Source organism: Streptomyces sp. M2CJ-2, from assembly GCF_016757295.1.
GTDB lineage: Bacteria > Actinomycetota > Actinomycetes > Streptomycetales > Streptomycetaceae > Streptomyces.
Genome location: NZ_JAESIF010000060.1, coordinates 1 through 40,647, shown reverse-complemented (window position 1 = coordinate 40,647; position 40,647 = coordinate 1). Strand labels below are relative to the sequence as shown.

Annotated in this window: 31 protein-coding genes; 13 read left to right on the top strand and 18 right to left on the bottom strand. The window is 71.8% G+C overall.

Annotated features, from left to right (window positions below; translation table 11 throughout):
- Positions 1-382: 382 nt before the first annotated feature.
- Entirely contained in the window at positions 383-1,390 is a 1,008-nt protein-coding gene (locus JL475_RS30560) for a stage II sporulation protein M (RefSeq protein ID WP_202281243.1), read from the bottom strand.
- Between the two features lie 189 nt (positions 1,391-1,579).
- On the opposite strand from JL475_RS30560, the gene JL475_RS30555 reads away from it, so the two are divergent.
- Positions 1,580-2,539 (top strand): RDD family protein, encoded by a 960-nt coding sequence (locus JL475_RS30555; RefSeq protein ID WP_202281241.1) that lies wholly within the window; start codon positions 1,580-1,582, stop codon positions 2,537-2,539.
- Positions 2,540-2,571: 32 nt separating this feature from the next.
- Here the strand turns inward: JL475_RS30555 and JL475_RS30550 are convergent, their stop codons facing one another.
- From JL475_RS30550 to JL475_RS30510, 9 genes are all read right to left on the bottom strand, one after another.
- The gene (locus JL475_RS30550) at positions 2,572-3,186 is read right to left on the bottom strand and encodes a hypothetical protein (protein ID WP_202281239.1); all 615 of its coding nucleotides are present in this window, start codon (positions 3,184-3,186) and stop codon (positions 2,572-2,574) included.
- 150 nt (positions 3,187-3,336) lie between these two features.
- The gene (gene ahcY, locus JL475_RS30545) at positions 3,337-4,794 is read right to left on the bottom strand and encodes an adenosylhomocysteinase (protein WP_202281237.1); all 1,458 of its coding nucleotides are present in this window, start codon (positions 4,792-4,794) and stop codon (positions 3,337-3,339) included.
- A gap of 276 nt (positions 4,795-5,070) precedes the next feature.
- Entirely contained in the window at positions 5,071-6,045 is a 975-nt protein-coding gene (locus tag JL475_RS30540; protein ID WP_202281235.1) for a cation diffusion facilitator family transporter, read from the bottom strand.
- Positions 6,046-6,202: 157 nt separating this feature from the next.
- Complete coding sequence (gene manA / locus JL475_RS30535) at positions 6,203-7,354, bottom strand: mannose-6-phosphate isomerase, class I (protein ID WP_202281233.1); 1,152 nt, start codon at positions 7,352-7,354, stop codon at positions 6,203-6,205.
- 187 nt (positions 7,355-7,541) lie between these two features.
- Positions 7,542-8,678 (bottom strand): SIS domain-containing protein, encoded by a 1,137-nt coding sequence (locus JL475_RS30530; protein ID WP_202281231.1) that lies wholly within the window; start codon positions 8,676-8,678, stop codon positions 7,542-7,544.
- Positions 8,679-8,756: 78 nt separating this feature from the next.
- Entirely contained in the window at positions 8,757-8,927 is a 171-nt protein-coding gene (locus JL475_RS30525; RefSeq protein WP_202281229.1) for a Trm112 family protein, read from the bottom strand.
- 160 nt (positions 8,928-9,087) lie between these two features.
- A complete protein-coding gene (locus JL475_RS30520; protein WP_202281227.1) occupies positions 9,088-10,452 on the bottom strand; it encodes a phosphomannomutase/phosphoglucomutase in 1,365 nt (454 codons plus the stop codon).
- 174 nt (positions 10,453-10,626) lie between these two features.
- Positions 10,627-12,243, bottom strand: a complete 1,617-nt coding sequence (locus tag JL475_RS30515; protein ID WP_202281224.1) for an L-lactate permease — start codon at positions 12,241-12,243, stop codon at positions 10,627-10,629.
- A 284-nt stretch (positions 12,244-12,527) separates the two neighbouring features.
- On the bottom strand, positions 12,528-12,944 hold the full coding sequence (locus JL475_RS30510; RefSeq protein ID WP_202281222.1) for a DUF3499 domain-containing protein: 417 nt from the start codon (positions 12,942-12,944) through the stop codon (positions 12,528-12,530).
- Between the two features lie 320 nt (positions 12,945-13,264).
- Between JL475_RS30510 and JL475_RS30505 the strand changes: the two genes are divergently transcribed.
- Positions 13,265-13,714 carry a metallopeptidase family protein gene (locus tag JL475_RS30505; protein WP_202281220.1) on the top strand — a complete coding sequence of 150 codons (450 nt, stop codon included), beginning with the start codon at positions 13,265-13,267 and terminating at the stop codon, positions 13,712-13,714.
- Between the two features lie 35 nt (positions 13,715-13,749).
- Here the strand turns inward: JL475_RS30505 and JL475_RS30500 are convergent, their stop codons facing one another.
- The 3 genes from JL475_RS30500 to JL475_RS30490 form a co-directional block, all read right to left on the bottom strand.
- Positions 13,750-15,333: a DUF5719 family protein gene (locus JL475_RS30500; protein WP_202281218.1), complete on the bottom strand. Its 1,584-nt coding sequence runs from the start codon at positions 15,331-15,333 to the stop codon at positions 13,750-13,752.
- A complete protein-coding gene (locus JL475_RS30495) occupies positions 15,330-19,067 on the bottom strand; it encodes a glycosyltransferase family 2 protein (protein WP_202281216.1) in 3,738 nt (1,245 codons plus the stop codon). Before JL475_RS30495 ends, JL475_RS30500 begins: the two co-directional genes overlap by 4 nt.
- A gap of 261 nt (positions 19,068-19,328) precedes the next feature.
- A complete protein-coding gene (locus tag JL475_RS30490) occupies positions 19,329-19,592 on the bottom strand; it encodes a WhiB family transcriptional regulator (protein ID WP_109380992.1) in 264 nt (87 codons plus the stop codon).
- Positions 19,593-20,341: 749 nt separating this feature from the next.
- Between JL475_RS30490 and JL475_RS30485 the strand changes: the two genes are divergently transcribed.
- From JL475_RS30485 to JL475_RS30470, 4 genes are all read left to right on the top strand, one after another.
- Positions 20,342-20,851, top strand: coding sequence for a cysteine dioxygenase family protein (locus JL475_RS30485; protein WP_202281214.1), 510 nt, complete (start codon positions 20,342-20,344; stop codon positions 20,849-20,851).
- Positions 20,852-20,893: 42 nt separating this feature from the next.
- Positions 20,894-21,919: a 2-phospho-L-lactate transferase gene (locus JL475_RS30480; RefSeq protein WP_202281212.1), complete on the top strand. Its 1,026-nt coding sequence runs from the start codon at positions 20,894-20,896 to the stop codon at positions 21,917-21,919.
- A gap of 5 nt (positions 21,920-21,924) precedes the next feature.
- Entirely contained in the window at positions 21,925-23,292 is a 1,368-nt protein-coding gene (locus tag JL475_RS30475; RefSeq protein ID WP_237408742.1) for a coenzyme F420-0:L-glutamate ligase, read from the top strand.
- Positions 23,293-23,431: 139 nt separating this feature from the next.
- Positions 23,432-24,433, top strand: a complete 1,002-nt coding sequence (locus JL475_RS30470) for a DNA-3-methyladenine glycosylase (protein WP_202281210.1) — start codon at positions 23,432-23,434, stop codon at positions 24,431-24,433.
- Between the two features lie 108 nt (positions 24,434-24,541).
- On the opposite strand, the gene JL475_RS30465 is transcribed toward JL475_RS30470, so the two are convergent.
- Positions 24,542-25,624 carry a sugar phosphate nucleotidyltransferase gene (locus tag JL475_RS30465; RefSeq protein ID WP_202281208.1) on the bottom strand — a complete coding sequence of 361 codons (1,083 nt, stop codon included), beginning with the start codon at positions 25,622-25,624 and terminating at the stop codon, positions 24,542-24,544.
- A 130-nt stretch (positions 25,625-25,754) separates the two neighbouring features.
- Positions 25,755-27,062 carry a peptidoglycan recognition protein gene (locus JL475_RS30460; RefSeq protein WP_202281207.1) on the bottom strand — a complete coding sequence of 436 codons (1,308 nt, stop codon included), beginning with the start codon at positions 27,060-27,062 and terminating at the stop codon, positions 25,755-25,757.
- Between the two features lie 129 nt (positions 27,063-27,191).
- Between JL475_RS30460 and JL475_RS30455 the strand changes: the two genes are divergently transcribed.
- From JL475_RS30455 to JL475_RS30435, 5 genes are all read left to right on the top strand, one after another.
- Positions 27,192-27,947 (top strand): TIGR03089 family protein, encoded by a 756-nt coding sequence (locus JL475_RS30455; RefSeq protein ID WP_202281205.1) that lies wholly within the window; start codon positions 27,192-27,194, stop codon positions 27,945-27,947.
- A 224-nt stretch (positions 27,948-28,171) separates the two neighbouring features.
- A complete protein-coding gene (locus tag JL475_RS30450; protein ID WP_202281203.1) occupies positions 28,172-29,449 on the top strand; it encodes an LCP family protein in 1,278 nt (425 codons plus the stop codon).
- Between the two features lie 237 nt (positions 29,450-29,686).
- Positions 29,687-31,480 (top strand): LCP family protein, encoded by a 1,794-nt coding sequence (locus JL475_RS30445; protein ID WP_202281202.1) that lies wholly within the window; start codon positions 29,687-29,689, stop codon positions 31,478-31,480.
- 279 nt (positions 31,481-31,759) lie between these two features.
- Positions 31,760-33,469 (top strand): LCP family protein, encoded by a 1,710-nt coding sequence (locus JL475_RS30440; RefSeq protein WP_202281200.1) that lies wholly within the window; start codon positions 31,760-31,762, stop codon positions 33,467-33,469.
- A gap of 153 nt (positions 33,470-33,622) precedes the next feature.
- Positions 33,623-35,257 carry an LCP family protein gene (locus JL475_RS30435; RefSeq protein WP_202281198.1) on the top strand — a complete coding sequence of 545 codons (1,635 nt, stop codon included), beginning with the start codon at positions 33,623-33,625 and terminating at the stop codon, positions 35,255-35,257.
- A 71-nt stretch (positions 35,258-35,328) separates the two neighbouring features.
- Here JL475_RS30435 and JL475_RS30430 read toward each other — a convergent pair whose 3' ends face one another.
- Positions 35,329-36,366, bottom strand: a complete 1,038-nt coding sequence (locus JL475_RS30430; protein WP_202281196.1) for a glycosyltransferase family 2 protein — start codon at positions 36,364-36,366, stop codon at positions 35,329-35,331.
- Between the two features lie 293 nt (positions 36,367-36,659).
- On the opposite strand from JL475_RS30430, the gene JL475_RS30425 reads away from it, so the two are divergent.
- A complete protein-coding gene (locus tag JL475_RS30425; protein ID WP_202281194.1) occupies positions 36,660-38,021 on the top strand; it encodes an LCP family protein in 1,362 nt (453 codons plus the stop codon).
- A gap of 74 nt (positions 38,022-38,095) precedes the next feature.
- Here the strand turns inward: JL475_RS30425 and JL475_RS30420 are convergent, their stop codons facing one another.
- Complete coding sequence (locus tag JL475_RS30420) at positions 38,096-38,653, bottom strand: acyl-CoA thioesterase (protein WP_237408726.1); 558 nt, start codon at positions 38,651-38,653, stop codon at positions 38,096-38,098.
- A 117-nt stretch (positions 38,654-38,770) separates the two neighbouring features.
- Between JL475_RS30420 and JL475_RS30415 the strand changes: the two genes are divergently transcribed.
- Positions 38,771-40,051, top strand: coding sequence for an LCP family protein (locus JL475_RS30415; protein WP_202281191.1), 1,281 nt, complete (start codon positions 38,771-38,773; stop codon positions 40,049-40,051).
- A gap of 59 nt (positions 40,052-40,110) precedes the next feature.
- Here the strand turns inward: JL475_RS30415 and JL475_RS30410 are convergent, their stop codons facing one another.
- Positions 40,111-40,476, bottom strand: coding sequence for a four-helix bundle copper-binding protein (locus JL475_RS30410; protein WP_202281189.1), 366 nt, complete (start codon positions 40,474-40,476; stop codon positions 40,111-40,113).
- Between the last annotated feature and the right edge of the window lie 171 nt (positions 40,477-40,647).

Sequence of the window (40,647 nt, the reverse complement as noted above, 5' to 3'; positions counted from 1 at the left end):
GCTTCCTTCGTACTCACCCTCGCGGGTTTTCCTCCGGGCGCTTCCCTTCGGTCTTGCGTTTCCGACTCTATCAGATCTTTCCGATCCGATTTCCTCGGGGTTTCGCCTTCCGGGTGTCCGCTTTTCGCGTTTCCCTTTCCGGCGGCTCCGACTTTATCAGAAGTTTCGCGCCGGATTGACCGGCCGTAGCTTTCCGATTCATCGGGAGGGGCTTCGTCGAAAGTTTGAAGTATCGAGAAGCAGTCAGATGCTCACCGCTGCCGCCGCGGATCCAAGGATCCCGCTCCAGGCAACTGTTCGAATCTACCTCCCCACACGGTCCGTGTCAACGGCTCCTGTGGGGCGAAGAGGAGACTAGCAGCTCAGCCGACCGGTCCGCACATCAGGCGGCCGTGGGCACGACCGCGCTGCGCTCGGCGGCCTCCAGGTCACCGGTGTCCCCGGCACGCGCCGCACGTCCGCCCACGACATAGACGTAGACGAGGAAGAGCAGCTCCGCGACGACTCCGATGCTGATGCGGGCCCAGGTGGGAAGGCCCGAGGGCGTGACGAAGCCTTCGATCGCGCCGGAGACGAAGAGGACCAGCGCGAGGCCTATCGCCATGGCCAGTGCTGCTCGGCCCTCCTCCGCGAGAGCCCTGCGTCGGGGCCGCGGACCGGGGTCGATGAGGGTCCAGCCGAGGCGCAGACCGGTGCCGGCGGCGACGAAGACCGCGGTCAGTTCCAGGAGACCGTGGGGCAGCACGAGACCGAGGAAGGTGTCGAGCCGGCCGGCGGAGGCCATCAGGCCGAAGCCGATGCCCAGGTTGAGCATGTTCTGGAAGAGGATCCAGATCACCGGCAGGCCCAGGAAGACGCCCAGGATCAGACAGAGGGCGGCGGCCCACGCGTTGTTCGTCCAGACCTGGGCGGCGAAGGAAGCCGCGGGGTTGCTGGAGTAGTACGTCTCGTACTGGCCGCCGGGGCGGGTGAGCTCGCGCAGTTCACTGGGGGCGGCGATGGACGCCTGGACCTCGGGGTGGGTACCTATCCACCAGCCGAGGAGGGCCGCGACGGCGGTGGAGAGCAGTGCGGTGGGCACCCACCAGTGGCGCGCTCGGTAGACGGCGGCCGGGAAGCTGTGGGCGAGGAAGTGTGTGACGTCCCGCCAGGATGCGCGGCGGGCTCCTGTCACTGCGCCACGCGCGCGTGCCACCAGCTGGCTGAGCCTGCCGGTGAGCTGCGGGTCGGGAGCCGCGGACTGGATCAGCGACAAGTGGGTGGCCGTGCGCTGGTAGAGCACGACGAGTTCGTCGGCCTCGGCGCCGGTCAGGCGGCGCTGGCGCCGGAGCAGGGTGTCGAGGCGGTCCCACTCCGCGCGGTGGGCGGAGACGAAGACGTCGAGGTCCATCGGTGTGCCTGCTCCTCGGCTGTTCGTCGGCTCTGGGCCGAAGGCTCGTCGTCGGTCGTGCGGGCCGGCCTCATGGGGCGTACGGCATGAGTCGTACGACATGATCAGCTGGTCGCACCGCGGTGCGATGTGTCATCAGCTTGGCAGACTGGCGGTGTTCGGGGCAGGCCAGGGGAAGGACGTGCGGACATGAGTGAGCTGGTGACGGGCGAGGCGGTGGCGCTGGAGTTGCGCCCCGCGAAGGTGCCCAGCAGGGCACTGGCCGTGCTGCTCGACCTGGCCGTGGCCTTGACGGTGTACGTCGTGGCGACGATCGCACTGGTGGCCGCCACGGCCTCCCTGGACGAGGCGGCGCAGACCGCGATCTCCATCGCGATGTTCGTGTTGTTGCTGGTGGGCGGGCCGATCGCGGTCGAGACGCTCAGTCACGGGCGGTCGCTCGGGAAGATGGCGTGCGGGCTGCGGGTCGTACGGGACGACGGTGGGCCGATCCGCTTCCGGCACGCGTTGGTGCGGGGCTTGATCGGTGTGATCGAGATCCTCATGACGATGGGCGTCATCGCGTGCATCGCCTCGCTGGCGTCGTCGCGGGGGCGGCGGCTCGGAGATGTCTTCGCGGGGACCCTGGTCGTGCGGGAAAGACTGCCGGTCGGGCCGATGGGGTTCGTCCCGCCGCCTCCGCCCTGGCTGGCCGGTCGTTTCTCCGGGCTCGACCTGTCCGCGGTGCCCGACGGTCTGTGGCTCGCCGTCCGCCAGTACCTGACGCGGATGCGGCAGCTGGACCCGCAGGTGGGCCGGACGATGGCGGAGCGGTTGGCGGCGGATCTGGCGGACCGGACCGGAGCACCGGTGCCGCAGGGCGTGCCGGCGGCGGCGTATCTGGCGGCGGTGGTACAGGAGCGGCAGGCCCGGGAGGTACGGCGTGCCTTCGGACAGGCCACGGCCGCGGGGGGCGGGCCGGTCGGGGCCGTCGGCCCGGTGGGTGCGTACGGCTCGGTGGGTGCGTACGCACCACCCGCGCACCACGCGGCTCCGCCGTCCCCGTCCCCGTACCCGTACCCGTCCGCTCCCGCCGTGCCCCCCACGCCTGCCTCGCCCGCCTCGCCGCCGGCCGAGGGCCCCTCGACCGGGTTCGTGCCACCGGCGTAGGCCGGTGGCGGCTCGGTCGCTCGCGTCTTCGGTCAGTCGAAGACCGAGGGCGGCGATTCGAGGTCCTCGAGTTCGATGCCGGGGGCCGCTAGGACCACGTCCCCGGCGAGGTGCACGGTGTGCTGCTCGCCGGTGTCCAGGGCTGTGACCTGGTATTCGTCCACGGTCAGGGGTCCGTTGTCAGTGGCGTGTGCTTCTCTTCCCACCAAGGCCCAGGACTGGTCCACGGTGCGCGGGGCGAGCACCGGATCGGTGAGGGCGACGAGGCGTACGCGGGTGGCTGACGCGGAGGGGGTGAGGCGCAGCAGACGGGCGGTGGCGACGAGGAACGCCGGGGACGAGCCGGTGAAGGCGTGGGCGCGCACATTGCCTTCGGTGGCGTGGGTTCCGGTCGGGTCGGTACGGACCCAGGTGACGCCGTCGAGAGCGGCACCGCGGACCTGCCAGCTCGCGGCGTGCAGTTCGAGTCGGACGGGGCGGCCGAGTTCGTCGAGGGCGAGGTCGACCGAGCCCAGGTGATCGCCGGAAGGGGCGGTGAGCTGGGAGACGTAGCGCCAGCCGGAGGGGCCGGTGGCGCACTGGAAGTGCTCTTCGGCGAGAGGGGTGTGATCGTGCGGATCGTGGAGCGAATAACGGCCGCGGGGCATGGAGGTCCTGGATCTTGACGGGCTGGACCGGTCGCCTGCCGGCCCATGGAGCAGGCCCCCGACACGGGGGTGCGGGGGCCTGTCCCGGATGGGTCCGCTGCCGGGGAGCGCGCCGGTGGACCGGTGCGCTCCCCGGGGCGGGTGCGGGGCTCAGTAGCGGTAGTGGTCCGACTTGTACGGGCCCTCGACCGTCACACCGATGTACTCGGCCTGCTCGGGGCGGAGCGTGGTCAGCTTCACGCCGAGCGCGTCGAGGTGCAGGCGGGCGACCTTCTCGTCCAGGTGCTTGGGCAGCACGTAGACGCCGGTCGGGTACGCGTCGGGCTTGGTGAACAGCTCGATCTGGGCCAGGGTCTGGTCCGCGAAGGAGTTGGACATCACGAACGACGGGTGACCGGTGGCGTTGCCCAGGTTCAGCAGGCGGCCCTCGGAGAGGACGATGAGCACCTTCCCGTCGGGGAAGGTCCAGGTGTGGACCTGCGGCTTGACCTCGTCCTTGACGATGCCGGGGATCTGGGCGAGGCCGGCCATGTCGATCTCGTTGTCGAAGTGGCCGATGTTGCCGACGATGGCCTGGTGCTTCATCTTGGCCATGTCGGCGGCCATGATGATGTCCTTGTTGCCGGTCGTGGTGACGAAGATGTCGGCCTTGTCGACGACCTCGTCCAGCGTCGTGACCTGGTAGCCGTCCATCGCCGCCTGCAGGGCGCAGATCGGGTCGATCTCGGTGATGATCACACGGGCGCCCTGGCCCCGGAGGGACTCCGCGCAGCCCTTGCCGACGTCGCCGTAGCCGCAGACGACGGCGGTCTTGCCGCCGATCAGGGTGTCGGTGGCGCGGTTGATGCCGTCGATCAGGGAGTGGCGGCAGCCGTACTTGTTGTCGAACTTCGACTTGGTGACGGCGTCGTTCACGTTGATCGCCGGGAACAGCAGGGTGCCGTCGCGGTGCATCTCGTACAGGCGGTGGACGCCGGTGGTGGTCTCCTCGGTCACGCCGCGGATCTCGGACGCCAGCTGGGTCCACTTCTGCGGCGACTCGGCCACCGTGCGGGTGAGGAGTTCGAGGATGACGCGGTGCTCGTCGGACTCGGCGGTGTCGGGCGAGGGGACCTTGCCGTCCTTCTCGTACTCGACGCCCTTGTGGACCAGGAGGGTGGCGTCACCACCGTCGTCCAGGATCATGTTCGGGCCGCCGGTGGGGGTGTCCGGCCAGGACAGCGCCTGCTCCGTGCACCACCAGTACTCCTCCAGCGTCTCGCCCTTCCAGGCGAAGACCGGGACGCCCTGCGGGTTCTCGGGCGTGCCGTTCGGGCCGACGGCGATGGCGGCCGCGGCGTGGTCCTGGGTGGAGAAGATGTTGCAGGACGCCCAGCGGACCTGGGCGCCGAGGGCGGTCAGGGTCTCGATGAGGACGGCGGTCTGCACCGTCATGTGCAGGGAGCCGGTGACACGGGCGCCGGCCAGGGGCTGCGCCTCGGCGTACTCCTTGCGGATCGCCATCAGACCGGGCATCTCGTGCTCGGCGAGGGTGATCTCCTTGCGGCCGAAAGCGGCCAGGGAGAGGTCGGCGACCTTGAAGTCCTGTCGGTTGTCGACAGTCGTCATGGAGAGCTGCTCCTCGGGGTGTGGGTCGAGGTGGGTACGGCTGGTCTGCGCGGCGGCGGACACAGGAGTGCCCGAGGAGGACACAGGCATGCCCGCGTGCGGCGCAGCGCAGTCCGTCGGAGGCCCTCTCTCCCTCGGCCGGTCCGCAGGGACCGCCCGACCGCCATCAGCAGCGACGTCTGGCTCCGTCCCAAGCTACACCGACGGGCCCGGTCGTCCCCAGTGAGTCACCGAACACATCACGTCGAACGCCGAGCGCGGACGGCCGGGCCGGGATCAGTGGTCCGTCCGGACCGGGCCGCCGGGGGTGGCCTCGGCGTCGGCGCCCTTGGCTGATTCGGCCTCGCTGTAGATGTCGGGCTCCAGGTAGATCACGCGGGCGATCGGGACGGCTTCGCGGATGCGGGACTCGGCGGCGTCGATGGCGGCGGCGACCTCCGCGGCCGTGTCGTCGTGCCGTACGGCGATCTTCGCGGCGACCAGGAGTTCCTCGGGGCCGATGTGGAGGGTGCGCATGTGGATGACGCGGGTGACGGTGGCGCCGTCGACGACGGCTGCCTCGATCTTCCGGGTCTCCTCGGCGCCCGCGGCCTCGCCGAGCAGCAGCGACTTCGTCTCGACGGCGAGGACCAGCGCGATCAGGACGAGCAGGACGCCGATGCAGAGGGTGCCGATGCCGTCCCAGACGCTGTCGCCGGTCAGCAGGGCGAGCCCGACACCGCCGAGGGCGAGGACGAGACCGACGAGGGCGCCAAGGTCCTCCAGCAGGACGACCGGCAGCTCGGGGGCCTTGGCGTGTCGGACGAACTCCTTCCAGGAGCGCTTGCCGCGCAGGGCGTTGGACTCCTTGATGGCGGTGCGGAAGGAGAATGCCTCGGCGATGATCGCGAAGACGAGGACGCCGACCGGCCAGTACCAGTGCTCGAGCTCGTGCGGGTTCTTGATCTTCTCGTAGCCCTCGTAGAGGGCGAACATGCCACCGAGCGAGAACAGCACGATGGAGACGAGGAAGGCGTAGATGTAACGCTCGCGGCCGTAGCCGAAGGGGTGTTGCGGGGTGGCCTGCCGCTGCGCCCGCTTGCCGCCGACCAGCAGCAGGGCCTGGTTGCCGGAGTCGGCCACGGAGTGCACCGATTCGGCGAGCATCGACGAGGAGCCGCTGAAGAGGAACGCCACGAACTTCGCTACCGCGATCGCGGCGTTGGCGGCGAGTGCCGCGACGATCGCCTTGGTGCCGCCTGACGCGCTCATGTGTTCGCGTTGTCCCTTCGTACGCCGTTCACGGGCCCGGGCGGACGTCTTCGTACGCCGCCCGGGGCTCCGACTGCCCTTTGACGGGGGGACATTGTTGCAGCTCGATGGGACGACGGTGGGTCAGAACCTCGTCATCGGGTGGTCAGCCGACTGGTCAGACGACGACAGTCGCCCTGAAAAGGGTTCCGGTACCGGACACTTCGACCTTTTCGCCCGCCGGTACGAACACCGAGGTACCCGGGGACAGCTCGTGCTCACCGGCCCGTACCGAACCGGCCGTGCAGAGCAGGATCTGCGGGGTGGCCAGCGTGAGGTCGTGGGTGGTACCGCCCGCCGGGAGGACGTAGCGGGAGAGCCGGAACTCGTCGGTGGGGGTTTCGTAGAGTTCCTCGCCGTCCGGTGCGGCCTCCGGGCGCAGCACGCCGGGGTCGCGGGGCTCGAAGCGGACGATGCGCAGGAGTTCGGGGACGTCGACGTGCTTGGGGGTCAGCCCGCAGCGCAGGACGTTGTCGGAGTTGGCCATGATCTCGACGCCGAGGCCGTTCAGGTAGGCGTGCGGGACGCCGGCGCCGAGGTAGAGGGCCTCGCCGGGCTGGAGCCGGACGTGGTTGAGGAGCATGGCGGCGATGACGCCGGGGTCGCCCGGGTAGTGGTGGGCGATCTCGGCGTACGGGGCGTGGTCGCCGCCGAGGCGTTCGCAGGCGGCGGCCGCTTCCGTGACGGTGTGGGCCATTTCGTCGCGGTCGGCGGTGAGGATCGCGGTGAGGACCTCACGCAGGGCCTCGTCCTCGGGGCGGGCGCGCAGCAGGTCGACGTACGGCTTGAGGGAGTCCACGCCGAGGGCGTCGAGCAGTTCGGCGGCGTGCCGCGGGTCACGGAAGCCGCACAGGCCGTCGAAGTCGGTGAGGGCGCAGACCAGTTCGGGCTTGTGGTTGGCGTCCTTGTAGTTGCGGTGCGGGGCGGTGACGGGGACGCCGCGTCGCTCCTCGTCCGCGTAGCCCGCCTTCGCCTGGTCCAGGTCGGGGTGGACCTGGAGGGAGAGGGGCGCTCCGGCGGCGAGGAGTTTGAGGAGGAAGGGCAGGCGCGGGCCGAACTTCGCGACCGAGGCCGCGCCGAGTTCCCGCTCCGGGTCGGTGTCGATGACCTCGGCGAGCGTGCCCCGGTCGGTGCGCGAGGGCGCGCCGGGGTGGGCGCCCAGCCACATCTCCGCCTGCGGCTCGCCGGTCGGTTCGACACCGAGCAGCTCGGCGATGGCGGTGGTGGAACCCCAGGCGTAGGGGCGGATGGTGTTGTCGAGGCGATCCATCGGGTTCTCTCTGGGTCCTTCGGCAGGTTCTCGTACGGAGGGCGGGGCGCCCGTGCCGGGCCGCCCGACACGGGTCGCCCGCGTCGGGGTTTGCGCGTCGGGGCTCACGCGTTTGGACGTTCGCTTCCGGACGTCCGGACGGGCCGTCCGGATCAGGCCGTCCCGGGTCGAGTCGCCCCGGGCATGATCAGGCTCCCGAGGTGAGCGCCAGGTAAACGGCGGCGAAATCCGTGACGGCGATCAGTTCGGCGAGGGTCTCCAGCTCGCCGCCCTCCCCCGGTTCCAGTTCGCTGATCGGTGTGTCGTGGCTGAGGGCCAGTTCGCGGGCGGCCGGGGCGGCGGTGAGGCCGCCGATCGGGCGGTCGCGCAGCAGCACCACACGCGCGTGCAGGGCGGGCGGCTCCTCCACGCGGTCGCGGAAGAAGTCGTCCGGGTTGGCGCGGGCGGCGAGCGGGCCGGCCAGCAGGGCGCTGTGCACGCCGAGCGCCTCGGGGAGGTCGGCGACGACGGCGGGGGTGCCGGACAGTTCCGCGAGCGCGGCGGCGAAGCGGCGGCCCGCCGGGCCGGCCGAGGTGCCCTCGGTCCATACGACGGGGAGCGTGTCGGCGAGTTCGGCGGCCAGGGTCTTGGCGGGGTTGTTGTAGATGGCGATGGCCGGGCCGCAGCGTTCGGCGACGCGGTCGAGCCGGTCGGCGACCTTCTCCAGGGCGTCCGGCGGGGCGGTGAGCAGGCCGGTGCGGTCCAGCAGCGCGAGCAGCGGGGTGAGCAGCGCCCACAGGGCTCCGGGGGCGGAGGAGGCGAGCGGTTCCTCCTGCCCGTCCTGCTCGTAGGGCGCGGTCGCCATGGGGACGAACAGGCCGTGGGAGCCGTTGACCGCCTCGGCGAGCGGGGTGCGGGCGGGGGCCACGGCGACGACGGTGCAGCCGCGCCGGTAGGCCTGTTCGGAGAGCAGGGACAGGCCCGGTTCGGTGCCGTCCGGGGTGGCGATCAGGAGCAGGTCCACGGAGCCGGCCCAGCCGGGCAGCTCCCAGCGCAGCGCGCCCGCGGCGGGGGCCACGCCGGTGGGCGCGAGCCGGGTGACGGGGCTGCCGGCGCCGGCGAGGGTGCCGAGGAGGTCGGCGGTCTGGGTGGCGGCGGCGCCGGGGCCCGCGATCAGGACGGCGCGGGGACGGCCGTCGGGCTTGAGGTCGTGGACACCGGCCTCGGCGGCGTACCGGGCGGCGGTGCGGACGCGGGCGCCCGCTTCGGCGGCACCGCGGAGCAGCCCGCGGTGGTCGGCCTCGGCGAGGCCCTCCGGTGAGTCGAGCAGCGATTCGTCGATCATGGGCGGCAGCCTTCGAACGGCGGGGCGTCGGTACGCGGGACGGCGGGTCGTTGATGCGCAGGGTCGCCGGGTCGTCGGTTACGCGGGGCGGCGGGCCTCGTCGACAAGGAGGACGGGGATGCCGTCGCGGATCGGGTACGCCAGGCCGCACTCCTGGCCGGTGCAGATCAGCTCACTGTCCTGCTCCTTGAGGGGGGAGTGACAGGCCGGGCAGGCGAGGATCTCCAGGAGGCCGGTTTCCAGCGGCATGGGGGTTCCCTTCGGGGCGGGCGTATGCGGATGTGCCTGGTCAGGGTACCGCCGGTGGCGCCGGTGCGGGCGGACAGCGGCTGTCGGGCCGACGCCCGGCCCGCCCGGACGCCCCGAGGACGCCGGGCGGCCATCCGCGCGGGACGGGCGTCGTGGGGCTTCAGCCTCGGATGATGTCCAGGGCCTCGTCGCGGATCCTGGTCATAGTGGCCTCGTCGCGGGCCTCGGCGTTCAGGCGCAGGAGGGGTTCCGTGTTGGAGGGGCGGACGTTGAACCACCAGTCGGCTGCGGTGACGGTGAGGCCGTCCAGTTCGTCCAGGGTGATGCCCTCGCGGCCCTCGTACGCGGCCCTGATCGCGGCGAGGCGGGCCGTCTGGTCGTCGACCGTGGAGTTGATCTCGCCCGATCCGGCGTAGCGGTCGTACTGGGCGACCAGGTCGGACAGGGCGCCCTGCTGGCCGCCGAGGGCGGCGAGGACGTGCAGGGCGGCCAGCATGCCCGTGTCGGCGTTCCAGAAGTCGCGGAAGTAGTAGTGCGCCGAGTGCTCCCCGCCGAAGATCGCGCCGTGCGTGGCCATCTCGGCCTTGATGAAGGAGTGGCCCACGCGCGTGCGCACCGGTGTGCCGCCGTTCTCCTCGACGACCTCCGGCACCGACCAGGAGGTGATCAGGTTGTGGATGATCGTGCCCTTGCCGCCGTTGCGGGCCAGTTCGCGGGCGGCGACCAGGGCGGTGATCGCGGACGGGGAGACCGGTTCGCCCCGCTCGTCGACGACGAAGCAGCGGTCGGCGTCGCCGTCGAAGGCGAGGCCGAGGTCGGCGCCCTCCTCGCGGACCCGCTGCCGCAGATCGACGAGGTTGGCCGGGTCGAGCGGGTTGGCCTCGTGGTTGGGGAAGGTGCCGTCGAGTTCGAAGTACATCGGGACGACGGTGAGCGGCAGGTCCGCCAGCACCGTGGGAACGGTGTGCCCGCCCATGCCGTTGCCCGCGTCGACGACGACCTTCAGGGGGCGGCCGGCGGTCAGGTCGACGAGGGAGCGCAGATGGGCCGCGTAGTCGCCCAGCGTGTCCCGCCGGGTGATCGTTCCCACCGGACCGACCGGCTCGGGGGCACCCGACTCGCTCCATTTCTCGACGAGTTCGCGGATCTCCGTCAGCCCGGTGTCCTGGCCGACCGGGGCGGCGCCCGCGCGGCACAGCTTGATGCCGTTGTACCGGGCCGGGTTGTGCGAGGCGGTGAACATCGCGCCGGGCAGGTCCAGCGCGCCCGAGGCGTAGTAGAGCTGGTCCGTGGAGCAGAGGCCGATCTCGGTCACGTCGACGCCGTGGGCCGCGGCCCCGCGGGCGAAGGCGCCCGACAGGCCGGGCGAGGAGGGCCGCATGTCGTGGCCGGTGACGATGGCGCTCGCGTCGGTCACCCGGGCGAAGGCCGCGCCGAAGAGTTCGGCCAGGGGCTCGTCCCACTGGTCGGGGACGATCCCACGTACGTCGTACGCCTTCACGATCTGTGACAGATCAGCAGCCACGGCCAACCCTTCCGAAAGTCCTGTGGTCACCACAAACTACCCGCAGCGGATGACACTCCGCTGCGGGCGGTTCGATGTGGTCCGATCGGGCTCACGGGACGTCGTCCCGGGTGTCCTCTCCGGTGTCGTTCCGGGTGTCGTTCCAGTCGGGTGTCGTTCCGGTCGGGTCTCGGGTCAGGGCAGCATCCACCCCAGCACCGCGGTGCTCTGGCCCACCACGACCAGGCACATCACCAGCAGCAGGCCGAGGCTCCAGGGCAGCACCTTGCGCAGCAGGTCTCCCTCCCTGCCCGCCAGCCCGACGGCGGCGCAGGCGATGGTGAGGTTCTGCGGTGAGATCATCTTGCCGAGGACACCGCCCGAACTGTTCGCGGCCGCCAGCAGGTCGGGCGACAGCCCGGACTCCTGGGCGGCGGTCACCTGGAGAGCGCCGAAGAGGGCGTTGGCCGAGGTGTCCGACCCGGTGACGGCGACGCCGAACCAGCCCAGCACGGGCGACAGGAAGGCCAGTCCGGCACCGGCGGCGGCCACGAAGTAGCCGATCGTCGCCGCCTGGCCGGAGAGGTTCATGACGTAGGCGAGCGCCAGCACGGAGGTCACCGTGAGGATGGCGAAGCGCAGTTCGTACACGGTCGCCGCCCATTCCCTGACCGCCACACGCGCGTGCACACCGAGCACGACCGCGGTGGCCACCCCGGCGAACAGGACGAGGGTGCCGCCGGTCGAGACGATCGGCCAGGTGAACACGTTGGCGCCGACCGGCTCCCCGTTCGGCGCGGCGACGTCGAGGAAGGGCCAGTCGGTCTTCCGGGTCGCCCCGGCCAGCCAGTCCTTGATCACCGGGATCTGCGCGACGGAGAAGACCACCACGATCAGCGCGTACGGGGCGTACGCCCGCAGGACCTCGCCGCGCGGGTCCTCCTCGTCCAGTTCCTCGCTGCGCACGCCGGTCAGTACGGAGGTGCGCACGGCCTCGGAGGCCGGCACGCGCGAATGCGGTACGGCGACCAGGGCTCCCGCGCCCGCCATGGCCGCGGCGATGTCGGCGAGTTGTGCGGAGACGTAGTTGGACGCGACGAACTGGGCGATGGCGAAGGCGACCCCGCACACCACCGCGGGCACCCAGGTGTCCCGCAGCCCGCGCCGCCCGTCCACCAGCCAGACCAGCACCAGCGGCACCACGAGGGCCAGCAGCGGGGTCTGGCGTCCGACGACGGACGCCACCGAGTCCAGCGGCAGCCCGGTGACCTGGGCGAGCGTGACCACCGGGGTGCCCATGGCGCCGAACGCCACCGGCGCGGTGTTGGCGACCAGCGCGACGATCGCGGCGCGCACCGGATCGAAGCCGAGCGCCACGAGCATCACGGCGGAGATCGCGACGGGGGCGCCGAAACCGGCGAGCGCCTCCAGCAGCGCCCCGAAGCAGAAGGCGACGACCAGGGCCTGGATCCGCGGGTCGTCGGAGAGTCGGCCGAAGGAGCGGCGCAGGATGTCGAAGTGCCGGGTGCGGACCGTCATCCGGTACACCCACAGCGCGTTGACGACGATCCACATGATGGGGAAGAGGCCGAAGACGGCTCCCTGGACGGCGCTGGAGGCCGCCTGGCCCCACGGCATGCCGTACGCCAGGCAGGCCACCAGTACGGCGCCCAGCAGCCCGATCAGGCCCGCCAGGTGCGCCTTCATGCGGAAGCCGCCGAGCAGGACGAGGACGATCACGAGGGGTAATGCCGCCACGAGGGCGGAGAGACCGAGTGAGCCGGCGACTGGTTCCAGTTCCTGGACGTACACGGACGCGCCTCCTGAATTCCGCAATGCGAAAGAGGTTTCTCGCTACGTGCCCGGAATGGTCGTGTCCCCGACAAGTGCGCGTCAATGGGCGTGCGGCACCTTACTGACGGGACAGGTGGGGCGAGAGGGAAAGAGAGGGCAGAGGAGGGGAGAGGCGGGGGAGAGCGGAGAAAGCCGCGAGGAGAAAGCGGGGGAGAGCGGAGAAAGCCGCGAGGAGAAAGCGGGGGAGGCGGGGAAAAGCGGGGAGAGCGGCGAGGGCAGGAAGCGGCGAAGCGCGACCGCGGTCAGTTGTCGGGAGAGCGGAGCACGCGCAGATGGCCGCGGCGTGCGACCTCCATCGGGTCCGCGCCGCGCCCCGCGTTGCCGACCGCTCGCTCCTGGGGGCGGGCGGCTTCGCGCACCGCGTCCGCGAGCGCTTCCAGATCGTCCCCGCTGGGCTGCGCGGGAGCCGAACCGTCGAGCAGGCGGACGACCTCCCAACCGCGCGGCGCGGTGAGGCGCTCGGAGTGCTCGGCGCACAGGTCGTAGCAGTGGGGTTCGGCGTAGGTGGCGAGCGGGCCGAGGACCGCGGTCGAGTCGGCGTAGACGTACGTCAGCGTCGCGACGGCGGGACGGCCGCAAGCGGTGCGCGAACAGCGACGTACAGGGCTCACGATGTTGGACGGTACCGCACTCTTGAGCGGGTCGCGAAGACTCCCCACCCTGGTGTTCCCTCGTGTCGTGGCCTGAAACACCTCACCGGCCCCCTCGGACACACGTCGTTGACCTGCCCTGACGCCCGTGTTCGAGACATCCGCGCCCCCTGTTCCGGTCATCAGTTGGTACAAACACCGTCAAATACCTTGAGATCACCGGCCCGCGAAAGATATCGAATCGAGCCGAACCTTGGCCGGAATGGTCATGTGACGACATGCCGTTCCGGGCGGACCGGCACCGCGCCGCGACGCCATGCGGGTGTCGCGGCCCCGAGGCCGTGTGGGGGCCGGGCACGCCGGACCGGCGGAGACTACCCTTCAGCCTGATGGACACCCCTGTGACTCCCCGTGCCGCCGACCGCGGGCCCCGCCGCCGTGATCGCCACGGCCGGGGCATGCGCGGGCCGATCGCACCGCCCCAGGTGCCGCTCGCCGCCAGCCGCGCGGAGACCTTCGCCGATCTCGTGCAGGACTCCGTGGAGCGGCTGGAGCGACGCTGGCCGCAGCTGACCGACATCGATTTCCTCGTCCTGGAGGTGCCGCGGCTGGACGGGCCCGGACTTCAGTGGAGCGACGAGCCGGTGCCGCTGGGCGGCACCGTGCCGGGCCGGGAGGGGAACCCCGCGCGGGTCGTGATCTATCGCCGGCCGGTGGAGATCCGCACCAAGGGACGCGACGAGCGGGCGGCGCTGGTCCACGAGGTCGTCGTGGAGCAGGTCGCCGAACTGCTGGGGCTGACGCCGGAGACCGTCGATCCCCGGTACGGGGAGGACTGAGCGGCGGCTCCGGCGCCCGCTCCGCCGAAGGGCCCCTACCTCTGCAGGACCGACAGGTTCTCCTCCGCCTTCGGCACCGCCACCAGGCCCCGGTCGTCGGGAAGGGTCTGGACGGTGAAGGCCGGAAGGCCGTCTTCGGTGACGGAGAGGGTCCGTGACGCGTACACGGGGGTGCCGTCCGACTCGGGTTCGACCGTCAGGGCGTACGTGCCCTTGACACCGTCGGGGGCCGGGAGCTCGATGTGCTGGGTGGTACCGGCCTTGATCGTGTACGTCTCGGACACCGGGTCACCGCCCTCGCTGCCCGCGGACGCGGTGACCTTGACCTTGGCGGCGCCCTCGGGCGCGGTCACGGCGAGGGTGCTGCCCTTGGCCGTGTTGCCGGCGGCCGTGGCGCGCAGGCCGACCGGGCGGGCTGCCGGGACGAAGGCCGACTCCTGGTCGTCGCCCTTGCCGCGCAGCACCCGGACCGCCGCCACGACCGGCACCGAACGGCCCGTCGGCGTGAGGACCAGGGAGCCCGCCTCGCCGCGCGTGACGTCGCCGAGGTCGACGGCGGTCGTCATGCCGCCCTTCACATGCACCGTTTCGTTGCCGGCCGGTGTGATCAGCCCGGAGGGCGAGGCGAGCCGCACCTTCAGGTCGGCGTCCACACCACCGGGGGTGAAGGCGACCAGGCGCACGGCGGTGGCGTCCTCGGGGATGCCGGGCAGGACCAGGCTGCCCGCGGGGTCGGCCGACGCGGTCAGCCAGTCCCCGCCGAGCGTGTCGTCCAGGGCCTGCACGGCCGCGCCGATCCGCCCGCTGCGGACGACGACGTGCACGGTCACATCCGTCTGCTCCTCGTCGGTGAGCGTGGACAGCAGCACCGGCTCGGCGGAGTGCGGCTGGACCGTGATGCCCTCTCCCGCCTCGGTCTCGAGGGCGCCGTCCTTGCCGTAGATCTCGATGTCCACGACGGCCGCGGAGTCGTCCGGGTTGGTGAGGTGGACGTAGTCGGTGCGCTCGGTCGCGGTGCTCGCGCCGGGGAACCAGAACTCCGTGTCGGGGGCGGAGCAGTTGACGCCCTGCAGGCCCCGGCCGATGCCCGCGGCGACCTCGGTCGTCTGCTGCACGGTCCACCCCGGGGCGAGGCGGCCCTCGGCGGTGCCGACGAGCGCCGGCTCCTCGCCTCCGGAGACGTCCGCGACGACCGGCTTGCCGGGCTCCTCGGGCTCGAGAACCGGCTTCTCGGCCTTCTCCCCGTCGGCGGCCTTCTCGCCGTCGGTGTCCTTCTCTCCGTCCTCGGCAGGCTCCTCGCCGTCGGCGGCCTTCTCGCCGTCGCCGTCCTTCGCGTCCTCCGCCGCGGACCGGCCCCCGGCGGCCGACCGGAGTTCGGCCCTGCCCTCGCTCTCCGCGCCCTTCGTGACGGGCGTGAAGGACGTGTACGTCGTCTCGGCGAGGTCGGAGGTGCTGGGCGTCGGGCACAGCAGGCTGGTGCGTTCCACGGGCAGGTGCGCCGCAGCGGCCTCGACGCCGTCCTCCGCGGCCGTGGGGTCCGGCGCGGACAGCACCGCGAAGCCGGTGACGGCGGCGAGTGCGGTGGCTCCCGCGATCAGGGACAGGGTGGTGCGGTTCACTGCTGGCTCCCGTCGGAACGCTCACTGCCCGGCTGAGGACGGTGCGGCTGCTCGGGGTCGTACGACGTGTCGTAGCCCCGCGCGTAGGTCTGGTCGTAGCCCTCGTGGCCCTCGTAGCTCTGCCCGTACGTCGCGGGGTCGTACTGCGGCTGCTGCTGGGGCGTGCCGTCGTAGGCGTACGGGTCGTACTGGCCGCCCTGGTACTGATCCGCGGGGTACGTCCGGCCGTAGTCGTCCGTCACGTACTGCTGTTGCTGTTGGTACTGCTCGGCGGGGTGGGCGCCGTCGTACTCGGGGGCCGGGTAGCTCGCCGCGTCCCACTCGTCGTAGGACCGCTGTTGCGGGACGGCCCCGGGGGCCGGCTCCGGCGGGGTGTCGAACCCGTCGTCCTCCGTGCCCGTCTCCTCGCCCGTTTCCCCGTGCGGACCCGCCTCCTCGGCGGCGGCCTCCGCCTCCGCCTGGGCGCGCAGACGGCGGGCGCGGCGGCCGTCACCGGCGAGCGCCTCGGCGGCGACGGCCGGTTCCTCGGGCAGGTCGTCGTCGATGTCCCGGCGCCGGCCGGGCAGGGCGAGGACGACGAGGACGACGGCGAGCAGGCCCTGTGCCCACAGCCACGCGGTGTGGGTGAACGGGTCGTCGTAGGTGACGTCCAGTTGTCCGCCGGCGGCGGGCAGTTCGAAGCCCTGGGCCCAGCCGTCGACCGTGGTGGGGGTCAGCGGCTTGCCGTCGAGGGTGGCGGTCCAGCCCTCGGCCGCGGAGTCGGCCAGGCGCAGGACGCGCCCCTCGGAGCCGTTCGGGATCTTCGTGTGGATCTCGACGGGTCCCGCGGCCACGGGCTGCGACTCGCCCTCGCTCCCCTTGCCGGGGACGATGCTCGCGCGGGCCACGTCCTGGTCGACGCGCCACAGCGCGCCGCCCGCCTGCTGGCTGAGCCGGGTCAGGCCGGGGGTGGAGTCCAGGACGCGGGTCACGTCGCGGGGGGCGCCCGGGTGGACGAGGACGTAGCGCACCGCGAATCCGTCGAGCTGGTCGGCCTGGTCGGCGCCCGAACCGGCGACGAGGTTGGCGACGACCTTGTCGAGCCCGCTGTTCCCGCTGTCCGAGGCGGCGATCTCGGCGTCCCCCATACGGGCGCCGGAGCCGCGGACCAGCACGTAGTCGACGCGGGCGGCGGAGTCGCTGTCGAGGACGAGGGTGCGGGCCTGGTCGCGGGTGCCGCTCTCCTCGGCGACGAACGCGGGCACCTGCACGGGGTCGCGGCGCTGCAACGGTCCGTCGGCGCCGCGGATCACCCAGCCGGCGGCGGCCAGCAGCGGGCCGATCGCGCAGGCGAGGGCGATCAGGACGGCGACCGGCTGCCGCCAGCCGAAGCTCTGCTCGGCGACCCGCGCGCGTGCCCCGTCGGCGCCGAGGGCGGCGGCGGCCAGCAGGGCGATGCCGTGGACGAGGGTCGCGGGCCCCGCCCAGGTGGAGCCGTTGGACAGGACCGCGAAGACGAGTCCCACCAGGGCGGCCGTCCAGGCGGCGCGGATGGCGAGAGTCCGCTCGGAGCGGAGCAGGGCGGCGAGGGCCGCGAGCACGATGCCGATGAGCACCGCCCCGCCGACCGCGCCGGACCCGCCGGGGCTCGCGCCGAGCAGGTCGAGGGCGGAGGCGGCGGAGGGGCCGTACTCCAGGCCGGCCTCCTGGAAGAAGCCGAACGGGAGCAGTGACAGCGACCAGGGCGCCAGCACCAGCAGCGGCGTGCCGAGCTGGGCGAGGAAGCGGAGCCCGTACGCCGGGAGGTCGGACCTGCGCAGGGCGAGGACGCCGAGGCCGAGGACCAGGGCGATGGGCCACACGATCGGGGTGAACGCGGTGGTGACGGTGAGCAGCAGCGCGTACGTCCAGGTCGCGCGCCAACTGCCGCGGACGTCCGGGGGGTTCGTGAGTCCGCTCGCGGCGATGCCCGCGCGGGCGATCAGCGGCAGCAGCACGGCGAGGACGGCGGTGCCGATCCGGCCGCCGGCCAGGGCGCCGGCGACGGCGGGCAGGAAGGCGTAGGCGACGGCGGCCCACGCGCGCAGCAGCCGGGACTCGACGAGCGGGCGGGAGGCGAAGTACGCGCTGAAGCCGGCCAGGGGCACCGAGCCGACGAGCAGGACCGTTACGGCAACCCCGGGGGAGCCGAGCAACAGGGTGCCCAGGGCCGCCACGACGGCGAGGTAGGGCGGCGCGGACCCGGTACCGCCGGCGCCCACCGCGTGCCAGGTGTCGGTGTACCGCGCCCAGAGGTCGGCGGAGTCGGCGGGGACGGGGAGCAGGGCGCCGCCCGCGAGCGCGCCGCCGCCGAGGAGTTCGCGGCAGGCCGCGAGGGAGATGAACAGCAGGGCCAGGAAGAGCACCGGGCCGGGCTTGCGGGCGATCCGCTTGAGCCGGGCGAACTGCTCGACCTGCAGGAAGTCGGCGTCGTCCCCGCCGGGTCCGGACTCGACGGCGCCGCCGTGCCGTCCGGCGCCGGAGGTGGCTTCGGGGTCGGAGCGGCCGACGAAGCTGCTCGTGGCCTGCTCGACGGTCACGCGGACGGTCGCGCCGGGGGGCGGGAACAGCGGCCGCAGTTCGCCCTTGTCGACCTGCGGGCTGCCGCGGCGGCGCCGTCCGGCGAGGATGCGCTCGGGCCGCAGCAGGGTGCCCATGAGACCGCGGATCTCGTCGACGGCCTGCCCGGGGACCTTGCCGACGAGGTAGGCGAGGGTCCGCAGCAGGGTGCCGAGGACGATCCTCAGCAGCACCCAGGGCAGGGCCGCGGTACGGGTGTTGACGAGCAGGGTGTGGACGGCACCCGCCTTGTCCACCTTGTGCGGGGAGGCGGCGGTACGGCCCACGCAGTCGACGGCGCGGCGCTCGCGGGAGGCCGCCTCGGCGTGCCGCACGACCGCGTCGGGGGCTATGAGCACCCGGTACCCCGCCGTGTGCGCGCGCCAGCACAGGTCGACGTCGTCACGCATCAGGGGCAGGTGCCGGTCGAAACCGCCGAGTTGTTCGAAGACGTCGCGGCGGACCAGCATGCCGGCGGTGGACACCGACAGCACGGACCGGACCTGGTCGTGCTGGCCCTGGTCCTGTTCGCGGCGGTCCAGGCCGGTCCAGCGGCGGCCGGAGTTGGCGATGGAGACGCCGACCTCCAGCAGTTGCCGGCGGTCGTACCAGCCGCGCAGCTTGGGGCCGACGACGGCGACGTCGTCACGGCCGAGCTCGTACTCGTTGTCCACGACGCTCAGCAGCCGGGCCAACGCGTCGGGTTCGGGGGCGCAGTCGTCGTGCAGCAGCCACAGCCACTGCACCGGCTCTCCGTGCGGGAGGTCGGGCAGGTCGTAGGCGTCGTCGTGCCAGCTGCGCGTGACCGGGTCCCAGCCGCTCGGCCGCTTCAGGTAGGGCAGGTCGTCCGGGGTGAGGTGCGGCGCGGCGTGGTTGCACTCCTCGACGGCCTGACCGAAGCCGGTGCGCCGGGCGAGGTGCAGGACGTGGTCGTCGCCGAGGGCTTCGGAGACCAGTCGGGCGGAGTCGTCACCGCTGCCGGTGTCGGCACCCACGGCGAACTGGACGGGGCGTTCCTGGCCGAGTAGCCCGGCGAGCGCGTCGGGCAGCCAGCGTGCTCCGTCGTGGGAGACGAGGACCGCGGTCACCACATGACGCGGGAACTCTGGAGCGGCAGCTACGTCTTGACGGGCTGCCGGGTGACTGTGCACGGACATCGAGGTACGGGCCCCGGTTCGGTGGACTGTGGGGGACGCCCGTGCCCGGTGGGGGCGGCGTGACGTCTCGGACGAGCGCCCACACTATCGGCTGGGCGGCAGGGCGGCCCGCCGCCTGTGGACAACCCGCCCGCGACGGGCCGCACTCGACACATGAACACATATGCGACAACCGACGCATGCGCGGACATGGCGCGCATAGGGATGTGACGTCCTGGAGGGGGCGCACCGGATATGACGCACCGTTCGCCGGCGGCGCCCTCAGACCACTGCCTTCTTCAGTCTGCGCCGCTCCCGCTCGGACAGGCCGCCCCAGATACCGAAGCGCTCATCGTTGGCGAGGGCGTATTCGAGGCACTCGGAGCGGACCTCACAGGCGAGACAGACCTTCTTGGCCTCACGGGTCGAACCGCCCTTCTCGGGAAAGAACGACTCGGGGTCGGTCTGGGCGCACAGCGCGCGCTCCTGCCAGCCGAGTTCCTCGTCCGCGTCATCGACCAGCAGTTGCTGCACCAGCTCCGTCATGTGCGCCCCTCGTCCGTCTTTCGTGTCCCCGTGACGCTGCCGTTACCTGTCTCGGCCAAACGACACGAGTGAAATTACAAGTGTGCTGCTCCGGGCGAGTCAAGCTGAGATCTGCTATTGGCGCCCTTATTCACTCTGCGGAACCAAGCCCACATCGAAAGTGTTCAAATCGCCTTAAACCTTGACACACCGACGACCTCGACGGAGCCTCCCACCCCGCGTGGGCCCTCCACCAAGGAGGACGCCCTGTCGGTCGACCTCGTTGTGGCACCGGCACCACAGCGAGCCGGATCACATTCGGATCACAGGATCGCAACGGCACTTGCGTGCCCGGCCGTGCGCACCTTGTGTCCCCGGAATCACATGAACAAACCTTTCGCCCCGCAGGTGAACCGGATGGAGTGAACCGCGTCCCACGATCCGGGCGTCGAGTTGACACTGGAGGTGTGAACCGCTGTCCTTGTGGGCATGCTCGCGAACTTGGCACTCGCCTCGACCCGCTCCGCCGGGTCCCTCGGTGCTGCCCGCGCTCGCTGTAGCTGTCACTGTTCCGGTTGTTGAGCCCAACGCGCTCCGACCCTTCGAGTCACCCTCGACTCGAGACTTCTTTCATCGGCTTCCCTCCGCTCCCACCGGGGCCCCCTCGCCGCCGTCCGCGACCCGGACGCACGCGACAGCACACGCTGTAACCCCCTCTTCTCCTTCCTCCCGCTCCCCGACCGCTTCTCCGCCGAGGAACACCGCATCCCATGAACAGCGACAGCGACCTCCAGATCGCCGGCGACATCCTCGAAGTCCCCCACCTGCTGCAGACCCCGCGCGAGCACCCGGCGACCGTCGCCGAGTTCGTCGGGCTGGCCCGTTCCCTCGCCGCCGACCGCTCCTCGTGGGAGCACCTGGTGCGGTACGACGCAACGACGCGCTGGTACCACCGGCTGCGCACGGGGCCGGGCTACGAGGTGTGGCTGCTGTCCTGGGTTCCCGGCCAGGGCAGCGGACCGCACGGCCACGGCCCCTCCTCCGGAGTCATGACCGTCCTGGACGGCACCCTCACCGAGCGCACCGGGCGCGGCACGCGCACGGTGACGGCGGGCACGGAGCAGGTCTTCCCACCCGGCTATGTGCACGAGGTCGTCAACGACACGCTGGAGTCGGCGGTCAGCCTGCACGTGTACTACCCGGGCCTGACCGAGATGCCGATGCGCCCCCTCGCCCCGCACTGCGAGGCACGCCCGGTGCCCGGGACCCTGACCGTCTGAGTCGGTGCCACGGCCGACCCGGCGGCTGAGACACTGTTCCCCATGCGCATTGTGGTTCTGGCAGGCGGCATCGGCGGTGCCCGTTTCCTGCGCGGTCTGAAGCGGGCCGTGCCGGACGCGGACATCACGGTCATCGGCAACACCGGGGACGACATCCACCTCTTCGGGCTGAAGGTCTGCCCGGACCTCGACACGGTGATGTACACGCTCGGCGGCGGCATCGACGAGGAGCGGGGCTGGGGGCGGACCGACGAGAGCTTCCGTCTCAAGGAGGAGCTCGCGGCGTACGGCGTCGGCCCGGGGTGGTTCGGGCTCGGTGACCGGGACTTCGCCACCCACATCGTGCGGACGCAGATGCTCGCCGCCGGATATCCGCTGAGCGCGGTGACCGAGGCGCTCTGCGACCGCTGGCAGCCGGGCGTCCGGCTGATCCCGATGACCGACGACCGTGTCGAGACCCATGTCGCCGTCACCCTGCCCGCCGACGGGTCGACCGCCTCGACGGCGGGGCCGGCGGCGGAATCCGAGTCGGGAACCGCGGGACCCGGCGAGCGCAGGGCGATCCACTTCCAGGAGTACTGGGTACGGCTGCGGGCGTCGGTCCCGGCCGAGGCGGTCGTGCCGGTCGGCGCGGAGCAGGCCAAGCCGGCGCCGGGCGTGCTGGAGGCGATCGCCGGGGCGGACGTGATCCTCTTCCCGCCGTCCAACCCGGTCGTCTCCATCGGCACGATCCTCGCCGTCCCCGGCATCCGTGAGGCGATCGCCGACGCGGGCGTGCCGGTGGTCGGCCTGTCGCCGATCGTCGGGGACGCGCCCGTGCGCGGCATGGCCGACAAGGTGCTCGCGGCGGTCGGCGTCGAGTCCACCGCACCGGCGGTGGCCGAGCACTACGGCTCGGGCCTGCTGGACGGCTGGCTGGTCGACACGGTCGACGCGGCCTGTGTGGAGCGTGTCGAGGAGGCCGGGATCCGCTGCCGGGCGGTGCCGCTGATGATGACCGACGTCGACGCGACCACGCAGATGGCTCGGGAGGCGCTGGCGCTGGCGGAGGAGGTGCGGTCGGTTTGAACAACATGAACGACGTGAACGACGTGAACGCCGCCCGCGTGCACGACGACCCGCACGCGGGCGGCGCGGCGTCCGCGGGGTACCGGGTGTGGGCCGTCGCGGGCCTGCCCGAGGTCCGGCGGGGGGACGACCTGGCCAAGCTGATCGCGGCCGCGGAGCCGGGGCTGGCCGACGGCGATGTGCTGCTCGTCACCTCCAAGATCGTCTCCAAGGCGGAGGGCCGGATGCTGGAGGCGTCCGACCGGGAGGCCGCGATCGACGCGGAGACGGTACGGGTGGTGGCCCGGCGCGGCGCCCTGCGCATCGTGGAGAACCGGCAGGGCCTCGTCATGGCCGCGGCCGGGGTCGACGCGTCCAACACCCCGGCCGGTACGGTGCTGTTGCTGCCCGAGGACCCGGACGGGTCCGCGCGGGCGATCCGCGAGGGCCTGCGCGACGCCCTGGGGGTCACGGTCGGCGTGCTGGTCACCGACACCTTCGGGCGCCCCTGGCGCGCGGGGCTGACGGACGTCGCGATCGGCGCCGCGGGCGTTCACGTACTGGACGACCTGCGCGGCGGCACGGACGCGTACGGCAACCCGCTCGATGCCACCGTCGTCGCCTCCGCCGACGAACTCGCCGCGGCGGGCGACCTGGTCAAGGGCAAGGCCGCCGGCCTGCCGGTGGCCGTCGTCCGCGGGCTGCCCGGCCTGGTCACGGCCGACGACGACCACGGCGACGGCGCACGGGCCCTGGTCCGCGACTCCCGCGACGACATGTTCCGGCTCGGCACGTCGGAGGCGATACGGCAGGCGGTGACCCGGCGCCGTACGGTGCGGGCCTTCACCGACGAGCCCGTCGACCCGGGGTCGGTGCGCCGTGCGGTGGCCGCGGCCGTGACGGCTCCGGCACCGCACCACACCACACCGTGGCGTTTCGTCCTGCTGGAATCCCCCACGTCCCGTGTCCGTCTGCTGGACGCCATGCGGGACGCCTGGATCGCGGACCTGCGCCGGGACGGAAAGACGGAGGAGTCCATCGCCAAGCGCGTCCGCCGCGGCGACGTCCTGCGCAACGCGCCCTGTCTGGTCGTGCCCTGCCTGGTCATGGACGGCTCGCACACCTACGGGGACGCGCGGCGGGACGCCGCCGAGCGGGAGATGTTCGTGGTCGCGACGGGCGCCGGCGTGCAGAACTTCCTGGTCGCCCTGGCCGGTGAGCGGCTGGGCTCGGCCTGGGTGTCGTCGACGATGTTCTGTCGGGACGTGGTCCGCGAGGTCCTGGACCTGCCCGCGGACTGGGACCCGATGGGCGCGGTGGCGGTCGGCCATCCCGCCGAGGACCCCCGGCCCCGGCCGGAGCGGGACGCGGGCGCGTTCATCGAGGTGCGGTGAGCCGGACGCGCGGGGCGCCTACCCTCGTAGGAGCCCCCGCCCACCGGCCGGGCGGAGCCCCGCTCCGGTAGGGCTTCCCGCGCTCTCCCCTCTCTCTTCTCCCGCATCTCCCGTTTCCCCACTCCCCGGAATCCTCTCTGTGGCAGGACGTTTCGCTCCCCGGCCCGCCCGCACGACCGTGCGAGGCGGACGGACCGCCGTACCCGCGGGGGTGCCGCGCCAGACACCGGTCCCGGCCCTGGTGCGGACCTGGGTGCCGGACGGGCCGCTGGACCTCGGTCTGGTCCTCGCGCCACTGCGGCGCGGGCCCGGGGACCCGACGTTCCGCTCGCTGCCGGACGGCTCCGTCTGGCGGGCGAGCCTGACGCCCGCCGGGCCGGGGACGCTGCGGGTGACGCGGCACGGGGGCGAGGTACGGGGCGAGGCCTGGGGCCCCGGCGCCGGCTGGCTCCTGGAGCGGCTGCCGGACCTGCTCGGGGCCACGGACGACCCGGCGGCGTTCGTCCCCCGGCACAAGGTGCTGGCGCTCACCCGGCACCGGCGTCCGGGACTGCGACTGCTGCGGACCGGGCTGGTGCTGGAGTCGTTGATCCCGTCGGTCCTGGAGCAGAAGGTCACCACGGACGAGGCGTACCGGGCGTGGCGGCTGCTGGTACGGAAGTACGGGGAGCCGGCACCCGGGCCCGCGCCCGAACGGATGTCGGTGATGCCGTCGCCCCGGACCTGGGCGCTGATCCCTTCCTGGGAGTGGCACCGGGCCGGCGTCGACACCAAGCGGGCGTCCACGGTCCTGCGGGCGGTGCGCGTCGCCACGCGGCTGGAGGAGGCGGCCGGGATGGCTCCGGCGACGGCACGGGCGCGGCTGGAGCTGGTGCCGGGCATCGGTCCGTGGACGTCTGCGGAGACGGTGCAGCGCAGTCATGGCGCGGCGGACGAGGTGACCGTGGGGGACCTGCACCTGCCGGGCATCGTGGGGTGGGCCCTCGCCGGGGACCGGAACGCGGACGACGCGGTGATGCTCGAACTGCTGGAGCCGTATGCCGGGCAGCGGCACCGGGCGGCGCGGCTGATCCTGCTGAGCGGAAGAACGCCGGCTCGGCGGGCTCCGAAGAGGCCGCACTGGGACATCGGGCGGCTGTGAGGCCCGGGCCCCACCCGCCCGGGCCCCGGTCGTTCCAAGCCTTCAACCGCCCGAGCCCTCAGTCCTCCCGGCCCCGCACCGGTCGGTACGCGGCCGGTTTCCCCCCGGCTACTCGTCCGAGGAGAACCGCACCGCCCCCGCCGGGATCCGTGCGTCGCACCACACCCGCACCCCGTCCCGGAGCTCGTTGCGGGCGCCGATGACCGCGCCGTCGCCTATGACCGTCCCGGTGAGGACCGACCGCTCCCCCACCCTCGCGCGTGTGCCGATCAGCGAGTCGGTGACGACCGCGCCGGGTTCGATGACCGCACCCGGCAGGATCGTGCTGCCGAAGACGCGCGCGCCCTCCGCCACGAACGCGCCCTCGCCCACCACCGTCCCGCCCGCCAGCTTGGCGTCCGGTGCCACTCTCGCCGTCGGCAGGACCAGCCGGTCGCCGCAGCGGCCGGGGACCGCCGGGGAGGGGGCGCGGCCCAGCACCAGGTCCGCGGAGCCGCGGACGAAGGCGGCCGGGGTGCCGAGGTCCAGCCAGTACGCGGAGTCGACCAGCCCTTGGAGGTGGGCCCCCGCCGACAGCAGGTCCGGGAACGTCTCCCGCTCCACCGACACCGGCCGGCCCGTCGGGATCGTGTCGATGACCGAGCGGCGGAACACGTACGCCCCCGCGTTGATCTGGTCGGTGACGATCTCCTCGGGCGTCTGCGGCTTCTCCAGGAACGCCAGGACCCTGCCCGTGTCGTCCGTGGGGACCAGTCCGTACGCCCGTGGGTCGGTCACCTTCGTCAGGTGCAGCGAGACGTCCGCGCCCGTCGTCTCGTGGGTGCGCACCAGCGCCCGGATGTCCAGGCCCGTGAGGATGTCGCCGTTGAAGATCAGCACGGGTTCGTCCGGGCCGGAGTGCAGCCGGGAGGCGACGTTGCGGATCGCGCCGCCCGTGCCGAGCGGCTCCGCCTCCGTCACGTACTCGATGTGGAGCCCCAGCGACGACCCGTCGCCGAAGTACGGTTCGAAGACCTCGGCCAGATAGGACGTGGCCAGGACGATGTGCTCGACGCCCGCCGCTTTCGCTCTCGCCAGTTGGTGCGTGAGGAAGGGCACCCCGGCGGCCCGGACCATGGGCTTCGGTGTGTGCACCGTGAGCGGGCGCAACCGCGTGCCCTTGCCGCCGACCAGGAGGATCGCTTCTGTCACCTGTCGTCTCTGCTTCCTGCCGGGACCGGCCGAACTGTCTTTCGGCCGGCCAGTTTATGCAGACCGTTCCACAGCGCTTTCGACGGTGTGTCTCCGGCAGGAAGGGACCGGCCCGACGGCTCCGCGCGGTTCAGCGGCCCTGGTAACCGGCCGCCGTGGAGCGGGTGGTGCCGAGCTGGTCGTAGAGCTTCCCCCCTGGGCACACGGTGTTGAACCCGTCCCGGTGACCGGAGATCACGTTCAGTCGTACCTTCGTGCCTTTTGCGTAGAGATTGCCACCGTCGGACGTCAGATATGTCTTCGCGCTCGGATCCACGCCGTACAGCCCGAGCTTCCACGCGGCGAGCCGGGCGATGCCCTTCACCGCCGAGTCCGACGGTTCCGTGGAACCGTACGTGCCGAGAACCGCCACCCCCATGCTGTTGGAGTTGAACCCCAGAGTGTGGGCGCCCAGGACCGGCTCCGCCACTCCCCCGGCGCGGCCCTCGTAGACCTTCCCGCACTTGTCGACGAGGAAGTTGTAGCCGATGTCCCGCCAGCCCATGCTCTCCGTGTGGTAGCGGTGGATACCGCGGATGAGCGAAGGCGCCTCCTCGCACGTGTAGTCGTTGCCGGAGGCGGTGTGGTGCACGAAGACCGCACCGACCTCGTCCGTGTAGACGGACCCCTCCGCCCCCAGGCTCTCGTCCGCCCCCCAGCCGGCCCGTGTGACGATGTCGGGGCGCGGGGCGGTGTACGGATTCGCCCGCTGCCGCGCGACCGCGCCCTTCCGCCGCGCGCCCTCACCACCGTCCGCCGTGCCGTCCGCGGTGCCGCCCGCCGGCTCGGCGCCCTCGCCGGGGTCGACGAGTTCGAGGCGCATCCCGGACGGCAGCGGCAGCACGGTGTTCTCGACGCCCTCGGCATCCTCGGCAGCCGTGCCGGTGTGCCCCGGACCTCCGGACTCCGCCAGGACCCTGATCTCCACGCCGTCCGAGTCGCCCACCCACAGCGGTGCGGTGGCGCCGCGGACCCGGCCCGAGGCGCGTTCCCCGTTGCCGGAGGCGCCGGGGTCGGCCGTGTGGTCGGCGTTGTGGGCCTCGACGTCCCGCCAGTCGGACCAGGAGCCGGTGCGGGCCGCGCGGGTGCGGACCTGGACCTGGCCGTGGAGTTCGGCGGCGGGGTCGTCCCAGACGACGCCGAGGAGGGAGAAGTTCCGTACGGACCGGGGGGCCAGGCCGAACGTGGCGGCGCCGGAGGCACGGTCGGGGTCGAGGGGTTGCAGGGGCAGCGACTCGGTGCCGCCCGTGGCACCGGACGCGGCCGTCACCGCCGCACGCGGAGCAGCCCGGACCGGCTGCCCCGGCCCGGCGCTCGCCGCGGCGGCGGACGGCGCGAGGGGGAGCGCGAGAGCGGTCGCGCAGATGACACCGATGGCGGAAGCAGGAAGTCTACGCATGCCCCTGATCTTGAACATAGTCATACAAATCTGTCCATCGGGGAATTGACGGGACATCGAAACCCCTTCCACCGAACCGGTGCCCCCGCCACCCGGTGCGCACAGCCGCGTCCGCGTACGCTTGCGCGGGTGAACGCCACCGACCGCACCCCCGCCGACCTGCTGGGTTCCGCGCTCGCCGCGGACCCGGGCCGCCCCCTGGTGACCTTCTACGACGACGCCACGGGCGAACGCGTCGAATTGTCCGTGGCCACCTTCGCCAACTGGGTGGCCAAGACCGCGAACCTGCTCCAGGACGAACTGTCCGCCGAGCCGGGCGACCGCGTGTCCCTCCTGCTGCCCGCGCACTGGCAGACGGCCGTGTGGCTGCTGGCGTGCGCGTCGGTGGGCGCGGTCGCGGACGTGTCCGGCGACCCGGCGGCCGCCGACGTCGTGGTGAGCGGGCCGGACTCGCTGGAGGCCGCGCGAGCGTGCTCGGGCGCGCGGATCGCGCTGGCGCTCAGGCCGCTCGGGGGACGCTTCCCGCAGCCCCCGGAGGGCTTCGCCGACTACGCCGTGGAGGTGCCGGGGCAGGGCGACCGGTTCACGCCGTACGCGCCGGTCGACCCCGAGGCTCCGGCGCTGATCGCGGCGGGGCGGGAGTTCACCGGGGCCGAGGTGGTGGAACGGGCCCGCGCGGAGGCGACGGACCTCGGGCTGACCGGACCGGGCTCGCGCATCCTGTCGGGTCTGCCGTACGACACGTGGGAGGGCCTGCACGCGGGTCTGTACGGACCGCTGGCGACCGGCGGTTCGGTGGTGCTGTGCCGCAACCTGGACCGGCTCGGGGACGAGGCCCTGGACAAGCGCGTCGAGAGCGAACGGGTCACGGTCATCTCCCGCTAGAGCCCCTCCGGCGGCTTCGCCGCGGCCCGGCCCGGTCCCGCCCGGCGCGGACGGACTCGCCCGAGCCGGGCCCGCCGGGCCGTACCCCGTTCGCCGCGCCCCGTCCCCCGTACGGCTCAGCAGTGCCCGCCTCCGCCCCGCATCCGGGTCATCGTCGTGTCAGCGGCACGCACGGCACGTACGGCCTCCACCGCACGCCGTACGCAGTGAGGGGTGGACCGGTCATGAGCGACACCGCAGGCCCGCCCCCCGCAGGCACGGGGGGCGGGCGCACCCTCGGGCCGGGGGCGGGAGCCTCGGCGAGCGGGACGGGGCAGGCGCGGCGCAGACGGCGACGGTGGGCGCGGGGCACCGGGCTCGCTCTCGCCGTGCTGCTCGTCCTGGCCGCCGGGGCCGGGTGGGCGGTGTACGTGAAGCTCGACGGGAACATCACGCCGGACGAGGCGGCCGCGGCCGAACTCGCGCGGTTCGAGGAGGAACGGCCCACCGCGCTGGTCAAGGAGGCCCGGAACATCCTGCTGATCGGCTCGGACTCGCGCTCCGGGGACGACAACCGCCGCTACGGCCGGGACTCGGGGACACAGCGGTCCGACACCGCGATCCTGCTGCACCTGTCGGCGGGCCGGCGCAGCGCCACCGCCGTGTCCCTGCCCCGTGACCTGATGGTGGCCGTGCCGGGCTGCCTGCGCGAGGACGGCACCCGCGTCGAGCCCGTGTTCACGATGTTCAACCAGGCCTTCCAGCGGGGCGGTTCGGCCTGCGCCATCCGCACCGTCGAGAAACTCACCGGCATTCGTGTGGACCATCACATCGTCGTGGACTTCCACGGTTTCAAGGAGATGGTCGAGGCGGTCGACGGCGTCGAGGTGTGCCTGCGCGAACCCATCGACGACAAGGCGGCGAAACTGAGACTGCCCGCGGGCCGGGTGACGCTGAACGGGGAACAGGCCCTCGGTTATGTCCGCGCCCGCAAGTCACTCGGTGACGGTAGCGACACACACCGTATGGAACGCCAGCAGCGGTTCCTCGGGGCACTCGTCAACAAGGTGCGCGGGAATGACGTTCTGCTGAATCCGGTGAAGCTGTATCCCGTTCTGGACGCGGCCACTTCGGCGCTGACGACCGACCCGGAACTGGCCAGTCTGCGCGGTTTGTACGAACTCGTCCGCGGGCTGCGCGAGATTCCGACGGAACATGTGCAATTCCTCACCGTCCCACGGAAGCCGTATGCCACCGACGTCAATCGAGACCAACTCTCCCAGCCCGGGGCGGAGGCACTGTTCGAGCGGTTGCGCAGGGACGCTTCGGTGTCGGTCGCACAGGAGGCGAGGCGGGGCCCCGGCACCGGCACCGACTCCGGCACACCGTCCGGGAATTCGGACGGCGACGGCACGGACAGTGACGGAAAGGTCACTCGGGGGGAATCCGCGGAGTCGTCCGGGTCCCCTTCCCCCACGCCCACATTCTCCGGGAACACGGCGGCCGAGGAAGGCTGCACGTAAAGCCGGCACACAGCCGACTCCAAGATTGTGAAGTCATGTCAAGGGATATGCACGAATTGCCCAGTTGTAGGGACATGGAATGTGCCACCGGCGTCGCCGGAAGTCATTCCGTGCCGTTAGTGTGAGCGCTCCGGTGCGCGCGCACCCGAGGTTCGTCCTGCAGTCGCGCACTGCGTGACCGACCGGGCGCCCAGGAGGGGAAGGGCGCCGCGTGGCACCGACGGAGGACAAACGACCGTGGACGCGCAGGGCCGTGAGCGGGGCCACGACATGGACCCCGCAGACCAGTGGGTGCTCAACCCGGACACCGGTGATTACGAACTGCGGCTGAACGATTCCGCACCGCAGTCACCGATCCCTTCTCCCCGTAGACCGCGCCCCGCCGGCGTGGGTGCGGGCAAGGGCGCGAGCGCACCGCGTGGTCGCGGCGACGCGTCCGGGCGCGCGCCGGAACGGCCTCCCGGCCGCAGGGCGGCCGAACGGAGGGCGCCCGAACCCGAGGCTGCTGAAAGTGAGGCACCGCCGCGCAGGCGCCGGGGCGCGCCGGAGGAGCCGCCGCCGGGCCGACGCGGGCGCCGGCCGGTGAAGAAGAAGTCGAAGGTGAAGAAGGTCCTGCTCTGGACGGGCGGGACGATGGCGTTCGTGGTGCTCGCCACCGGCGTGGGCGGCTACCTGTATCTGGAGCACCTCAACGACAACATCGACTCCATCTCCGACGACGGCGCGAGCACCGGTGGCTTCCAGAAGGACAAGGCCATCAACATCCTGCTGATCGGCACCGACAAGCGCACCGGCGCCGGCAACGACGGCTACGGCGACGCGGGCAGTGCCGGACACGCGGACACCACGCTCCTGCTGCACGTCTCCAAGGACCGCACCAACGCCACCGCGCTCAGCATCCCGCGCGACCTCATCGTCGACATCCCCGACTGCCCCACCACGCTGGAGGACGGGACGGAGAAGGTGATCCCGGGCACCAGGGGTCGCTTCAACACCAGTCTCGGCCAGAACGAACGCACGCCGAGCTGCACCATGCGGACCGTCACCGAACTGACCGGGATCACACCGGACAACTTCATGGTGGCCGACTTCAACGCGGTCAAGACCCTCACCACGGCGGTCGAGGGCGTGGAGGTCTGTGTGGCGAAGGACATCGACGACCCGAAATCCCACCTGAAGCTGAGCAAGGGCACGCACACCATCGAGGGTGAGCAGGCGCTGGCGTACGTGCGCACCCGGCACTCCGTCGGCACCGGCGGCGACCTGAGCCGGATCGGTCTGCAACAGCAGTTCCTCAGCGCGCTGATGAGGAGGCTGAAGTCCAACGACACCCTCACCAGCCCCTCGAAGATGCTCAAGCTGGCGGAAGCGGGCACCAAGGCCCTCACCGTCGACACCCAGTTGAACGACATCAACAAGCTGAAGGACCTCGGCCTGGAGCTGGGCAAGCTCAACGTCAAGAACCTGACCTTCACCACGGTGCCGGTGGTCGACAACCCTGCGGAGACGGTGAAGGCGACCGTCGTCCTCGACGAGGCCAAGGCACCGCAGGTGTTCGCGGCGATCGCGAACGACGTGTCGTTCACCCAGGTCAAGCAACAGGAGAAGAAGGAGAAGGCCGCCGTCGCCGCCCGCCTCAAGGGCACCAAGGCACCGGCCTCCGAGGTCCGGGTGCGGGTCTTCAACGGCGGCGCCCCGTCGGGCAGCGCCCAGGACACCCTCACCTGGCTCCAGCTCAAGGAGGGCGTCAGCAAGTCGGAGAACGCCGGCAACGCCCCGAAGACGCTGAAGAAGACCACTCTCGAGTACGCGCCCGACCAGGCCGACCAGGCCCGCCGCCTCGCCGACATCCTCGGCCTGTCCGGATCCGGGATGAAGCCCGGCGAGAGCGCCACCAACTCCCAGGGCCTGCCCGCGATGACCCTGACCCTCGGCGAGGACTTCAAGGGCGCGGGCGTCTCCCTGACGGTTCCCACCAAGGCTCCGGACGTGAAGAAGTCGACGGCCGACAAGGTCGAGTGCGCGCAGTGACCTGCCGGGCAGGGCACCGGGTGGTCTGCCGGGCGGGCCCTGCCGCAGGCAGGCGCCGGCGGCGCCATTTCCCCACCCAATAGGGCGGTTTGCCCCGTTTCGGAGGCGAGGAATTCGTCACTGAAGCCACTTCTCGCTCAGGCGGGCGGCTAATGTGAACGCTCCAGTGCCCCGGCTGCGAGGACCGTTCTGGCGTCGCGCACGGTGGTGACCAGTACGCGCGGACACCCTCTGGAGGGGGAGGGCGCCGCGTGGCCCGGACGGAGGATTCGGACGAGCGTGGACGCGCAGAGCCGTGGGCGGGCGGACAACGTCGACCCCGCAGACCAGTGGATACTCAACCCGGCCACCGGTGAATACGAACTGCGACTGGGCCCCTCCGCACCGCAGTCACCCGTCCCGGGCCCCCGCCGCAGCGGCCACCCCGCGTACGATGCCGTGCCCGGCCGTACCCGGGCGCCCGGCCGTGAGGTCCCGCCGCCGCGGCGGCGCGGCGCCCCCGAGGTACTGCCCGGACGGCGCGGCAACCGGCCGGCGCAGCGGGGGCCGAGGGCGAGGAAGGCCCTGCTGTGGGCGGGCGGGACGATGGCGTTCGTGGTGCTCGCCACCGGAACGGCCGGCTACGTCTATCTGAAACACCTCGAGGGCAACGTCCACACGACCGACGTCGGCGACGCGGGCTCGGGGAACTTCAGCAAGGACGAGGCCTTCAACATCCTGGTCCTCGGCACCGACAAGCGCACCGGCGCCGGCAACGAGGGCTACGGCGACAAGAACAGCGTCGGGCACGCCGACACCACGATCCTGCTGCACGTCTCCAAGGACCGCACCAACGCCACCGCGCTCAGCATCCCGCGCGACCTCATCGTCGACATCCCCGACTGCCCCACCACGCTGGAGGACGGGACCCAGAAGGTGATCCCGGGGCTGCAGGGCGCCCGGTTCAACCGCAGCCTCGGCGAGGGCGGCCGGGACCCGGGCTGCACGATGCGCACCGTGGAGGAGGCCACCGGCATCCCCGTCGACCATTTCATGATGGCCGACTTCAACGCGGTCAAGACCCTCACCACGGCGGTCGACGGCGTCAAGGTGTGCCTGGAACACCCGGTCGACGACAAGCAGTCGAAGCTGAGGCTGCCGGCGGGCGAGTCGACGGTGGCGGGCGAGGACGCCCTCGCCTTCGTCCGTACCCGGCACAGCTTCGGCAACGAGGGCGACCTCGACCGGATCAAGGTGCAGCAGCACTTCCTGGCCTCGCTGATGCGCAAGATGTCCTCCAGCGACACCCTCACCAGTCCCACCCGGCTGGTGAAGCTGGCCGAGGCCGCCACCAAGGCGCTGACCGTGGACACCGGTATCGGCAAGGTGAGCACGCTCAAGGACGTCGCCCTGGAGCTGAAGAAGGTACCGCCGAAGAACATCTCCTTCACCACGGTGCCGGTGAAGGACAACCCCGCGGAGACGGTGAAGGCGACCGTCGTCCTCAACGAGGCCAAGGCGCCCCAGCTCTTCGCGGCGATCGCGAACGACGTGTCGCTGACCGAGGTCGAGCAGCGGAAGAAGCAGGAGAAGACCGCCGTCGCCGCCCGCCTCAAGGGCACCAAGGCACCGGCCTCCGAGGTCCGGGTGCAGGTCTTCAACGGCGGCGCCCCGTCGGGCAGCGCCCAGCAGATGCTCAACCGGCTCCAGCTCGAGGAGGGCGTCAGCAAGTCGGAGAACGCCGGCAACGCCCCGAAGACGCTGAAGAGGACCACTCTCGAGTACGCGCCCGACCAGGCCGACCAGGCCCGCCGCCTCGCCGACATCCTCGGCCTGTCCGGATCCGGGATGAAGCCCGGCGAGAGCGCCACCAACTCCCAGGGCCTGCCCGCGATGACCCTGACCCTCGGCGAGGACTTCACCAACGCCGGGGCACAGCTCGACGGCTCCACGGCCGGGGCTCCGGACGTGGAGAAGTCCACGGCTGACAAGGTGGAGTGCGCGAGCTGACGCTCAGCCGAGCGAGTGCGGAACCCTCACCAAAAGTTGTTGAATCGGTTGCGTTCCGCGCGCAACTGACGGGCCCTTCGTGCGTCTAACACAACGCAGGACGGGCCTTGTTCCATGACGCGAGGAGTTTCAGGGGTGGGGAGGACGGCGGCGGTGACGCAGAGCGCCGCGCGGAGGACACTCCGCGACGACCGGCGTGAACCGGACGACGGCACGGCCGGCGGCGCGGCCGACGGGCCGGCCGACAAAGCGTCCGACGGCGACGGTGGGGACATACCGGCGTCCGGTGCGGACGGCGGTCACCGCCCGCGGCGCCGGATGCTCAGGTGGTTCGCGGCGGTCCTCGCATTGCTCCTCGTCGGCTCGGCCGGAGCCGGCTACGTCTACTACCGGCACCTGAACGACAACATCAAGCAGAACCCGCTGAACCTGGGCGACCACAAGGTCGCCGAGCCGACGCCGAACGCCGCCGGACAGACCCCGCTGAACATCCTGCTGATCGGCTCCGACGCCCGGGACAGCGAGGAGAACCAGCAACTCGGCGGCGCCCGCGAGACGTTCGGCTCGACACCGCTGGCCGATGTGCAGATGCTGCTGCACCTGTCCGCCGACCGGACCAACATGTCCGTGATCAGCATGCCCCGCGACACCCTCGTCCAGATCCCCAAGTGCACCGACCCCGAAGACGGGACCGTGTACGAGGCGAGCAACGGGCGGACCATGACCAACCAGAGCCTCGGGCACGGCGGCCCGGGCTGCACCGTGGCCACCTGGCAGGAGCTCACCGGCATCCACATCGACCACTTCGTCATGGTCGACTTCGCCGGCGTGGTCGCCATGGCGGACGCCGTCGGCGGCGTCCCGGTGTGCGTGGACGCCAACATCCTCTCCCGCGACAGCAAGGGCCACGGCTCCGGGCTGAAGCTGCGCGAGGGCACCCACCCGGTCAAGGGCGAGCAGGCCCTGCAGTGGCTGCGTACGCGCTACGGCTTCGAGGACGGCAGCGACCTCGCCCGCGCCAAGGCCCAGCACATGTACATGAACTCACTGGTCCGCGAGCTGCGCGAGAACGCCACCCTGAGCAGCCCCAACAAGCTGCGCAGGCTGGCCGAGGAGGCCACCCGGGCGCTCACCGTCGACCCCGGCCTCGACACCGTCAAGAAGCTGTACGACCTCAGCAACGAGCTGCGCAAGGTGAAGCCGGAACGCGTCACCATGACCACGATGCCGAACCGGTACGTGGGCGCCCGTGTGGAACCGACCGAGGACGCCGAGCAGCTCTTCCGGCTGGTCCGCGAGGACATCGCGCTGGACGGCAAGGACGCGAAGCCGGCGGAGGCCGAGGAGAAGGCGACGTCCACCGAACCGGCCGCCCCCGACGCCGAGATCGCGGTCCAGGTCGTCAACGGCACCCGCACCGACACCCTGGCCTCGGCGTCCGGCCGCGCGAGCACCGTGACCGGAATCCTGCGGGAGAAGGGCTTCACCGGTGCGTTCGCCGACACCGCCGGTTCCCTCAGCAGGGAGCGGACGGTGGTGCGGTACCCGAGCGCCGACCTGGAGGGCGACGCGCATCGCGTCGCCGAGTCCCTGGGGATTCCGGAGAGTTCGGTTCGGCGGTCCACCGACGTCTCCGGAGTCACGCTCGTCGTGGGCGCCGACTGGCGTGAGGGGACGACGTACGAGGCCCCCGAGCAGGACGACACCACCCCCGAGTCGGCCGAGGCCCTCAACGGCGCGGACGACACGGCCTGCATGAAGGTCAACCCGGCCTTCACCTGGTCCTGACACGGCAGGGCCCCCTCCCTAACCCGGGGAGGGGGCCCTGCCGTGTCCGCGGTGTCTACGGTGAAGGCGGGTCAGGCAGCCGGGGCGTCCGCGTGCACCGCGGGCCGCCGGGAGGCGATGACCTTCTTCGCGAGCGAACGCGGGCTGGTCAGGAAGCCCCAGCCCCACGACATGTGCATGGTGCCCAGCGCCACCGGTATCCGCAGCCGCGCCTTCAGCGGCAGCCCCTTGCCGGCGGGTACGGAGCCCAGCACGATCGCCGCGAGGTACCCGCCGGGCACCACGAAGCCCCACGGCGTGAGTGCCGCGCCCACCACGGTTCCGGCCGCGATCGCGCACACCGCGGCCGGCGGGGCCAGATACCGCAGGTTGATGGAACCGGAGTGGTAGCGGGCGACGACGTGCCGCCAACGGCCGTAGTCCTTGTACTGCTTGGCCAGCGCCCGCACGCTCGGCCGGGGCCGGTACGACACCTTCAGCTCCGGCGAGAACCAGACCAGCCCGCCGGCCTCGCGGATACGGAAGTTCAGCTCCCAGTCCTGGGCGCGGATGAACTCGACGTTGTAGCCGCCCTGCCGCTCCAGCGCCTCGCGCCGGAACACCCCGAGGTAGACGGTCTCGGCGGGGCCCGCCGTGCCACCGGTGTGGAAGGCCGCGTTGCCGACGCCTATCCGCGAGGTCATCGCGGCGGCGACCGCGTGCTCCCAGTCGTTCTCCCCCTCGGCGTGCATGATGCCGCCGACGTTCTGCGCGCCGGTCTCCTCGAGGAGCCGTACCGCGGTGGTGATGTAGCCCGGCGAGAGCATCCCGTGCCCGTCGACGCGGACCACGATCGGATGGCGCGAGGCCTTGATCGCCGCGTTGAGGGCGGCCGGGGTGCGGCCGGTCGGGTTGGGCACGGTACGCACCCGCGGGTCCTCGGCCACGAGTTCGGCGGCGATCTCGTCCGTGCGGTCCGTGGACGGACCGAGGGCGATCACGACCTCCATCTCGCCGGCGTACTCCTGGGCGAGGATCGCGTGGACGGCGCCACGCAGATACCTTTCCTCATTGAGGACGGGCATGATCACGGAAACGGCGGGGTGCCGCACGTCGGGATTGGCGTTCATAGGGGCCTCACGTTACCGCGAACGGGGGACAGCGGTGTGCGCGCCGGGTGCGGCTGCGCCGGGCCGCAGATCGTATCGGCCTACGGTGCTCGGGATCCCGGGCACGGCTCCGTACGGCCCCGTACGGTCCCGCGGCCCTCGTACGGCCCTCGTCCGGAGGTGTCCTCCTGTTGCCCCCGCAGCCACCGTCCCCCCGCCCTCACCCCCACCCCCGCCCCCGGCCGCAGCGCCGCCCGCGACCGCCCGGCCGGGGCGGTCCGAGACCGGCGGGGCGCCGGAAACCTCACTGGGGCATGCGGACGGTGACCACGCTGTCGGTCGTGGTGCTCGCCTCCGCCGGGATCGGGCACGCGGTGGTCACCAGCCTCGACTCGGGGATCGACCGGGTCGACCCGTTCCGGGACATGAAGAACCGTCCCGAGGCCGGCCACGGCATGAACGTCCTGCTCGTCGGCACGGACGGCCGCGAGAAGCTCGACAAGGAGCAGCGGCGGAAGTACCGGCTCGGCGGGGCGCCCTGCAACTGCACCGACACCATCATGATCGTGCACATCTCGGAGGACCGGGAGCGGGCCAGCGTCGTCAGCCTGCCGCGCGACTCGTACGCCATGACTCCCCCGCACACCGACCGGGTGAGCGGCGAGGAGCACGAGGGGCACCCCGTCAAACTGAACGCGGCGTACGCGGAGGGCGGGCCGCAGCTGACCGTGCGCACGGTGGAGAAGATGACCCGGGTGAAGATCGACCACTACCTGGAGCTCGATTTCACCAGCTTCATGAAGACCGTCGACGTGGTCGGCGGCGTCGAGCTGTGCACCACCGAACCGCTGAAGGACAGCCACACCGGCCTCGACCTGCCCGCCGGCCGACACACCCTGCGGGGCGGCGAGGCCCTGCAGTACGTACGCGCCCGGTACGTCGACGGCGCCTCCGACCTCGGCCGGATGAAACGCCAGCAGCGCTTCATGGCGGCGCTGGTGGACCGGGCCACGTCCTCCGGGATCCTGCTGAACCCGATGAAGTTCCGGGACGTGACCCGCGCGGTGCTCGGTTCGGTCCGCGCCGACGAGGGCTTCGGCACCGACGAACTGCTGGACCTGGGGCGGGCGATGCGGAGCTTCTCGCCCTCCTCCTCCGAGTTCACCACCGTGCCGCTCGCGAGGAGGGGAGTCACGGTCAAGGGCCTCGGCTCGACCCTGAAGTGGCATCCCGAGAAGTCGAAGCACATCTTCGAGGCGCTGCGCGAGGACAAGCCGCTCTCCACGCGCTCCTCGCCCGACGCGGCGCTGCGCGTCCCGGTGGACCCCCGGCAGATCCGCGTCCAGGTCGAGAACGGCACCGGGATCCAGGGGCTCGGCCGCCGCGTGGACGCGGCCCTCTCGGCGACCGGCTTCAACACCACCCGCGCCCCCGTCAACGCGGCGGACCGCTCCGTACGGCGGACCGTCGTCGCCCACGACCCCCGATGGGACCGCTCCGCGAAGTCCCTCGCCGCCGCCCTGCCGGGCAGTGAACTGCGTGCGGTGAAGGGCCAGGGCGCCACCCTGAAGGTGATCGCCGGCAGCGACTTCGAGAAGGTCCGCAAGGTCCGGGCCGAGGACCCCGGGAAGGACGAGTTCGGAGTGGTGCGGGGCGACGAGGTGGGGTGCTCGTAGGCCCGCGACGGGGTGCGTGGCGGAGATGCGCGCCGCTCCTCCGCACGGGACGGGGCCCAGCCGGGTCGGTCGGGTCAGTCCTCGATCCCCTCCGCCGCCCGCTTCTCGCGCAGCTCCATGATGGCGCGGCGGCGGGCCAGGCGGTGGGTGCGGCGGATCTGGGCCTCCTGGCTGCGGCGCCGGTCCCGCTCGGTCTCCGGTATCACCGGCGGCACCCGGCGCGGCTTGCCGTCGGCGTCGACGGCCGCGAAGACGAGGTAGGCGGAGCCGACTTGAGTGGGCGGGGCGGACTCGTTCCAGCGCTCGGCCAGGACCCGCACGCCGACCTCCATGGAGGTCCGGCCGGTCCAGTTGACCTGGGCCTTCACATGGACCAGGTCGCCGACGCGGACCGGCTCCAGGAAGGCCATCTCGTCCATGGAGGCGGTGACTGCGGGTCCTCCGGAGTGGCGGCCGGCGACGGCGCCCGCCGCGTCGTCGACCAGTTTCATGATCACGCCGCCGTGCACCGTACCCAGCAGGTTGGTGTCGTTGTGGGTCATGATGTGGCTGAGGGTCGTCCGCGATGCCGAGGTGGGCTTGCCCGGGATGTCGGGACTCTCCGTGGGTGCGGCTGGAGCCTGATCTGTCATGGCCTCCACCTTATGCCGAGGTCGCATCCGGGAAATTTGTGTCAGCTTGGCAACAGCGCTGCTGTTATTTTCCGGTGACCGGTACGGCACGCGGCCCGGACCTGCACACTGTTGCGCATGACTAACTGGCCCGAGGCATGGCCCCAGGACGACGGCGCCCGCTACGGACGCGGAAGCGGGAGCGCACAGCCCGAGAGCGCCCGCGTCATGCGGCAGGTCCGCCGCGGCCCGGCGGCCCCGCCCGGCCAGGGGGCGTACGGCGGCGGAATGCCGCAGCAGGCGTCGTACGTGGACGGCCGCGGGCACGGCGGCCACAGCGACTATGACGGCGGTTACAACACCGGCCGGGTCTACGGGTCCCCCGCCGGGGGCGGCTACGGCGGACCGGGCGACGACGGCCGTCACTCGCGCGGTCCCGCGCCGGACTGGCGCCGTCGCGTCAAGCTGACGGCGATCACGGTCACGACGCTGCTGGTCGTGACGGCCGTCGGCACCTACTTCTGGGCCGACTCCAAGCTCAACCGCGAGGTCGACCTGTCCATCGTCCTCGACCGGCCGGAGGCGGGCGAGGGCACGAACTACCTGATCGTCGGCTCCGACAGCCGGGCCGGACTGACCGACGAGCAGAAGAAGAAGCTGCGCACCGGGTCCGCCGAGGGCAAGCGCACGGACTCGATGATGATCCTGCACACCGGCAGCAACGGCCCCACCCTGATCTCGCTGCCCCGCGACTCGAACGTGGAGATACCCACCTTCAAGGGCTCCGAGTCCGGCAAGACGTTCCAGGGCACGGGCCGGCAGGTGAAGCTGAACGCCGCGTACGCGGAGGACGGGCCCGAACTCCTGGTCCGCACGGTCGAGTTCAACACAGGCCTGCACATCGACCACTATGTGGAGATCGGCTTCGCCGGCTTCGCGAACATCGTGGACGCGGTCGGCGGCGTGGAGATGGACATACCGCAGGACATCAAGGACACCAAGTCCGGCGCCGACTTCAAGAAGGGCAAGCAGACCCTGAACGGCGAGGAGGCCCTCGCCTTCGTCCGCACCCGGTACGCGCTGGCCGGCTCCGACCTGGACCGCACGAAGAACCAGCAGAAGTTCCTCTCCGCCCTCTCGAGCCAGGTGGCGACGCCGAGCACGGTCCTGAACCCGTTCAAGCTGTACCCGACCATGGGGGCGGGCCTGGACTCCCTGATCGTCGACAAGGAGATGGGCCTGTTCGACCTGGCCGGCATGTTCTGGGCGATGAAGGGCGTCAGCGGCGGCGACGGCACCTCCATGAACATGCCCATCGCGGGTTCCTCCGGCGGCAACCTGCTCTGGGACAAGGCGAAGGTCAAGCAGCTGGTGACCCAGCTGAACAACGACGAGAAGGTCACCGTCAAGGGCGACTGACCCCGCGACGGGCCGGGGGCGCCGGCGAACGGCGCCCCCGGCCGTGTCGGACGGCGGTGTCACATCGTGGCGCCCGCCATGGCACGGCAGGACTCGGCGCAACGGCGACAGGACTCCGCACAGCGCGTCATCCGCTCGTCGTCCGGCATGGACATGCACGCCTCGGCGCACAGGTCACAGGCCCTGGCGCACATCGCGCACATCTCGGCGGCGAGCGGCGAGCGGCGCATCATCATGTCGGCGCACATGCGGGTCGTCTCGGAGCAGTCCATGAGCGCCCGCATGATCTGCGTGGGGGCCTGGTCGGTCATCTGCAGACAGGAGCTCATGGTCTCCTCGCAGACGCTGTGGCAGGACATGCACGCGTTGACGCAGTCCTGCATCTCCTTGCTCATCGGGGTCGTGGCGGCAGACTGCTGGGGCATGATTCCTCCCGGGGGCGGCGAGAGCCGGTTTTCTCCCCCGCCCCTCCGTCCTACGCCCGCCGCCCCATGAGCACCACAGGAGGGGCGAGACCCGCCGTCACGGCAGGTTGCGCGCCATCACGATCCGCTGGACCTGGTTCGTGCCCTCGTAGATCTGCGTGATCTTCGCGT

Bases quoted from the DNA above. Each gene is read 5' to 3' on its own strand.
- JL475_RS30560 (WP_202281243.1), bottom strand. From the start codon at position 1,390: ATGGACCTCGACGTCTTCGTCTCCGCCCACCGCGCGGAGTGGGACCGC.
- JL475_RS30555 (WP_202281241.1), top strand. From the start codon at position 1,580: ATGAGTGAGCTGGTGACGGGCGAGGCGGTGGCGCTGGAGTTGCGCCCC.
- JL475_RS30550 (WP_202281239.1), bottom strand. From the start codon at position 3,186: ATGCCCCGCGGCCGTTATTCGCTCCACGATCCGCACGATCACACCCCT.
- ahcY (WP_202281237.1), bottom strand. From the start codon at position 4,794: ATGACGACTGTCGACAACCGACAGGACTTCAAGGTCGCCGACCTCTCC.
- JL475_RS30540 (WP_202281235.1), bottom strand. From the start codon at position 6,045: ATGAGCGCGTCAGGCGGCACCAAGGCGATCGTCGCGGCACTCGCCGCC.
- manA (WP_202281233.1), bottom strand. From the start codon at position 7,354: ATGGATCGCCTCGACAACACCATCCGCCCCTACGCCTGGGGTTCCACC.
- JL475_RS30530 (WP_202281231.1), bottom strand. From the start codon at position 8,678: ATGATCGACGAATCGCTGCTCGACTCACCGGAGGGCCTCGCCGAGGCC.
- JL475_RS30525 (WP_202281229.1), bottom strand. From the start codon at position 8,927: ATGCCGCTGGAAACCGGCCTCCTGGAGATCCTCGCCTGCCCGGCCTGT.
- JL475_RS30505 (WP_202281220.1), top strand. From the start codon at position 13,265: ATGGACACCCCTGTGACTCCCCGTGCCGCCGACCGCGGGCCCCGCCGC.
- JL475_RS30495 (WP_202281216.1), bottom strand. From the start codon at position 19,067: ATGTCCGTGCACAGTCACCCGGCAGCCCGTCAAGACGTAGCTGCCGCT.
- JL475_RS30490 (WP_109380992.1), bottom strand. From the start codon at position 19,592: ATGACGGAGCTGGTGCAGCAACTGCTGGTCGATGACGCGGACGAGGAA.
- JL475_RS30485 (WP_202281214.1), top strand. From the start codon at position 20,342: ATGAACAGCGACAGCGACCTCCAGATCGCCGGCGACATCCTCGAAGTC.
- JL475_RS30480 (WP_202281212.1), top strand. From the start codon at position 20,894: ATGCGCATTGTGGTTCTGGCAGGCGGCATCGGCGGTGCCCGTTTCCTG.
- JL475_RS30475 (WP_237408742.1), top strand. From the start codon at position 21,925: ATGAACGACGTGAACGACGTGAACGCCGCCCGCGTGCACGACGACCCG.
- JL475_RS30460 (WP_202281207.1), bottom strand. From the start codon at position 27,062: ATGCGTAGACTTCCTGCTTCCGCCATCGGTGTCATCTGCGCGACCGCT.
- JL475_RS30450 (WP_202281203.1), top strand. From the start codon at position 28,172: ATGAGCGACACCGCAGGCCCGCCCCCCGCAGGCACGGGGGGCGGGCGC.
- JL475_RS30430 (WP_202281196.1), bottom strand. From the start codon at position 36,366: ATGAACGCCAATCCCGACGTGCGGCACCCCGCCGTTTCCGTGATCATG.
- JL475_RS30425 (WP_202281194.1), top strand. From the start codon at position 36,660: ATGCGGACGGTGACCACGCTGTCGGTCGTGGTGCTCGCCTCCGCCGGG.
- JL475_RS30420 (WP_237408726.1), bottom strand. From the start codon at position 38,653: ATGACAGATCAGGCTCCAGCCGCACCCACGGAGAGTCCCGACATCCCG.
- JL475_RS30415 (WP_202281191.1), top strand. From the start codon at position 38,771: ATGACTAACTGGCCCGAGGCATGGCCCCAGGACGACGGCGCCCGCTAC.
- JL475_RS30410 (WP_202281189.1), bottom strand. From the start codon at position 40,476: ATGCCCCAGCAGTCTGCCGCCACGACCCCGATGAGCAAGGAGATGCAG.